Genomic DNA, 50,193 nt, shown 5'->3' with positions numbered 1-50,193 from the left:
GAACCAATCCGAGAGGGCGATGTGATCTCCCTCGGGCTCGTCTTAGAAAGGCGATTTTTATTTCCCTTAAAAATCGTTTTACTTTGACTTTACCTTGAGATCCTCTCGCCTATGTTTGCTGATGATGCAAGGAAGTGATAAAATAAGAAAATAATAAAATCCGAAAATAAGAATATTATAATCAGAAAGCAGGAAACTTATGGAAAAAGCAATGGAAAGAAGGGATTCCATGCCTCGAAGAAGTGTACGCTTGCGCGGGAAAAATCAAGTCACGATTCCTTCGGATTTGGTTGAACAGCTCGATTTAAGTGAAGGAGAACAATTAGAAGTTGCTGTAGAAAATGGACGGATTATCTTAATCCCAGTGATGACGATTGAAAAAGATCAAGCGTGGTTTTGGTCTGACGAATGGCAAGAAGAGGAGAAAATGGCTTAATAGTGATGATTCTGAAGAATGGGCGAATGAGGATAAATAAATGGAACTTATTTGCGAAACTGCGGTCATCATGATAAGACACTGAAACATCCCTAGCATTGTAAAGTGCCAGAATAAGCTGTAAAACCGCCAGATTCTGCCCACGATCCGCCAGATTATCACGCCAAACCGCCAGAATCCAGCGCCAAACCGCCAGAATCCAGCGCGAATCCGCCAGATTAAGCACAGAATCCGCCAGATTCCATCCCCCCCCCCCCACAAAAAAAGACCGCCCCGCCCGGGCGATCCCCTCCGCTCCACTCCTCTATTCCAGCTCCAAATGCTCGCGCAACTCCTGCGACGCTTCCGCGACCTCGCCATCATCGATCAGCTCGTAATAGATGCCGTCGATCCGCGTGCCTTCGCCGCTCAACGTCATTTGCTCGATATCGTGGCGGCTCGACTCGTATCCGATCATATCGGTGATGTCGTCCCATTCGGCGTTGGTTTCCACGTTCGAGCCGACTGAATCCAGAATCGAGCCGACGCGCGTCACAGAGGATAATTGCGCGCCTTCGGCCAGCACACCTTCGATCACTTCGCGCTGACGGTCATTGCGGCCGGCGTCCCCGCGCGGATCGTCATCGCGCATGCGCACGAAAGAAAGCGCATCCTCGCCGTCCAGTTCAAGATCTCCCTCGGAGAACTGTGTGCCGCCCTGCTCGAATGCCATTTCGTTCGACACGGTGACGCCGCCGACGGCGTCGACCATTTCTTCGAAGCCGTCCATGTTAATCGTCGCAACATAATCAATGGGCACATCCAGAAAGTTCTCGACCGTATTGATCGCCATCTCTGCCCCGCCAAACGCGTAGGCGTGGTTGATTTTGTCTTCTCCGTCGCGGCCGACGATGTCCACGAGCGTGTCCCGGGGGATGCTCAGCATTTTCATCGATTCGTCTTCCGGGTTGACGGTCATGACGATGATCGTGTCCGTCCGCCCGGACGTTTCATCTTCGGCATCAACCCCTAGCAATAAAAAAGACAGCGGTTCTTCCTCCTCGACATTGACGCCTTCAGGGCGCAACTCCGAGAACTCGCGCTCGATCGGTGAGTGCATTTCATCTGCGGTTGACGTGACGGAAAAATAAAGATAGAGGGCAAAGCCGCCGGCCGCGAGAATAAGCACGGAAGCGGCGATGCCCAGGATGATGAGGGCTTTTTTCATGATATGTAACTCCTTGCGTGAATGGTCAATTATTTTAATGATAGCATGATTATCAACTTTTTGGTAGCATTATATTTTATTCTACGTTATTATGATAAATGGACCAGAACTGTACTAGGAGGAACCCATGGAAGAGACGATAAGTTTGAAAGAAATCCTGGAAACGTTGAAAAAAAGATGGCGAATGATCGCGCTCATCACCGCGGGGGCGGTTATTTTAAGTGCCTTCATCAGTTTTTTTATCATGACGCCTCAATATGAAGCTTCTGCGAGCTTGCTCGTCAATCAGGGGCAGGAACAGCAAGAAGATACCATCGAAGTCGGGGATATCGACACGAATGTGGAACTCATCAATACATACAGCGTCATCATCTCGAGCCCGGCAATCCTGGACCTTGTCATTGAACAAACGGGCGTCGACCGCACGTATTCAGAGCTGGAAAGTCAAGTGGACGTAAATCCGGAAGGGGAGTCGCAAGTCGTTTCCGTTGCAGTGACGGATCCGGATCCAAGAACGGCCATGACCCTTGCCGACTCGATTGCCGGTGTTTTCCAAAGTGAAGTCGATGACATCATGAACATCGATAATGTCAGTATCCTCACGAGTGCCACGGATGGGGAAGCGATGTCCCCGGTATCGCCGCAACCGGCCTTGAATATGGCAATCGCTTTCGTCGTCGGCTTGATGGCGTCCGTCGGGCTGGCATTCCTGCTCGAATTCCTCGATAACACCATCAAGGACGAGGATGACGTGGAAAAAGAGCTGGGCCTCATCGCGCTCGGGTCCATCCCGGAAATGACACCGGCCGATGGCAGAAATACTCAATCCGCCATCCAGGGGAGGTCTTACAATGTTCAAAAAACAACCGAGACAAATTAGCAAACGACGCTCCCTGATCACGCGGGAAAATCCCATGTCCCCGATCTCGGAACAGTTTCGCACGATCCGCACGAACATCCAATATGCCGCCATCGACCAGGACATGCAAGTGATCATGACGACGTCGTCAGGACCGGCCGAAGGCAAAACGACCATTAACGCCAATCTCGCCGAAACGGTCGGCCAACAGGAAGAAAAAGTATTACTCGTCGATGCCGACATGCGCAAGCCATCCGTACACTACATGTTTTACCTTGCGAATCACACCGGCTTAAGCAATATCATCACGAAGCAACGAGACTTCGCGGACGTCGTTCAGTCCACGAGCAATGAAGCGCTCGACGTCCTCACGTGCGGCCCGATCCCGCCCAATCCATCCGAACTGCTGGGATCGCAAACGATGAAACATTTTATCAATGAAGCACGCGCCCTCTACGACTATATCATCATCGACACCCCGCCGGTCCTCGCCGTCACCGACGCGCAAATTGTCGCCGGCATAAGCGATGGCGTCATCCTCGTCGTGGACAGCGGCCATACGGAAAAAGAAGACGCGCGTAAAGCGACGGAACTCCTCAAGCAATCGAACGCGAAAATGCTCGGCGCCGTCCTCAATCGCCAAGAACGCAAAACGAGCAATTATATGTACTATTATGGTGGGTAAACTTGTATTTATCTGTTGAAATTTACTAGGACTATGTTAATATTGTATAGAAAAGGTTGGAGACACAATGATCGATATACATAGTCATATCTTACCCGGCGTTGATGACGGAGCCCCTCACATGCAGGAAAGCCTGGCGATGGCAAGACAAGCCGTCGACCAAGGCATCACCCACATCATCGCCACACCACACCATCGCAACGGTCATTTTGATAATGAAAAAAAAGACATTATCACACACACACAAGCCTTAAACGACGCCATCGTCGATGAACGCTTGCCCCTAATGGTCCACCCCGGACAGGAAACACGCGTGTACGGTGAGATGATCGACGGTTTCCGGACAGGGGAGCTGTGCACCCTCGCGGACGGTGGACGCTATTTATTCGTGGAATTGCCGAGCGATCACGTCCCCCGCTATACGGGACGTCTCCTCTATCATCTTTTACAGGAAGAAGTGATTCCTGTTATCGTACACCCGGAACGCAACATCCAAATCTTAAAGGATGCCTCGTGGCTGTACGAAATGGTCAAAAGCGGCGTCGCCACACAAGTCACCGCGGCCAGTATCACCGGCGATTTCGGCAAGACGATACGGAAATTCTCCCAGCAATTAATCGAACACAACCTGGCGCACTTTGTCGCCTCCGACACGCATACGACGAGTAAACGGCCCAATCGTCTGCGGGGAGCTTACGAAGTGATGGAAAAGAAATACGGAACGGAAACCGTGTTATTTTACCAGGAAAACGCGGAATTCCTGCTGAATCATCAATATCCGATGATGGACGAGCCGCAACGCATTAAGAAAAAGAAAGCCTTTGGCTTATTCAGTCGCTAGAAGCACCGGAAATACTGAGGAGATGAGCGTATGAGGTACAGCGTTCGAATGCTCGTCGTCATGAGCATTGACAGTTTGATTGTGTTAAGCGCGATTTTTATCGGAGCATATTTGTTGTATGACGTATCCGGGTTATGGGATAATCTCTTAGTGGTCACGGCCATCGTACTCGTCATCACCCACCACATCTTCGCTTACATATTCAAATTATATAAAGGCGCTTGGCAGTACGCGAGTACAAATGAACTTTTGCGTATTTTTTATGCCGTCACCTTAACGATTTTGGTAGCCGCAGCCGTGCAGCTGCTCTTTTTTGATGTGCTGTATGCGCGGGCGCTGACGGTCACGTGGATGTTACATATATTATTGATCGGCGGCACGCGCTTCGCGTGGCGATTGTTTCGGGATCACTACATGAGACCGAAGAAAGGGCTGAAACGCACGCTGATTATCGGCGCAGGTGCGGGCGGAACGTTGGTTGCGCGCCAATTGAAAGGCAGTCCGGAAGCGGAACTTCGCCCCGTGGCCTACGTCGATGATGATCCGACGAAACAGCATTTGGAAATCTTGAATGTGCCCGTAGCCGGGGAAATTGGAGATATCCAACACGTCGTGGAAAAGTATCGCATCGAACACATCGTCATCGCCATCCCGTCCATGAAACGGGAAGAATTGCAACACATTCACGAGCAATGCATGGAGACGAATATAAAGCCGCAAATCATGCCGATGCTGGAAGACCTCATCAACGGCAAACTGGAAGTCTCGCAAATCCGCGACGTACAAGTGGAAGACCTCCTCGGCCGCGATCCCGTCGAACTGGACACCGAAGGCATCGCCGACACGATCACCGGCAAAGTCGTCCTCGTCACCGGCGCCGGCGGCTCCATTGGCTCGGAACTTTGTCGCCAGTTGTGCAAGTTCGATCCATCGGAAATGATCCTCCTCGGACACGGCGAGAACAGCATATATAGTATCTTTATGGAATTGAAAAACACGTACACACACATCACCTTCGACACCGAAATCGCCGACATCCAGGGCAAGGAACGCATGCAGGACATCATGAAAAAATACCGCCCCGACGTCGTCTACCATGCCGCCGCCCACAAACACGTACCGCTCATGGAAAAGAACCCGCAGGAAGCGGTACAAAACAACGTCATCGGCACCCGCAACGTCGCCGAAGCCGCAGACACCACTGGCGTGAACACCTTCGTCATGATCTCGAGTGATAAAGCCGTTAATCCGACGAGTGTTATGGGGGCTACGAAACGGATTGCGGAGATGGTCGTTCAGCATTTGAATCGGACGAGCGCCACCCGTTTCGTTGCCGTGCGCTTTGGGAACGTTTTGGGAAGTCGCGGCAGTGTGATTCCGCTGTTCAAGAGGCAAATCGAAGGCGGTGGACCGGTAACGGTGACGCACCCGGAGATGACACGGTACTTTATGACGATACCGGAAGCATCAAGGCTCGTGATACAGGCAGGGGCATTGGCGGCCGACGGTGGTGAGATCTTCGTGCTTGATATGGGCGAGCCGGTGAAGATTGTGGATCTGGCGCGGAACTTGATACGCTTCTCTGGATTTGGTGAGGGAGATATTGGCATTGAGTACACAGGCATGCGGCCCGGGGAGAAGATGTATGAGGAATTGTTGAAGGACGAGGAGATTGAACGGGAACAGGTTTATCCGAAGATTCATATAGGGCGGACTGTAAATGTTAATCTAAACTATCTCAACTATTTGTTGAAGGATTTCCACTCTATTCCCGTAGAGGGGTTGAAGCATGAATTATTAAATTTAGCTAGCTTTAAACCCGAGCAAGAAATCTCATTGTCTGAAGCTAGATAATAGGATTTAAATGTAAAATATGAAACTATCAAAAGTAAAAAAGGTTGGTTGGCATTTAAATGAAAATCTTAGTCACCGGTGCAGCTGGATTCATTGGTATGCACTTTTCAAAAAGATTATTAGAGGATGGGTTTAATGTTGTCGGATTGGACAACCTCAATGATTATTATCAACCACAACTAAAATATGACCGTATCGATGTATTAAAGCATTATAAAGGTTTTAGGTTTGTGGAGGGTGATTTGGCTAATCGTGAATTTCTCGAGATGTTATTCCAAGAAGATTCATTTACACATGTTGTCAATCTTGCTGCCCAAGCTGGTGTTCGTTACAGCCTGGAAAATCCCCAAGCTTATGTAGATGCTAACCTTGTAGGCTTCACCAACATTCTAGAGGCTTGTCGGCATCATGAAATTGAACATTTAATCTATGCATCTTCAAGTTCTGTATATGGCGCAAACGAAAAGATGCCTTTTTCAACTTCTGATGAAGTCAACCATCCAGTAAGTTTATACGCAGCCACAAAAAAAGCCAATGAGTTACTCGCCCATTCTTATAGTCATCTGTATCATATACCAACGACAGGCTTACGCTTTTTCACTGTATATGGACCATGGGGAAGACCGGACATGGCCTATTATTCTTTTACTAAGAATATAATGGAAGGGAATCCGATAAAGGTTTTCAACAATGGCGAGATGATGCGTGACTTTACATACATTGATGACATTGTTGAAGGAATGATTCGCTTAGTTGATTACAAGCCGGAAGGAAATCCTGATTTTGATAAACTTAATCCCGATCCAAGTGAAAGCTATGCCCCTTATAGAGTCTATAACATCGGCAACAACCAACCGGTGAAACTCATGGATTTTATCCGTACGATTGAAAAGCATGTAGGAAGAGAAGCACAGCTAGAGTTTCTGCCGATGCAGCCCGGGGATGTGGAAGCAACATATGCAGATATTGAAAGCTTGCAGCTAGCTACCGGGTTTAGTCCGAGCACAACCATTGATGAAGGTATCGGGACGTTTGTAGAATGGTATAAGAGATATTACGCCAATTTAGAATCAAACAGAGAGTCAATGCAATACATTTAGGATCGGCACAGGTGTCTGCTTAAGGAGGCTGATACTTTGCCTTGTTTCTATTTATCATGGTTAGTGGTTTAACAGTTAATTGAACATATGACTAGTTTTGCGATCAAGAACCAATTAAGTCCTAACCCTCTAACCGTCAGGGAGCATTATAATATGTATTTAAAAGCAAAACGGATCATCGATATAATCCTTTCAATTATTGGGTTGATTGTGCTCTCGCCCTTGATATTGATATTAGTGATTGGGATTAAGTTGGATTCTAAGGGACCGGTTTTATTCAAGCAAAAACGTGTTGGCATTAACAAGACACACTTCAATCTATTAAAATTCCGTACCATGAGAATTGATACGCCAAAAGATACCCCCACGCATTTATTGAAAGATCCAGATCAATACATAACCCGAATGGGCAAGTTCCTGAGAAAAACATCTCTCGATGAACTACCGCAGATACTAAACATTCTTGGGGGCACAATGAGCATTGTTGGACCACGGCCGGCTTTATGGAATCAATATGACTTAATTGCTGAAAGGGACCGATACGGGGCTAATGATGTTTTGCCGGGCTTAACTGGGTGGGCGCAGATCAAAGGGCGTGATGAACTCCCGATTGATGTGAAAGCGGGGTTGGATGGTGAATACGTGGAAAACATCGGTTTCAAGTTCGATGTTAGATGTTTCTTTGGGACGTTCATTAGTGTCGTTAAAAGTGATGGTGTAGTAGAAGGCGGTACAGGGACACAAGACAAGGAAGAGGCAACGAGGGAGAAGGAGAATACATCAAAGTGAAACGAGTATTGATCACAGGTGTGAACAGTTATGTCGGTAACAGCCTTGAAACGTGGCTGAGCAAAGATCCAGATAACTATTCAGTTGATAAGATCAGTCTGAGAGATCATAGTTGGAAAGACCAAGACTTCTCTAACTACGATACGGTTATCCATGTTGCTGGCATCGCCCATGTTTCTAAAGATCCCAAAATGGAAGAAAAATATTACCAGATCAATCGCGACTTAACAATTGAGGCCGCCAAAAAAGCGAAAACAGAAAACGTTCAGCAGTTTGTTTTTATGAGCAGCATTATTGTTTACGGGAATGCTGTCGGCGAAGATGGCGTAATAGATGAAGGCACGGTTCCTCAGCCAAGTGACTTTTATGGTAACAGCAAGCTGCAAGCAGAAAAAGGTATTGAATCTTTAAGCGATGAAACGTTTAAAGTTGCCATTGTTAGGCCGCCATTGATATATGGCAATGGATCAAAGGGCAATTATCCGAAACTAGCAAAAGCAGCTCAAAAACTACCGATCTTTCCAGACTTTGATAACAAGCGCAGTATGATTCATATCGATAACCTTTGTGAGTTTCTGAGACTCATGATAGATAATGAGGAAAAAGGTTTGTTTTTCCCTCAGAATAAAGAATATGTTAAGACCAGTGACATCGTCAAAACCATTTCGGAAGTCCATGGAAAGAATATGAAACTCGTTAAACTGTTTAACCCAATTTTGAAGTTAATGCAACAGAGGGTTGGTATTGTAAATAAGGTGTTTGGGAATTTGGTTTATGATAAAAATCTAAGTCGATATAAAGAAAAATATCAAGTTAGGAACTTCAGAAAATCGATCGAACTTACTGAAAGCGGGAATAATGTTGTCGTCAAAAAAAGTACTTATACTGGTAAATCATGATGTTGTCATATATAATTTCAGACTCGAATTAGTTGAACGTTTACTATGGGAGGAATACGAAGTATATATATCTTCACCATATGGCGAAAGAATCGATGATTTGGTCGAAATAGGGTGTCACCATATCGAGGCAGATGTTAATAGACATGGGTTGAACTTATTCCAGGAATGGAAGCTTTTGAGATATTATAAAAAGATAATGAAAGAAACAGCTCCGGATATTGTGCTAACCTATACTATCAAACCAAATATATATGGCGGGATTGCGGCTAAAAGCTTAAACATCCCTTATATTGCCAACATTACTGGCCTTGGAACTGCTATGGAAAATGGTGGATTAGTCCAAAAAGTCTCTATAGCCCTATATAAAATATCTTTTAAAAACCTTTCAAAAGTCTTTTTCCAGAATAAAGAAAATCAACAATTTTTTATTGATCATAATATAGCTGTAGGAAAACATCAACAAGTCCCGGGTTCAGGAGTGAATCTAAATCATTTCTCTTTATTAGATTACCCTGAAAGTTCGACAGTAGAATTCATTTTTATTTCAAGAATCATGAAGGAAAAAGGCATTGATCAATACTTAGAAGCTGCTGAATATATTAGGGAAAAATACCCTTATACTCGTTTTCATATTCTGGGTTTTTGTGAAGAAGATTATTATAAAACATTAGAAAAGTTACATGACAATGACATTATTCAGTATCATGGGATGCAACGAGATATAAGAAAATTTCTGTTTAAAACACATTGTACGATTCATCCAACTTATTATCCAGAAGGTATGTCCAATGTTTTATTGGAAAGTGCTGCGAGCGGCCGTCCTATTATTACAACTAACCGAAGTGGATGCAGAGAAATCGTTGATAATGGTATGAATGGATTCATTGTTAAACAGCAAAATAGCCAGGATCTTATTGATAAAATTGAAATGTTTTTAAAGCATTCCCATGAAGTAAAAGAAAAAATGGGATTGGCCGGACGAAAAAAAGTAGAACGAGAGTTTGATAGGAAGATTGTAGTTGATGCATATATGAATCAAATAAAAAAGGAAACTGGTTGGTAAATATGGACTATAAGAAGTTACTACCTAATCAAGAATTCAGGATCAAGGTATTAGGCTTACTGGATTTTTTACCCGATAAACTGATGATAAAATTACAATATTTGATTAAGACAGGAAAAAGACTAAATTTAAAAAAACCGAAACGATTTACTGAAAAGTTACAGTGGTATAAATTATATTATAGAGACCCGTTGATGACGCAATGCGCAGATAAGTACAGTGTACGGGAGTACGTAGCGTCTAAAGGGTTTAGGGAGATATTAGTTCCACTTCATGGTGTATATAGCCAATTGAAAGATATTAACTTTAATTTACTTCCAAATAAATTTGTTTTTAAAACTAACAATGGCAGTCGTACAAATTTATTATGTAAAAATAAAGAAGATCTTGACATACATTCTACAAAAAAAACACTTCATTCATGGCTATCTAATCGTACTGTAAAAGCGGGAAGAGAATGGCCTTACTATAATATAGAACCGAAAATTATATGTGAGGAATATATTGAAACAGGTTCAAGTAGTGATTTAGTGGATTATAAGTTCGTCTGTTTCTCCGGACAGGTATCGTATATCTTTGTTAATTCGGAAAGGGATTCAACTGAGGGGTTAGTATTTAGTATATATGATAGGGACTTTCAAAAGGTCCCATATAAACGTAAAGGATTACGCAATACAGATATAAATTTTACCAAACCAGTCAATTATGAAAAAATGGTAGAAATTGCAGAGAAACTATCTGAGGATTTCCCGCATGTAAGAGTTGATTTATACAATGTCGATGGGAAAATTTATTTCGGAGAGATGACATTTTTTCATGGAAGTGGATATATAGAGTTTGAACCTGATCATTTTGATTTTCTTTTAGGAGCACAATTTCATCTGAAAAAAATGGTATTTTAAAGAGGTATATTATGCAAGTATTATTCTGTCACGATGGCCCACTAAAAGTAGATGTAAGTGGTAATTATTACGGAACAGCACATAATGATAAAACATTTAAAAGATATTACGGAATAGCTGACAAGGTTGCTGTATTGATGCGTTTAAATAGAATTAAAAAAGAGGAATCAATAAAAAATCTTTCACAGATCAGTCTGTCTCCTTTTAAAGTATATGAACTCCCCAATACAAGCAATGTCAAAGGAATAGTCGCTAAAAGAAGAAAAGCTAAAAGTATCGTTAAAAATGCAGTAATAGAATCTGACTACGTGGTAGCTAGATTACCAAGTATGGCTGGATTTATGGCAATTAATTATGCGAAAAAGTACAACAAACCATATTTGACTGAAGTAGTTGCCTGCCCATGGGATGCCTATTGGAATCACAGTCTTAAAGGGAAAATAGTTGCACCATTTATGTACTTGGCAACAAAAAAACTTGCTAGAGGTTCTAACTATGTAATTTACGTAACAAATCAATTTTTACAAAGAAGATACCCAACAAAAGGAAAAAGTGTTAACTGCTCTAACGTTGCTTTAACTAAATTTGATGATAATATCTTAAAAAAAAGATTAGATAAGATAAAAAATACCACCAAAGGTCACAAAATTATAATTGGTACTACCGCAGCTGTTAATGTAAGATATAAAGGTCAGCAATACGTAATAAATGCACTGGGTGATCTAAAGAAACAAGGTTATACAAATTTTGAATATCAACTCGTTGGTACAGGGGATCAGTCATTTTTAAAGTCAGAAGCTCAGAAATGTGACGTAATTAACCAGATAAAATTTTTAGGCCCGATGGTTCATAATGAGGTCTTTGATTGGTTAGAAACCATTGATATTTATGCTCAGCCAAGTCGTCAGGAAGGGTTACCCCGTGCTTTAATCGAAGCTATGAGTCGAGGTTTACCAGCATTTGGCGCAAATACAGCTGGTATTCCTGAGTTATTAGAGAGGGAATTTGTTTTTAGTAATAACAAAAATAACATAAAACAAATATGTTCGATTTTACTTAAATTTGATGAAGAAAAATTGCTATCTCAGGCTAAAAGAAACTTCGAAGAATCAATGAACTATGATAGTGATATTATCGATAAACGAAGGAATGAGTTCTTTAAAGATTTTGCAGGAAAATAGCAGAAAACAGTTATCCAATTGACTTGTATATCTATGTACAGGGGGTGTAAGTAATTATCAATGAAGAGTGGAGAAATCAGCAGTACTTAAAAACTTTTATTTTTATGCTTATTTCTATTTTGGTTTCTGTTATTTTTTTTAGTATATATGGCTTCGAGGTAGATATAGTAAATATACAACTTTATATAGCCTTTATAATATTGCTGTCACCTTTTTTATTATACAAGGATTTATTCCATCCCTTGGTTGTATACAGTCTATTTCAGTCCTTGTTCTTAATTGATATGTTAACTAAAAGTCTTGAGCCCCGTATGCACTTAGAGTATTTAACTGTTTCCTCAGATGATGCTGAGAGTTTCTTGAGTAGTTCCATTACCTTATGGATTATATGGTATTTACTTTTAATATTAGGAGTCTTTTTAGCAAATAAAATAAGAATTTCTAATGATGGTTTTCGTTTGGGTAAAAAAAATAGCCTTAATCCAAAGATTAATTATCCAACACTCATTGCCATGATATTTATTTTTATAGGTTTCATATCATTTTTGTATGCAACTTTTGTTGTAAACAACGGGTTAGCAAGTATGTTAGATAGCATGATGAGTCGCGTAGAGACATATGAGGGGCTAGCGTACGTTACTTATTTTACACAGTTAGGTGTAGTGGGTTCGATACTACTTTTATTAAAAGGACATAAAAAGACCTCAATTGTAACTGTAATAATTTTTCTATCTATAATTTCTCTATATGGGAGCAGAGGCACAGTCTTAACATTATTAATCTCGTTTATACTGGCCTATAATTATATAATCAAAAGGATGCGTGTAGGAAAATTATTGCCCGTAGGTATTATTGGATTAATTTTCGTACAGGTTTTTGGTAATCAGAGATTTTCTGGTGACTTTTCAATTAATAATGATATGAATATAATTGATCTAATTGTATATTCTGCCTCCCAAAAAAGCACTGGGGATATTCTTCCTAGCCTTGTTGGAGCTTTAGAAAATAATGTAATAGGTTATCAGTTGGGTAAAGATTTTTTTAATATAATTTTTGCTCCAATACCAAGATCAATATGGGAAGGAAAACCACAAATTGACAATACGGGGGTAATTGGGAGTTTGCTTATGGGGAGTGAATCCTACGGTCTTCCAGCAGGAGCTTATGGATGGATCTATCTTAACTTTTGGTGGATTGGTGTAATAATATTTGGTATAGCTACGGGGTTTATAGTTGGTAAAATTTACAAATTAGCTATGAAGCAAATCCGTAATAATGAGGATTATATTTTTCTTTTCTATATATTAGCAGTCACCAGTTTTATAGATATCTCAACTACTGCTGGCCAAATTGATATATTGTTTTATTTTGGTGTAATAATTTTAATAAAGATTCTAGATAAGTTACTATTAATTTTTTATCCTATAAGGATAAATTCAACAGCGAATTATAAGCGACAGATGGGGGCATAGTAATTGAGAAAAAAAATATTATTCTTTTTGTTTTCTTTGTCTGGCGGAGGCGCAGAAAGAACTGTTATCAATATAATCAATAATTTAGATAAAGAAAAGTTTGAGGTTTTATTGATTCTAGGTACTGATCAAAACAATGACTATATTGATTTGTTGGATAAAGATATAAAGATTAAGTTTTTAAATTGTTCTAAATTAAGATTTTGCGCAACTAAATTATCAAAATATATAAGAGTTGAAAAACCAGACCTTCTATTTAGTACGATTAATGGTAATAATATTGTACTTTTGATAGCGAAAATATTAAGCTTTAGAAAAGTACCAGCGATAATTAGAGAAGCAAATAACAGAACGCAATCTAGATCAGTGACACGCGTTAATAAAACCCTCACTAGAGTATTATATAATCGTTATTCTGAAAGAATAATATCCTTGTCGAATGGAGTGAAATTTGATTTAGTAAGAAATTTTCGTGTTAAAGAAAGCAAAATCGAAGTGATATATAATCCAGTTGAATTCGACAAAATACAAGAATTGAGTATGGATAAGGTTAAAGATTTTAGAAAAAATGGCGAAGAGAAGCTTTTAATAGCTGTTGGCAGGCTAGTTGAGCAAAAAGATTTTAAAACATTACTAAAAGCGTTTAGTACTATATCACAACAAATAAATTCACGGTTAATCATTCTCGGTAAAGGGCCTAAAGAAGAAGAATTGAAAAAACAAAGCAACGATTTGGGAATTGGAGAAAAGGTAGTGTTCCTAGGATTTAAAAATAATCCTTATAAATATATGAGATTGGCAGATGCTTTTGTATTAAGTTCAAAGTGGGAAGGTTTTGGACATGTAATAGTTGAGGCTATGGCAACAGGGACATCAGTTATATCAACGGATTGTGAATCAGGACCAAGAGAAATAATATTAGAAGATAAGTATGGAATATTAGTACCTGTTGGTGACGATAGGCAACTATCAATAGAAACAATTAGATTATTGAAAGACGACAAAACAAAGGAAAACATGATAGCTCAAAGTTATAAAAGAGCTCAAGATTTTAATGTGAAGAAGATCATCAAAGAATATGAAAAAGCTTTTATGGATGTAAAATAATAATGACAACACCCGTGTATAGTAAAAGGAAAAAACATATGTCAAAAGTCGATCAATTATCACTCAAAGAAAATTTTTCATGGAATTTTATAGGCAGCATAATATATTCATTAAGTCAATTTTTTATAATAATTATATTAGCGCAAATGGGTAACCCTGTAGTAGTAGGACTATATTCAATAGGACTTGCTATAACTACCCCCATAATAAATCTCACTAATTTACAATTGAGACAAATTCAAGCAACCGATACAACGGCAGCGAATTACAGGTTTAACGATTATTTTGGTTTGAGGATTCTATCTGGTGTAATAATGCTTTTTATTACATTGTTAATTGTTATTTTAAGTAATTACGATATTGAAAAATCAATTGTTGTCTTACTTGTCGGTTTAACCAAAGTAATCGATTCATATAGTGATGTAACATATGGACAGTTACAACAACGTGAAAGAATGGATTATATTGGGAAATCCAGAGTAATTAAAGGTATTTGTACAATGATTGTAATGGGCATTACCTTTTATATAACTGGCAACTTAATACTATCACTAATAGGAATAAATATAGTCTGGTTAATTATATTTTTAGTTTATGATAAGAAAAATATAAAACTATTTCTTAAAAATGTATCGCCCGATTTTAATTTACATAATTTAAAAAGGTTGGTCCTGTTGGCTCTTCCTCTTGGGATTGTATTAATGCTAGTTACTTTGAACACAAATTTCCCTAGAATTATAGTTGAAGCTTTTTTGGGTGAAGCTGCCTTAGGGTATTTTGCATCAATAGCATACTTATTAGTAGTGGGAAACACTTTCATCCAATCTGTAGGGCAGGCAGCATCACCTAGGATGGCGAAATTATACAGAAATAGGGAGTTAAACGACTATAAAAAAATAATAGCTTTTTTAATAGTATTAGGTTTTTCTATAGGTTTAGTAGGTTTTATAGTCGCTGTATCACTTGGAGAAATAATTCTCACGCTATTATATGGAAGCTCTTATGCTGATTATAACCAGTTGTTAATACTTGTTATGATTGCAGGTATTTTTACATTTACAAGTTCATTTTTAGGACATGGTATCACAGCAATGAGGTTATTTAAGATCCAACCATATGCTAATGCAATAAGTTTAATGGTGACTATAATCACATCTTTTATTTTAATACCGATCATTGGTCTTAACGGTGCTGCTTATACTTTAATAATAGGGTCTATGACTCGTTTTACACTTAACCTTACAGTCATTTTTATTAATTTACATTTAACATATAAGAGGGATATTAAGAATGCTTAGTAGCTCTAACCTAGAAGAAGTTAACAAAGCATTGAGGTGTTGGTGGACGTCAGGTTTTCTTTATGCCTGAATGGCAGTGGCTAAAATTTGACGATGGATACCGAAGAAGCCGGGGGTGAATTATTGAAGCGCTGAGTGTTCGGTCCGTGTGGAAGCCGATGCACTTACAGTGGTATGTGTTTAGGGAGGGTGAGTATTACTCGCATAAAGAAAGGTCTTTCCGAGTCGAAAATGACGAAAAAGGACCGGATGATTGTAATGGTTATTTTAACACTAGCGGACTCCTGTGGAGAGCGTTATCTAAAATTTGGGGTGATGTAAATTATACATAATATTTTATGGACCGGAGGATGGGACTCTACTTTTCGTGTTTTAGATTTGGTCTTAAATAAAAACGAAACGATTCAACCATTTTATGTTTTAGATAAAACTCGTACATCGACATCTATGGAAATGAAGACAATGGATAAAATTAAAGATTTAATAAATGAAAAGAATCAAGGAGCAGAAAACAATATTTTGGAGACAAAATATATCACTAAAGAAGACATACCTTTAAACGGAGAAATCACAAAGAAATATAATAAGCTAGCAGCTAAATCCCATCTAGGAGGTCAATATGATTGGCTCGCTCGTTTTTCTTATGCTGAAGGAATCTACGATCTCGAGCTGTCCATTCATGTGGACGATAAAGCACAAGGGTTTATAAAAGAAGATGTTGAGAAAATAGAGAAACACAATGACAGTTATTTTAAAATGAAACAAGAACCATCGGTACAAGAACTAGATATCTTCTTATATTACCATTTTCCTCTTCTCGATATGTCCAAGATAGACATGGAGAAGAAAGCCAAAGAAAGTGGTTTTGATGATATTATGGAACAAACATGGTTCTGTTTTTTCCCCAGAAAAGATGGAACCCCATGTGGATTATGCAACCCATGCAAGTACACAAGAGAAGAAGGAATGGGAAGAAGAGTCCCCGACCCCACGATTAAAGACAAAACAGAATTCTTCCTTAGAAAAGTTAATCAAAAAGTAAAAAGTGTGGTAGGTGGCAGGAAATGATTGAGTTACACGTGTTAGTTTAATTTGTTTAAGAAATGGATGGAAGGTATGATTACCATTTAGTATGGAATTTATGAAAATATTTGTGGTAATATTATGTAGCATCTATTAGGGGTTACATACTCTCCCTTTTCAGATGGGAAGGATGGTGAAAGGGGTGGATATTTTGAAGGGAGTGGTAGTTCATTAATAGCGAACGTTCTTTATCCGGGAAATTTGTTTTTCAATGCCAATTCACATCTAATTATAATAAATCTACTACGATCAGCAAATTAGAAAACAATGGGCTTGGCCGGACGAAAAAAGGTGGAAAAAGAATTTGATCGGCAGATTGTTGTGGTTGCTTACGAGGGAGGAAATACAAATGGAAACAGGATTATAAGTCCAATACTAATGTCAATATATATCCAATGCGGAGGATTCATGCACGGAGACTAACTGAAAGTCATCAAGTTTGGATTGTGAAAGGACTTATGGGATTTTAATTCTGAATAGGGAATAAATGTTTGCATTCACTGTTTAGATTTGTTAAAATAAAGATACGTCTTAAGAAAATATAGAAAGCTTAGGAAAATTGTTAGAAACCGCGCCGGAATTAGAAAAATATAGATAAAACGTCTAACGAAGGATTAATGAATGGGAGATTTACCAGAGTCTTCAGACGTAGCCTAGCCGGATCCTAATTTAACACTGAACAAAGGTCCACTATTATGAGAGGATGGATTTAATGAATGTTAATGAAATTATAGATTTAATTAAAGAGCGCGATCCTGAAAGTTCCCATGTCAGGTTATATTTTACGGAAAAGAAACAGTCTGGCAGGTGCGTTTCATACTCACCAAGCATCGACCCTAGACTTCAGGAAAAATTATTAGACATGACTTTAGACACTCTAAATGACTTTACTGAAACACCTCAAATGCCTTTTAGTCCAATTGGCAGCAGAGAGGGTTATATCGAGACTTTTTCCACATCGGAAACCGCTAGCTATAATGAAATTATCGATAGCTTAAATGAGGATAATGTTCAAAGAAGAAGCCCCCAAGGATCAGAAGTAAGAAGGTTGAATTTCTACTCTTTGCGAATTGATGTAGATGATGAAAATGGAGATATTTTTATATTTAGGAGAGTAAATAAGTTTAATACCTTAACTAGAAAGGGTATTATTGGTCGATTCTCGTCGGGTGATTTTACTGAATTGGATTCAGATCTCGTGGGTGTAGATAAGAATATTGATTTAGTTGTATATAATAATGAGATACTAATCTTAAATCATATAGGACTTGAAAGAGTTTTTTCGATTAGTTCTCAATATCAAGAGAAGGCAAATGAAACATTAGATTTGGTTGAGCAATCAGGGCGAATAAGAAATTTTGATGCTTTTAAAGAAGACTGTCTGAACGATAAAAGAATAACTAGAATTTTAACCAAGATATTAATGGAAGAAGGTCGTGTTGAAAGAGTCTTTCAAAACTTTGATAATGTAGTTGATGTTATTGAGATTTTTGAATTACCGATAGACATTATTGAAGAGAACTCTACTCTGGTGTATGAAGATAAATCGCAGTTACTAGATTTCACCAGAGTCATTAGAGATTCTTTCTACAAGAGTATAATTGGAGAAAGAGAAGGTGTAGATGACGGCTTGTAGATGTAGGGAGGGAATGAAAGGTGATTACAGTATGGTATAGAACAGGCCTGTATGTTTCATCTTTTTTTCCACTATATATATTATTGTATCTTGATAATATTGAGTTTCTTACAGACTTAAAAACGTTAAAATCCTTAATTACTTTTAACATTCCATTGCCTTCAGTGTTTTTCTTAACTCTTGCTATGTTGATTCTTATTTCTATTGCATCGGTAGTAGTATTAAAGACCATATCACATAATGAAAGATACTCATTCAAAGGTATAAAAAAGACAGAAGATAATTTACTTAGTTATGTGGTAACATATTTAGTGCCTATTTTATCGATAGAAATTACTGATCCAAGCAGCTTACTGGTAAACTTAGGGCTATTTTCGCTTTTAGGGTTTATTTATGTAAAAAATAGCCTAGTTTATCTTAACCCTTTATTTTTATTTTTTAAATACAACATCTTCATATCTGAAGATGATGAAATTCTAATTTCAAATTACAACATAAATGAGTTGAAATTATTAGAAAAAACAAAAGTGAACGTAAGAAAATTAAGTTTTAATATTTATTTAATAAGAAGAGAAGCTAATAAAGAAATATAAGTGCAGGCACTATCTCCTCAAAGTTTACAAGGTCAATTTACTTCACATTATTTTACTGGTAGTCAATCAGAGTTAATAGCTAAAATTAATGAGGGTCTTAGTAGATTAGGGGAAGCTTCACCATATTCAATGGGGACTACTATTCCTATCAATACTCATGGGAAAACGTTTTATTTTACGGTAATGGCTGATCTAAATAAGGAAGGAAATGCATTTACTACGGTTGAAAATGTAAAGCAGGCAATGAATGGTCTATGGAGCCGTGTAAGAACGGCGGGAGAACTTCAAGAATTAGCTGTACCGCTCATAGGCACCGGAAGGGGACGTCTACAGATGTCCAGAAAACGAATGATTTCTTTAATTGCTAGATCTTTTGAGGAGGCTTCAGAAAAAAATTGACAGATAAATTGATAATTGTAGTTCGTCCTGAGGATGCAAATAATTTTGGGTTAAATCTATATGATGTAAAAGATCATCTTAATCAGGTCTTAGCGCCCTAGTTACAAAGACCGGAATAATAGCTCAAGGTTGTCATGAATTATCCTAAGGGTACATTCTAATGGATCTTGTAGAACGATTATTAACTGCAGGAACTATAGCAAAAATATATGTTAAATCGATCACCAAAAACCCCTGAGCAAATGTTACCCAAAGGAACATTATTTTTTCGTATATGAGCCTGCAGGTGTCACTGCAGGCTTCACTTCTTAATTATTTTACATATTTTCTTAGTTTCGCGAGAGCTCCTTTCCGCCATCCTTTAACCGTTTCGACGGAAACGTTGTACTTGGCAGCAATCATCCGTGGGGCTTGGTCGTGCACGGCGTGCTCGATGACCCAGCGTTGTTCACGGTCGGATAATTTGTTCAAGTAAGGGGCTAAGGTGTCTACATCTGACATCCAGGATTCTGACATGGCCATGTCCACAGGTTCCTGATCATTGGAACTGAAGGAATGCCGGTCGTAATAATTGGCATCCTTTCTCAGCATCGCCAACATTTCTCCTCTGACACGAAGGAAGGCATAAGCGGGAAATGGTCCTCTTTCACCATCGTGGTGTTGGTATGCAAGCCAAAGTCCTACATATCCTGCTTGCAAAAAGTCCTCATGGTTGCTGTGAATGTGGAGGCGTTTAAGCATCCCTTGTACTAACGGTGTGTACTGCTGATAGATTTCGTCGAATGAATATTGCTGACGGGCCGATTGATTATTGTTCACGGAAGTTCCTTCCCGGAACGGCGCCGTCCCCTAGATTATTCCCCAGGGTACTATAACTATAGCACTAAATGGTTCAAAAATCAGTATAATTTCTGATAATTAGTAATAAAATATCATTCTTATGGCCTATATGAAAAAATAAAATCCATCGGTCATGCTTTTCATTTTTTGATACAATAGTGTTATGTTCCGGACACGTGTCGGTACCTGGAATGGTTATGGAGGAATGAAGCGGTGGGTGCCGATGGTATGTACCATATTTCTGATGAAACGTTAGACTTTGCGTACCCGTGAAATCGATGAAGAATGATAAATAGAGATAGGATGTTATTATGTCAGAACAACAAGACCGCATTTTTTTATCTGCTCCTCATATGAGCGGAAATGAACAAAAATACATACAAGAAGCGTTTGACCAGAACTGGATCGCGCCGCTCGGCAACAATGTGAACGCATTTGAAAAAGAGTTGGCTGCGTATAGCGGTATGTAAGGGGCAGCGGTGCTGAGCTCCGGGACGGCTGCGATTCATTTGGCATTGCGGCAACTTGGCGTTGGGGAAGGGGATGTTGTTTTTTGTTCCTCACTGACGTTTGTCGCCAGCGCCAACCCGATTCTGTATCAAGGCGCGCGGCCGGTGTTTATCGACGCGGAACCGGCGACGTGGAATATGTCTCCCGCGGCATTGGCGCGCGCGATGCGTGATGCGGGGGAGCGGGGGGAGCTGCCCAAAGCTGTGATTGTTGTGAATTTGTATGGGCAGAATGCGCGAATGGATGCTTTGATGGAGATCTGCCGGGGGTATGGTGTGCCCGTCATTGAGGACGCAGCGGAATCGTTGGGGAGTGAGTATCAGGGTCGGAAGAGCGGTACGTTCGGCGATTTTGGCGTGTTTTCTTTTAATGGGAATAAAATTATCACGACGTCCGGCGGGGGTGCGTTGGTGTCGAATGATACGGAAGCGTTGGATCGGGCGCGGTTTCTGGCGACCCAGGCGCGGGAGCCGGCGCTTCATTATGAGCACAGCGAGGTTGGTTATAATTATCGAATGAGTAATATCGTCGCCGGTGCGGGGCGCGGGCAATTGGAAGTGTTGGATGAGCGCGTGGAGCAGCGGCGAGCTGTTTTTGAACGGTATTATGAGGCATTGAGCGGTTTGGCTGGGGTGGCTTTTATGCCCGAGCTTGAAGGGAGTAAGTCGAATAGGTGGTTGACGGCGTTGACGGTGGATCCCGAGCAGGCGGGCGTGAGTCATTTGGATATTATTGGAGCGCTAGGTGCGGAGAATATCGAGGCGCGGCCGGTGTGGAAGCCGATGCATATGCAGCCGTTGTTTGAGGGTGTTGAGTATTACTCGCATGAAGAGGGGTGGAGTGTGTCGGATGAGTTGTTTCGGTGTGGGTTGTGTTTGCCGTCGGGGTCGAGTATGACGGAGGGGGAGTTGGATAGGGTTATTGGGGTTGTTGAGGAGATGTTGAGATGATCGTTCCAATATTATTCGAAGCTTTTAATAGTAGCTAAATTTTTCGCCCAGTTAGTTGAGTATCTTTTTAACTCCGTGAATTTGATATAGCTCGATAATGTCTAGATAATGAATGATTTGTGCTATTGTTATTCACTCAACAATTTGGGGAGTTAGTTGAATAAGTTTAGAGCGTGGAGTATTGTTGAGACATCAATACCTTAAGTGTAGCAATCTGCCAGGTATGGTATATCGGTGATCGAAGATGCCGTGGAATCATTAGGAAACGAATACAAAGGATAAAAAAGTGGCGCGTCCGGAGATTTTAGTGTTTTTCTTTTAACGAAAATAAAATCATCATCACCTCAGACGGAGAGGCCTCGTTTCGAACAAACCGGAAACACTGGGGAGTTCACGATTTATAGGAATCCAAGTCCGTGAACCTGCATTCCATTAACAGCACACGGATGAGCAATATCGTCATCGGTGTTGGGAGGCTGCCTAGCGTTGCGTTTATGCCGGAACTCGAAGAAATGAAATCCAACCGCTGGATACTTAGATGATTTGATACGTGGAAAGTATATAAAAAGTCCTTGTTATTTTGAGGACTTCGATTCATATTCTTTCAAATTGTATTTAGAGGTGTCTGTGTCTGTAGAAGGCGGAATATTAGGGTCCTTTTCTTTCATTTCTTTTCTTTGATGATACGGCGTGTTTCTTCGAGCCATTCTTCAGATTCGTTGGGATATGCATAAACACCTTTATGCTTGGCATTGATATAACGTTCCAATTCTTGGTCGGTTATTTTTCGAAAAATCGCGATTGGTAGTCATTCTATCGCTCTCCTTTCTTCAAGTATAACTGAATGAGACGGTGTGATGCCAAGGGTTCAAAATCATGCAATCACCGCGTATCTCCTCTGCTCCAAACTGCTCATAATGTGCAATCAGATCAGGGTGCTGTTTAATATGAATCACTGCAAAGCCTTCAAATCCATAGTCAAAACTTATACTCGCAATCGCGACAAGCATGGGTGGTGTGATTTTTAATTCGCCATCATGTCTGTTCTCAGGAGAAGTTTCAACAAGAAGCTTAATAAGAATAAACCAATCAATCTGAGTAAGGTCTTATATGAATGCGTAAGTTCAAGTAAAAAATGACTATTTAAATAAAGAGGGAGTTTATATGAAGCAAGCTGATCTTTTGGATTTCTTACGTGTTTATCAAAAAGAATTGAATGACCTGGTTAATAAATTTAAAGAAGGAAAAGAAAGCATTGATAAAAATCATAAGAGAAAATTAAATTGGAAAAAATTTTATCATTACCTATTTTCACTTAGAGTTATCTTTGGAATTACCGCATTTATAATCACACCTTTTATTGCAGTTGGTTTTGGCACCATATTTGGTGATGAAACTGTTTATGGTAATCTATGGGCTGCCTTATTAGAATTGCCCTTACCAGTGTTGGCTGTTTGCATGATTCTGCCTTTAGTAATTATCGTATGGGGACTGTATAGCTTCTCTAGTCACGTTGTTGGTTTAGAAATAAGCAACATTGAAAATAATGCCTTTACTAAGGAGCTGTATGAAAAATATAATCCCTTGGAATATAAAATACTTACCGCTTTGAGTAATGAGAAAGATTATGTGCATGATGCTACTTTGAAAGTTAAGGAATGTGTTTTAAGGAATAGCGATGAATCGATTGAAAGGGAACGACAGGTTCACAGGGATACTGCAAAGCGGTTAGAAAAAACTAAAGAAATTGATTCAGATTTAGAAGAAGCTCTTGAAGATAAGACGGCTCTATTAGCTGAAATTGATTTTCTCCATCTCTTATTGGATTTAATCCATCGGAATGTTATACATTTCATAGAAAACGGGTATGCAGTAAGTAATGCAGAATTAAATGCTAAATTCAGCTTTTATAAACGAGAACAGAATGACACAGATACATTTGAATATAGACTACGTCATGGGGTGTCTAAGTCAAAAATTTCTGCTGACATCATCCAATTTGAAGGAGAAAATTTGGATCATCTAAGACAAGGAGAGATTTTAATACAATCTGAGGAAAAAACCGCGATCTGGTTAATGACACTGGATGATAGATCTGATTGGTTAGTTAAACTACATGAAAAAAGACATGTCGATAACTTGTTGAATGGTAATGATCAAGGTATAATTACAGTAGAAGGTTATAGGAAGTTACTTCTCGTGCTCTTTGAATTAATAGGTTCTGATAAAATTTGATGGAGGGTTTCCCATGACCAAGAAGAAAGCCGTCTATACAGACAAATCTGTAAGTTCAAGACAAGTAAAAACATATGCCCAACTAAAACGAGATCGCAAAATCGAAAACAAAAAAAAGATCAAGAATCATAATAAGAATAGAGCGAAAATTTACAGTTAAAAAGCAAAGATACACTTTAATGTGGTTTACCTTTGCTATTGTTTTTGAGTTTTCCTGCCTCTTTCAAGTTGCATGAATGTTGTTTTTGCTTCTCCTTTTGTTTTTTAAGCTTCTCTTCCCGTCTTTTATTAAAATCATCATATTTCAATCAAGTCACTCACCTTTTTTCCACCATCATCGGTTAAAAAATACGTTTATATACGCGAAAATCGGAAATCTTAATGATTTGGAGGAAAAAGCCAAATCCAAAACGATGGAATATTCAAAAATCTGGATTTCAAACAGCGTAAGGAACGCACCCATGAGCGTGACAAATCCTTTGCACACTGGGGATTGTAAACTCTCAAATGATCTGGGGATGTTTGTTTTTGGTCTTCGCTGACGTTTGTCGCCAGCGCCAACCCGATTCTGTATCAAGGCGCCCGGCCGGTATTTATCGACGCGGAATCGGCGACGTGGAACATGTCACCGGCGGCTTTGGCGCATGCGATGCGCGCGGCCCGTGTGGAAGCCGATGCACTTGCAGCCGTTGTTTGAGGGCGTTGAGTATTACCCGCATGATGAGGGGCGGAGTGTGTCGGATGAGTTGTTTGGGTGTGGGTTGTGTTTGCCTTCGGGGTCGAGTATGACGGAGGGGGAGCAGAGTAGAGTTATTGAGATTGTTGAGGGGATGTTGAGATGATCATTCACGAATCTTCGGTTCGCCTCATACAGAAAGGACCCCAGGTAAAATCCTGGCGTCCTTTCACAGCTGTTATTGCATCTCCTGCTGTATTTCAATGACTCTTTTCACATCAAGATCAGAACCTTTGGCTACCGTCTCAACGTTCATCCCCATTGCTAATAACCTGCGGGCAGTCGCTTCTTTTGCCTTTTTCTCTCCCCTTTTCTCAGCTTCCTTCTTACGAAGTTCCAATGCTTGTTCACGAAGTTCGTATTCTCGTTCCGCGGCTTCTTGATCCATAAGTTCTTTTGATCGCTCTTCATAGGCTACCCGCTGTTCCTTTGTCGAGCTGAGGTCTTCCCAGTGGCCGAATGCATTGTATAAAGATTCGTCATTCATGGCTATTGCCTCCAATTCCTGTATTTGAAGTTTTACACTTAATCCATCAACAGATTCAGCTAGGGTTTTGAACCACGTACTTGTAGTTATACCATGAAAATTAAAGAAATTCCTATTGACAAATCAAAAGCCATCCTTTATCTTTATATGTAACCGGTTACAGATTTTTGGAGGATTTAATGACAACTATTAAAGATGTAGCAAATAAAGCAAATGTTTCGGTGGCAACGGTATCTAGAGTGTTGAACCAAAGAGGATATGTCAGTGAAGATGCTTTAAGTAAGGTTTTACAAGCAATCAAAGAGTTGGATTATCAACCAAATTCTGTAGCCAGAACATTGTATAATAAGACGTCCAATATGATTGGATTGATTGTCCCCGATATTCAGAACCCATTCTTTCCTGAATTGGCGAGGGCTGTGGAGGATGTCGCCAATATCTACGGTTATACTGTTGTTTTGTGTAATTCAGATCAGGATGAAAAGAAAGAACGTGAATATGTGGATGCATTAAAACAAAAATATATAGACGGTTTAATTATGAGCACTCATCATCAACAGGAAAATGTATATTCTGCTGCCAACATACCTGTTGTAGCGCTGGACCGAGTGGGTGATGAGCGCCTGCCTGCCGTAGTCTCAAACAACTATAATGGCGGATGGAAAGCGGCAGAATACCTCGTTGAAAGAGGAGCGACTCGGTTGGCACATATACGAGGACCTCGAGGGATTACTTCATCTGAAGAACGTTATAACGGATTTATGGCTTATATAAAGAACCAGGGACTTGACTGCGTCATTGAAGAATGTCCATTTCAGTTAAATCCTGCTGAGGAACTGGCTGAGCGTTTTTACGCAGCCCACCCACATATTGATGGTGTTTTTGCTAGTAATGACGTTGTTGCCGCTGGATTTTTAAAAGTAGCCTTGAAACAGAAGATTCCCGTACCTGACCGTTTACAATTAATAGGATTCGACGGCATTGCTTTCGGACATATGATGTATCCAGAACTCACAACAGTTGCCCAACCTATTTATGAAATGGGAGCTTTAGCTTCTAGGCTTTGCATTAAGTTGATTGAAGGTCGGCAAACAGAACAATTGACCAACCAACTACCGGTCCAAATTCAGCTAGGCGGTACGACAAGGGGAGCATAAATTTCCAATTCAGTTACGGGAATACTATCGGCTAGTGGACTGAATAACATTTGATAAAATTCATTACTTTTGAAAATATGGAACCGGTTACATACCATGTTTTTATACATTAAAACACTTCATAAACCTATAGTCCAAATAATTAGAAGGGTCTGGTCCATGATGAGTGCAAACGCCAATATTGTTATTGTAGGAAGTTTGAATATGGATTTAGTTGCTGATTCAAAACGATTTCCATCAGAAGGTGAAACGATTATCGGTGATAAATTTGAGAAATATCCAGGAGGTAAAGGTGCGAATCAAGCGGTGGCAGCTGCTCGTTTAGGAGGATCAGTGAGTTTGATAGGGTGTGTAGGAGATGACGCTCACGGGCATCAATTGAAAAATTACTTGGAAAAAGAAAACATAAATACACATTCAATTTTTACAGTTAAAGATGTAAACACCGGAGTAGCTCAAATATCTATTGCAAAAAAAGAGAACAAAATTATTGTCGTCCCAGGAGCAAATTATGGCTTAAATTTAAGTATGATTAAACAAAGTGAACCCTTAATCAAACAAGCAAGTGTCATTCTGCTCCAATTGGAGATACCTATGGAAATTGTCGCTGAAACCATACGGATTGCAAAGGATAATAATGTTCCAGTCATTTTAAATCCCGCACCAGCTTTGGATATTCCTACATCTATATTGTCGGATGTCTCTTTTATTACACCTAATGAAAATGAGTTAGCTATATTAACTAATACAACTCTAACATCAGCTAGTAATTATGAGGGAACTATTAAACTTCTTCATAATAAGGGGGTTGATCATGTAATTGTTACTAGAGGCGAAAAGGGGGTGTTATTTAGTGATAATAAAATCATACAACACGCAAAAAGTAATAAGGTAGATGTTGTTGATACTACAGGAGCAGGAGACACTTTTAACGGGGCTTTAGCTGTAGCATTAGCTAACTCTCAATCTTTATATGAATCAGTAGTTTTTGCAAACAAAGCAGCTGGCATCTCTACAACGAAAGGAGGTGCACAAACAGGCATGCCAGTATTAGAGGAGGTGCAAAAAACAAATTAACGGTGAATAAATCAGTATTGACATGGATCTAAAATTATTGAGAGGAGTATTGTTATGATAAAGAATAGATGGTTGCTTGTATTAACTGTGTGTATTGTGGGAGTTTTATCAGCCTGTGGTAATGAGGAAAGTGAAGGCGAAGCTGATGCTACTGAGATCTCATTTGCACTTGATCAACCTGCTGAACATATTTGGGTTGATGCTGTGAACGAATTTGCTGAACTAGCAGAAGAGAAATCAGATGGGAGTCTAGATATTAGCGTTCATGATTCCGCTTCATTAGGAGATCAGGATGAAGCATTAGAAGGAATGCAGGTTGGAACAACTGGTGGAACGGTGAGCGTTGAACCCGTTTCTTCCTATGTAGAAGAAGTTGGAATTTATGGAGTCCCCTATCTTTTTGAGGATGAAGAACATCTAGAAACATTCCTTGAGAGTGAACACGGTGAGGAACTTGATGAGCTAATGATTGATGAAGGGTTCAGACCTTTAACATATTTTATGAGGGATCCTCGTCAAATGAGCAGTAATCAGGAAATAAATAGCTTAGAGGATATGAGTGGCTTAAATATTAGGGTGCCTGAATCACCTACAGCACCAGATGCTTTTGAAGCTATGGGAGCCAGTGTGGTAACTATGCCTATTGATGAAGTATATTCTGCTCTAGAACAAAACGTTATAGATGGCCAGGAAAATCCAATTACACAGATCCATTCTGACGGATTTTATGAGGTGCAGGATCATGTAACAATTTCAAATCATCAATACCAAGCAGGTTATTTGCTTATAAGTGAAAGCATTTATCAAGATCTAAATGAAGAAGAACAGGTCGCCTTAGAAGAGGCAGCTGAAGAAGCACAACTCTATGAAAGTGAACTGCTTCAGGAAGAGATAGAAGAAGCCTACAATGATTTAGAAGAAGCTGGTGTAGAAATTTCAGAACCTGATACTGATGAATTTGCTGATGCTGCCGCAGAAGCTTACGATGGTTATAGCGAAGTGATACAAGAATGGATAGAGAGAGTTGAGGATGTACAGTGATAAACTTAGGAACGTTTGTCTTTAATTGAAAGACAAACGTTCCATTAGAATTTATAAACCAGAGTAGGTGTTTGCATGATAGGGAGGATTAATGCAACAAATATATTAGGTCTCGTATCTTTCATTTTGATAGGCCTGTTAATATTTATAATGGCTGTACAAATATTTGCTCGACAATTTCTAGCAACTGTTCCTGCATGGAGTGGAGAAGAAGCTGCGAACTTCTTATTAATGTGGTCTATTTGTATTGGTGCGGGCTTAGCTGCTGGACGTAATTCCCACCTGGCTGTTGATTATTTCATTGATAGATTTTCAGTAAAAAAACAACGAATAATAGAAGTGTTTATATATTTAATCATTAGTGTTTTTTTGCTAATAATTATGATGGTTAATTTTCAATTAGCATGGGACGGAAGGTTCGCAACTACTCCTAGGCTAAACTTATCAACTTTTTGGTTCCAGGTTAGCATCTCTGCAAGCGCGTTTATTATGTTATATTTCTACATCAAACACCTTGTTAACACAATCAAATTGATAAAGAATAATTTCAGTATTAAAAAAGAAGGGAGAGACTGAACAATGGAACTTATCGTATTAGTTATCAGTTTCTTCCTCCTTCTTGCCTTTAAGGTTCCTATCTTTGTAGTCATTGGCATTTCTTCCCTATTATATATATGGTTGTCAGATATACCGAGTGCTTTATTAGGCCAGAGGATGATGACACAACTTGGATCATTCTCACTTCTGGCCGTTCCCTTTTATATACTTCTCGCTGAACTATTGAACTCTGGTAGCGCAAGTAGACGATTAATAAATTTAGTTAATTCCATTGTTGGTTTTATTAAGGGAGGCCTCGGGATTGCTAACGTTGGTATTAGCATGTTGTTCGCTGGCATATCTGGCACTGCCGTTGCAGATACTTCAGGATTAGGGAAAACATTGATTCCAGCGATGAAAAGAGAAGGTTATCCTGGTCCTTACTCAGCGGCTCTTACTGCAAGCTCTTCAGTTGTAGGCCCAATTATCCCTCCAAGCGTCAATCTAATTATTGCTGGAGTCACTGCGGGGATTTCTATACAACAGCTTTTTCTCGCAGGTATTATACCAGGTATTATGATGGGACTTGCAATGATGATTGCAGCATACTTGATTGCAATTAAGCGTAACTTTCCAAGATCAAATTCATTTAGGATCAAAAATGTGGGAAATGCACTTAAAGAAAGTTATTGGGAACTGCTGTTAATTGCATTTGTGCTTTACGGTATTATGGGAGGCCTTTTCACACCCACAGAAGCAGGGGCTATGGGAGTACTAGGAGCTTTATTTTTAGGGTTGGTCATTAGAAGGGACGTAAGTCTGAAGCAATTGTATGATTCTGGTATTGAGGCTGTGATATTCACAGGAACCGTTCTCATTTTAGTTGGCTTCGCTGCCACCTATGCTTGGATACTTGCGAATGAAGGAATTCCACAGTTACTAAGCGAATCCATCTTAGGTATTACTGTTGTTCCTATATTGGCTTTGCTGTTAGTTATGCTGGTTCTCTTTATTGTGGGTGCTGTAATGGAAACCATTGCATCAATTGTAATTGTTTTACCTCCCTTACTTGTATTGGGTGATGCAATAGGAGTAGATCCAATAACAATGACTATTCTTGTAGTAATGAATCTTACACTTGGTTTATTGACACCTCCAATTGGTGTGGGATTATTTATTGTTACATCCATAAGTAAAGAGAAAATGGGTAGTATCATTAAAGAAACCCTGCCTTTCTTTATTGCCAATGTGGTTATTCTTTTACTCATTGTATTGTTCCCACAGCTGACATTATGGATACCAGAAATGTTAGGTTAATATATACTAATAAATAAGAGGAGATGATCAAATGAAGGTAGTAGTTGGAGCGGATCATGCGGGATTCCCATTAAAGGGGACGATTGTTGAACACTTGGAATCTATGGGGCATGAAGTATTAGATTATGGAACTTTTAGCGAAGAACCAGTCGACTTCCCAGTGATTACAAAGAAGGTATGTGATGAAGTTAAAAAAGATGAGGATGCCCGTGGCCTTATGATATGTGGAACAGGAGTGGGAGCTAGTATTGCAGCAAATAAAATAAAAGGTATAAGGGCAGCTTTATGTCATGATATATATTCAGCTCACCAGTGTGTTGAGCATGATAATGTTAATGTAATGGCAATAGGTGCACAAATTGTCGGCGATAAACTAGCTCAAGAACTTATTGATAGCTATTTACAGGCGAGATTCAGTACAGCATCTGAATTTCGTAGAAGAGTTCAGATGTTATCAGAGTTGGAGAACGAACAAAAGTAAACTGAGTAATTTAACGATGTGAGCTCCTCGGAGGAGTGAACACAATATTGAAAATATAATTGAACGTGGGATAGTAATAAATCTAATTCAAGGTTGTGTGTTGAGATGATCGCGAGATCGGATTCTTTTTACAGTTCTGATGGGTTCAAAACCTTTGTTAACTCCAGTGAAGCTATTTCAATAAGCTGTGCCGAACAATAAGTATATGGATAAGGGGGAGTCATAATTACATACCCCGTATAAGGAATTCTGCATAATGCTTGCATCATGGAGCGCAAATTGATATCCACATCAAGAGCTGAAACAAATTCTCCGGTGGATTGACGGTAGTTTTTTATGTGTATCGCAGCAATACGTTGAGTATTGCATTCACTTTGTACCACCCTTGCAATCTTTTGTACCACCAATTGCGGAGAGATTTACCACTTGTTGCGGAGTGGTACGTTCGGCGATTTTGGGGTGTTTTCGTTTAACGGGAATAAAATTATTACCAACTCTGGCGGGGTGCGTTCGTATCGAATGATTTGGAAGCGTTGGAGCGGGCGCGTTTTTTGGCGACCCAGGCACGGGAGCCGGCGCTTCATTATGAGCACAGCGAGGTTGGATACAATTATCGAATGAGTAATATCGTCGCCGGTGTGGGGCGCGACAGTTGGAAGTGTTCGATCAGCGTGTGGAGCAGCGCTGTTGTTGAGCTAGTTGGCTGGGGTTACTTTTATGCCCGAGCTTGAAGGGAGTAAGTCGAATAGGTGGTTGACGGCTTTGACGGTGGATCCCGAGAAGGCGGGCGTGAGTCAGTTGGATATCATTGAAGCGCTGAGTGCGGAGAATATTGAGGCGCGGCCCGTGTGGAAGCCGATGCATTTGCAGCCGTTGTTTGAGGGCGTTGAGTATTACCCGCATGAAGAGGGGCGTAGTGTGTAGGATGAGTTGTTTGGGTGTGGGCTGTGTTTGCCGTCGGGGTCGGGTATGAGTGAGGAGGAGATGGATAGGGTGATTGGGGTTGTTGATAGGGTGTTGAGATAATCGTTCCAATATTATTCGAAGCTTTTAATAGTAGCTAAATTTTTCGCCCAGTTAGTTGAGTATCTTTTTAACTCCGTGAATTTGATATAGCTCGATAATGTCTAGATAATGAATGATTTGTGCTATTGTTATTCACTCAACAATTTGGGGAGTTAGTTGAATAGTTGTCGTCGGGATTTTTTCAAATCATGATACTTGGAGGGGTTCGCTTTCATTATAATGAGGCATAATATATAATAAAAAAAGGATGGTGATCGGATATGGAGTTTATTACGAAAGAACATCTTTTTCATAAATGGGAAGAAAAACAAGTATTAAAACTGTCTGATCTTGTTCAAGCGATTGAGGAAGAGTTTAATGTGGCAGTTCAACTTGAAGGTGATGATGTCGGTGAATTAGATGTCCATGCTCTCGCCAATGATCCTGATGTGACTCGCCAAATACGAATGAGCCGAGAAGATCGGGAGAAAGGCCGTATCTATTCTGGTGAGGATGGGTTACATTTTTTGCGACAAGAAATAGAGGAATTTGAGTGTGAATCAGACGTATAATGTAAGGTGGTCAGCCAGAGGACTACGGGAGTTGGCGAGAATGGTTCCTTATACACCTGAAGTGAAGGAACGAATTTAAGTAGATGCTTTGGAGCGATTATCTTTCATGCCTACTTTAACAGCTAAAATTATTCCTTTTGGAGAATGGGAAGGGTATTGGACGAGGTTGGGATTGTATCAAGTGGTGTTCATCTATGAAGTAAATCAATAAAATCAGAAAATTTGGGTAGATGGCGTCAAGCATTAACGACAAAACTTATACTGGAAATAAAGTTTCAACAATTATCGAAAGAACCGATATTGGGAATTTTGAGAATTCCGGATGGCTGATAAAATGACATTTTCGGCTGATAAACCACACTGTGTTAAAATACTTACAACTATATCGTTAGAAGGAGTTCCCCCAATGCTAATCCAATGTACGCAAAAGCTCTTAAACGAAGTAAAGAGAAAACCGGCTACAGACGTGGAGCAGGAAGCACCTCTGTTTTCCTGGCATGCCAATGTGATCACGATCAAGCGGAAGATAGCTGTTGTTCTTGTCAACGACAACAATCGATATGCCGTCGTTTTATATGGGCTTAGGGCAAAGGATTTTCAAAAGCTGGACGAGCTGATTGTTCGCGCCATTCAGCAAACGTTCCGAGAAGAGGGGATGAAAGACGACGTCATTGAGCAATACTTGCATACGGCTGGAAGCATTATTTTTACTAAAACGAAGAACCGAAAAACGGTAGCGAGGTTGAACAAGGCCAGTGAGAACGTTCAAATTTTTGCTGATTTGCTGCATAATCATTCCTTGTATCAAACGGATGCAGGTATGCGCGTCAGCCGTCTTATGGTCACTGACGGTAACAGTGGCTATATTCATCCCAATAAGGAAATGTATCGGGACTTGCAAGCATTCGTTCAGGAGCCGGTCATTAGTTGTAAAGCGGCGCTGTTAAAGGTAACCCTTGAACTCGGAAATTTTGAAGTTTGGCGTAAAATCATCGTTCCCGTTCACATGACATTCGATCAATTGCACAGGGTGATACAAGAGGCTTTTTACTGGCAAAATAGCCATTTGCATGAATATTATATTTTTGCTTCCGACAAAGAAGGTCTCCAACCTATCGTAAATCTTGTTCCTGATGAAGAGTCTCTCGAGTTCGAAAGAGATATCCCAACGAAACTTGAATTTGGCATAAAGCTTTCCGAGTACCTCCCCGCGATGATGAAGTATCTCCATGACTTCGGGGATGATTGGGTGCATAAGATTGAAGTCGAAGAAATGATGGATGATTTCGATAAAAATTATCCGGTCTGTCTTGAAGCGTATGGCAACGCGCCGCCCGAGGATGTTGGCGGAGAAGGCGGTTATGAAGAGTTTTTGAACATTATGGCGGACGAACACCACCCTGATCACACGGAAATGTTAAGATGGGGGCGGTTTCAAGGGTATAAGGATGTGGATATAGAGAAAATTAATTGGTCGTTTAAAAACATGGTGTGAGGATGTTTGTTCTAACATTCCTCAAAATCCTCCCTAGGTAGCGAGTCACTTAACATTGTGATGACTCTTTGTAGTTCGTTCCTCTCTTATGTCTGTGGCCAGTTCCAGTATGTCTCAAGGTATCCAATCGGTGTTTATTTGATTACGAGACCGACACGCGGAATATGTCCCTCAGTGCTTGGCTGTGGCGATGTATAGGATGACCACGGACCCGATGAATGAATATAATATAAATAGTAATTGAACGAATTTTTTAATTTGACCAAGAGGCTTTTTAAACTGAATCGCACCGCACGGCAATAATGAATACATTTAAAAAAGAGTAGGTAGCGTATACCGGGGTGACTGATTCCTCGGTGATTAGCTCCGTAGCGGCAGCGATTTTGGCATTAAAGGATGTATTCAAAGTCAAAGGAGTTGTTTGAATGGATCACGGAAAAATTGAACAAATAGTCAAGCAGTATGCAGAGTTGGTGGCCGAGGAATTTTCGGTTGACATGGTTGTTTTGTTTGGCTCTTATGCGAATGGTACAGCTCGCACGGATAGTGATATCGACGTAGCGGTTATTGTGGATGAAATAGAAGGAGATTTTCTGGAGTCATCAGCAAGACTTTTTCATTTAACGTGGAACATTGATGTACGAATGGAGCCCATTATATTGGAAAAAAAAGATAAACGAAGTGGATTTTTAGAAGAAATTAAGAAAACAGGTCAAATTATTTACAAACGAGATCAAGCCCTCGCTTAAATGGTAGATCCCATACCAAACATAACGCGAGGGCTTTTTCATGATAGAAATGGTATGAAAACGTCGTTCGACACTCCAAAAGTGAGACTTGGTGCGGTTCTTGCTAGGAACATTATTTAGAAAAGGTGATCCCATGTACATTGAAGCTATCGTCCAAACACCGGAAGAAGCAATGAGAGCGGAACAGATAGGTATTGACAGGTTGGAGTTAGTATCGGGAATGAAAGAAGGTGGTCTCACGCCAAGTTATGGGACGATCAAGCATGTACTGCAAAGTGTATCGATCCCCGTGCAAATAATGATTCGACCGCATAGCTATCATTATGCATATAGTAATAGTGAGCTGGAAACGATGTACGAGGATATTCGAAATGTTGTTGAACTTGGAGGAAACGGGATTGTATTTGGCGCGTTAAACCAAGATAAAACGATTAATTTGGCAGCCTTAGATAACATTATCAACATATCTGATCACTTAGATATAACCGTCCATCGAGCATTTGATGAAGCCCCTTCTTTGGACGAAGCATATAAAATGTTATCCGCATTTAAAAACGTTCAACGTATTCTAACGTCCGGCGGTGAAGCAAATTGTGTGGTTGGAAAAGAAAAGTTGCAACAATTAGTAAAAGTAGCCGAGCAAACAGAAGGTCCGAAAATACTTCCAGGTGGGGGATTGACGGTAGATAATATGAAACTCGTAAAAAACACAGTTGGTGCCGATCAATACCATTTCGGCTCCGGTTTGCAAATAGACGGAGACTTCTCCAAAGGCTTTGATAACGAGAAGGTACAGTGGGTAAAGCGAATAGATGGTTAAATAAAACAATTAATGTGGTATATTTTTAGTAGATAGAGAATGACCATCCGAGCGCCTTTGACAAAATGCAAAATACTTTGGGGAGGCAAAATAAATGGCAAAAACGGTTGGTTCAAAACAAATATGGGAGCGCTTTCTTACCGATGAAACAGCGCCATTGCAAGAGGTAGGACTGTCTAATGACATTGTGATTTACAGCTCCTTTTAAATTTGGCGATGGAATGGCTTGTTTAAAGAAATGAAAATCCTGCAAATAAATAGCAAAAAATTCTTAACGTGATAATATAATCAGTGAATTAAGCCGGTGGTTTCACCATTTTTTTATATATTGATTTTTAACGCTTTAATTATTGGGGCGATATTTGTCGTTGCCAAGATCGGAAAATCACCGGTCTCGATTCAACAGGCGATCGCATCATATGGTTCAATGATGGTTATACCGCTTGCTATGCTAATTCTTTCATTAGTATTAGCCATGTTGAATGTTTTTTCTATGACCTTAAGTTTTCTGTTGCTGGCCTTTGCCGCCTTTAACGTTGCCATTCTATATACGGTGCATTTGTTCTTAAAAGATTCTAAAGGTGGTCTGGGTACATTTTATGGGGCGCTGATCGTTCTTGTTCTGATAGCGGTCATTTTCTATGTATTTGGGGAAAGCATCGCGACTTCATCTTTAAATCATTTGGATCCTATGGATATGATGTGAAATGGGCAAGAGGGGGAACCTGAAATAACAATATTAGACATAAAAGAAGGAGCCGCTGAGCAGCTCCTTTTTCATTTACCCAAGGCGTTGTCGAAAAAATGAAAACGGTTTCTTAAAAATGCAATGAATCATCATATGGTTTATAATGGAAATGATAATAAGAACGGAGGGACAGCAATGAACAACAAAAATAATCTAATCGATCTGGATAAGAAGCATTTTATTCATCCGACATCACCGATCAAGCAGCAGCAAGAGCAAGGCGCTAAAAGTGTAATCGCTGAAGGCGAGGGCATTTATTTAAAAGATGTTGATGGAAAGACATTTATTGATGCGATTTCTTCCCTTTGGAATGTGAATGTTGGACATGGGCGAAAAGAGCTCGCCTATGCTGCGCAAGAACAAATGTCAAAATTGGCATTTAGTTCTGCTTTTTCAACCTTTAGCCATGAACCAGCGATTCTTTTAGCCGAAAAAATTGCAGAAATCGCTCCCGATGATTTAAACGCAGTGTTTTTTACATCCGGAGGGTCGGAATCGAATGATTCCGCGTTCAAATTGGCGCATCACTATTGGAAATTAAAGGGGGAGCCGAAGCGGCATAAGTTTATTGCCCGTAAAAAAGCGTATCATGGGGTGGCTGCCGCTTCAACGAACGCTACAGGGATTTCGGAATTTAGGGAGATGGGCGGCCTGCATGTTTCCAACTTTGTGCACGTAGAAACACCCTATGAAATAAGTACAAGTGAGGCCGTTGCTTCGATTCGCGACATGATCGAGCGTGAAGGTCCAGAGACGATCGCCGCGTTTTTAGCCGAACCGGTTCAGGGGGCTGGCGGTGTGATTATCCCTCCCCGGGATTATTTTCAGGAAGTGCGCAAGCTTTGCGATGAATACGGGATTTTGTTCATCGCCGATGAAGTGATCACCGGATTCGGACGTACAGGCAAAATGTTTGGCCTGGAACATTGGCAAGTCACACCTGATATGATGACCTTTGCCAAAGGTGTCACAAGCGGTTATATACCGCTCGGAGGCGTCGTTGTGTCGGATAGCATTCATCAGGTACTAAAGGAACGCTCCACCGGTACGTTGTTTCATGGCTTCACATATAGCGGTCATCCAACTGCCGCGGCCGTCGCATTGAAAAATATCGAGATTATTGAAAATGAACAGCTCGTCCAAAATTCACAGGCTATGTGTAAAGTATTGCTCAAAGGATTCCAAAAAATCAAAGAAGACATTGATATTGTGGGTGATGTACGCACACTCGGACTTCTCGGCGCGGTTGAAATTGTCAAAAATCCAGAAACAAACGAACGTTTTTCATCTGAAGTCAATGCAGCGCCAAAAGTGATCGATGCCCTTCATGAACGTGGGGTCATCTGTCGTTCTGTCACATTTGGCGGTACAGACATCATTTGCTTCGCTCCACCGCTTACCATTAATGAAGCGCAGGTGAACGATATTGTTGAAAGATTACATGATGCGATTACCGAAGTAAGGGAGGCGATATTAGTTTAGTCTCCAATACTCATGAAAGGGGAAGAAGCATATGCAATCAGAAAATACACAACTGAAAAAAGTGTTAAATCGCACGGACGCGCTTGTTTTAGCATTTGGCGCCATGATCGGTTGGGGGTGGGTCGTCCTTGCCGGTGGATGGGTGCTGGACGCCGGCGCCATTGGCGCCATGATCGCATTCTGTATCGGTGGTATTCTAGTTGTTTTCGTGGGACTGACTTATTCGGAATTGGCCGCGGCGATACCGAAAGTGGGTGGTGAACTTTCCTACACATTACGGGGAATTGGGCCGAAAAGTTCATTTATTGCTTCGTGGGCGATTGTGCTCGGTTATGTATCGGTCGTTGCTTTTGAAGCCGTAGCCCTGCCCAATGTGTTGGAATTCATGTTCCCAAATTATACAGTAGGTTATATGTATACGGTTACCGGTTATGACGTCTATTTCACATGGGTCCTCGTCGGTATGGCAGGTTCTATTTTCGTGGCTTTCATTAATTACATTGGCGTAAAATTTGCTTCTTTTGTTCAGTTGTTATTGACACTCATGATTATGATCGTCGGACTGATGTTGATATTCGGCTCTGCCGCGAGCGGAAGTCTAGCTAACGCGGAACCATTGTTGACAGGCGGTACTGCCGGTATTTTGGCCGTTGTCATTGCCACACCATTTATGTTCGTCGGTTTTGACGTTATACCACAGGCAGCAGGGGAAATGAATATAAAACCACGATCAATTGGGAGAGTTTTGATCGTTTCTGTACTTTGTGCCGTTATCTTTTATCTAGGCGTCATTTACGCCGTTGGATTTGGACTTGATCCGGCGGGCACAGAGGCATCGGTCCTGCCTACGGCGGATGCGATGGCGGCTTTGTATGGTTCTGATCTGTTTGGAAATATTCTCGTTCTCGGCGGGATTGCGGGGATCATGACGAGTTGGAACGCTTTCATTATTGGTGGTAGTCGCATTATGTTTGCCATGGCCAATACGAAGATGCTTCCGGCTTGGTTTGGCAAGGTGCACCCGAAGTATAAGACACCGTCCAATGCGATTTTGTTTATTGGGATTCTTTCAACGATCAGTCCACTTTTTGGTTTGCCCATGTTGGATTGGCTTGTTGAGGCCGGCGGGCTTACGATCGTCCTTGCCTTTTTCATGGTGGCTGTTAGTTTTCTCATGTTGCGAAAATCGGAGCCGGAGATGTCTCGTCCTTTTAAAGCAGCCAGATCGCCGATCATTGGCTGGATCGCCCTGGTGCTCAGCATTTTCTTTATCATTCAGTATCTTCCCGGTATGCCGGCCGGATTGGGTGGGCCTGAATGGATAATGTTTGGCGGCTGGTGGATTCTAGGCATTTACTTCTTGATCACACGATACAATCAATTTAAACATTTGACCTATAAAGATACAGAAGACGCCAAAGATGAGGAAGAAAAGTTGGGGTAGCTGTAGTTTAAAATTAGCCTTTTTCTCCTAAAATTCTTTTACACTTCAAAGATGACATCATTCCTAGTATAATAGTTTTTAAATAGAACGAGATTCTCAGGGGTAGCGTTCACCTGTCAACCTTCGTGTCTGTGGCCGTTCGTTGCTGACGGACAGAAGGGAGGTGCTCCTCCATTTCTGTTGCTTTGCGTGGCTGTGTCTACGCTTGTGTATATAATCGCATCAAATTCCGACAGAAAGAAAAAGTAGCTACCCTCTGAGAGCCTAGCCTCTGGGTAACTACTTCCGCTTTAATCGTGAACGGTTATCTCTGATGGATAGCGTTCTATTGGGAGACCGTCGGTCAAACAGCACCACGGTCTCTTTTAAGTGCATGCTTCCTTAAATTAAATATACAACAAATACTTATCTCATTGCAAACAAACCAACCAACGATAACGAATGAGTAAATTAGCCGATATAGAGCGTTCCGTAAAAACCGGTCAGGGGGTTTTCAATTCGCTACTCAACCTCCACGATCACATTCACAACGGACGCGTCATAACCTTCAAGTCTTAATGGTGCTGAAAAAGCCGACTTCAATGTCTTGCCAATGAGCGGTTCAGGGTTGATATCTTCATAGATTAACATCGTGGGTTCGCTGTATTTTTCATGATTAAGAAAAGCATGATGTACAAAAAAGCTGTTATTCGGTGCATCGTTCAGGTTTTCGATGCTTAATGTATCAATGGCGACGGCTTTGCAATTTGGAAGTTTTGTTCGGATATATTCGGCAGCATCAGGGGATACAGCCGGAAAATCACCGGCGTATTTGTCAAAGTTATCGCGCCTGTATTTCCAGTAACCTGTATTGAAAAATAAAATGTCTGCTTCTTTTAATTCATCGCCATAAGCCTCCAAATCCTTAATTTCAATAAATTCGTTAGGTCCTCGTTCAACATTAATGAGTAATGGTCTTTGATAGATAAAGTCCTCTATTGGGATGTCGTCAATGCCTTTCCCGTTTGGCATATGATGCCACGGTGCATCAACGTGAGTACCGGCATGAAGGTAAATGCTAAGTACACTTCCATTCCAGGAATCTCCTTTTTCCAACCGTTCATTCGGTTCCAGTTTCACTTGCGGCAGTGCCGGGTGCACAGGCATGCCTTCATAAATGGGGTAACCGATTTCAACATATTTTGCCATCATTAGTCTCCTTTCTCTTCTTTGTAAGCTACATGGCTGATAAACAACTAAATTGAATCTTCCCGGTTCACTCCATAGAGAATCCAGGGAGAGGGAAGCGTAAAAGGATGGTCTTCCGGCAGGAGATTAACTTCTTCCCGTGTTAGATCGGTCCATATGTAGGTTTCTTCCCCAGTTTGTTCTTTCAATGCGCGGTATGCCGCGGACACGGTTTCCCATAAGCCGTTCTGTGACCATAGATCGCTCCATGGGTAGACGACGTGCAAGTAATGATATTTTTTCTGATCGGTCTTTGCAATGAAGAATCGAGTCTGGTCGTGATTTTCATAAAAAGACCAGTTTTGTAAATGTTCGTCTGTAAATAACGCTTCAGACGCGGGAAAGGGATAATAACATTCCAAAGGGAAAACCGCCGAAGATTGGATATAGGTCTTCTCTACCCATTCTCGCTTCCTTTTTAAATCATGGATCGGTTGCCAGGGCTCACTGTCCGATTCTAACGACGTCACATTGCTGGTTGTGGCATTAAACAATGTGGCCTGGGAAGGTAAATTGAGCTTATCAAGAACGCGCCGCGCAGGGGTATTATGTTCTTGTGTGTTCGCCCCTACCCACTGGATGTGCGGATGCTCTAATGCTTTGTCGATCACGAAAGTCATTAGCTTTGTGGAAAGGTTTTGTCCCTGAATGGATCGGTCACTCCGGAGCCTTCCCAGCATGGCATAACGGTTGGCAAAAACCGTATAGCCGCCTGTACTTACGAGCTGATCGTCGACAAATAACCCATAAAGTCGATGGTTCCCGGTGACTAAGCGATCAAATATGGCGAGGATGTAATCATCTTCGATACCTGTATCCATTTTTTCAAATCGTGGTAAATCTTCAAGGTGTAATTGCCGAATCAAAAGGTTCACTCCCTATTTTCCCTCTCTATGTTGATTGTAAAGGTTCAGAATGCCAATCACAACAAAAGGAGCTGATCGGCCAAGGTAAAGTCAAAGTAAAACGATTTTTAAGGGAAATAAAAATCGCCTTTCTAAGACGAGCCCGAGGAAGGATCACATCGCCCTCTCGGATTGGTTCGATCCCCGTCGTTCGAGGGATGATAACGTGGTTCTTGGTCCCTCTCGGAGCGGGATACCCTGCTTTTGGGGTATAACAACACGCTTCTTGTCCCTCTCGGAGTGAGATACCCTGCTTTTGAGGTATGGCAACGCGCTTCTTGTCCCTCTCGGAGCGAGATACCCTGCTTTTGGGGTATAACAACGCGCTTCTTGTCCCTCTCGGAGTGAGATACCCTGCCTTTGGGGTATAACAACACGCTTCTGGTCCCTCTCGGAGTGAGATACCCTGCCTTTGGGGTATAACAACACGCTTCTTGTCCCTCTCGGAGTGAGATACCCTGCCTTTGGGGTATAACAACGCGCTTCTTGTCCTTCTCGAGTGAGATACCCTGCTTTTGGGGTATAACAACGCGCTTCTTGTCCCTCTCGGAGCGAGATACCCTGCTTTTGGGGTATAACAACACGATTCAAGTGTCATAAAGATCGGAGCGATCTCCGTTCCCTCGGATATCCGCGAATATATTTGGACTTTGACGGAACCGTGGCTGATCGGCAGCTCCTTTTAGCCATTTACCATCCGAATGACCTGATAAATTGGTGTTTTCCACTGATAAATCGTACTATCCGACTGATAAACGCAGGGGTGACCTCACGCGGTGTGCTCGGCTATCCTCCATCCCTCGAGAACATCGCCAATTCGACAACGATGTCATCTTCGATGTCTTCAGGAGCGTCACCGATGAAGTTGTTCAAAATAATGGAAAAGATGAGCTCTTCACCATCCTGAGTTGTTACATAACCGGAAAGGGATGTTATTGATGTGAGTGTTCCTGTTTTTGCATGTACATTTTCCTCGGCTTCCGTATCTTCCATCCGATCACTTAGTGTGCCGCCTACCAAATCATCTTCAACACCGGCGATCGGAAGCGATTCGTACAGAATATCATACCAATCTTCACCCTGAATGTGTTCAAGAAGCGCGGTCATTTCATGTGGAGGGATATAATTTAAATGCGACATTCCCGATCCGTCCCGAAGCTGTATGGCATCTATATTCAGTCCGGCATCGCTTAAGTAATCCTCCACAATATCGAGTCCTTCATCCCAGCTTCCTTTATCTTCGACTACGCGTGCCATTGTCTTCGTCATGGTTTCGGCATGACCATTATTGCTGAGTTTCATGTAGGGGGTGAATAATTCTTCCAGGGGCATGGATTCGCGAACAACCAATGGATCGGCCTCTTCAGGCGTCTCTCCTAGTTTCAGATCCCCTTGGATTTGAATGCCTTCTTCTTTCAAAGCTGAATGGAAAAGGTGTTGTGCGAATTCCGTAGGTTCCCATACACTGATCCATGTACGTTCAGTATCGTCATCCACAGGAATATCTCCTTCAACGACAATGTCATTGGTTCCATGCTCCCTCTCGATAGAGATGTTCTCGCTCGAGTCTTCTGCTGTCGTTTCTACATCATCATCAATGGTGACGTAGTCTGTTTCGGGAGTCACAGAGACTTCAGCTTCATCACCAGGAGAATCTCCCGGCTCAACTTCAACAATAACTGTTCCGGCATCGAAGTCCTCATCAGGGGAAGCCGTCAATGCCGAAGTTTGTGCACCAAAACCACAACTTTCATCCCCGAAAGCAAGATCCGGTGGAAGCCTTTCATCGTCAAAAAATGTATCGTCGGCCACCACATCTCCATGAACCACGTTGATGCCTTGCGCGGAAACTTCCCGCGCAAAATCTTCATAGTCTTCGGCAAGCATGGTCGGGTCGCCTTCACCTTTCAAATAAAGATCCCCATGCAACGCGGCCCCCGTTTGTTCGCCATTGGCATATACACCGGTTTCAAACGTATAATCGGAGCCTAATGTATCGAGCGCTGCAGCCCCCACGAGAACCTTTTGGCCGGAAGCAGGCGTCAGGCTCGTGTGCGCTTCATGAGAAAAAAGTTCCTCCCCGGTTTCCGCCGAGCGTACATGCACACCGGAAATAGCATGCTCTAAACGTTCATCATCGAGTATGTCACGCAAATTATTTTCCAATTCCTGTTCCGCATTTAATTCCGATTTCGGATTCCCCGCAATGGCAAAAACGAGACCCATTAATAATACTTTTTTGATCATATCAATCCTTTCTCCCAAATTGCCGGTACTGTCGGTCGGCCAGCTACGTGTATCCTTCCTTTCCCTAAAACAATTATACTTTTCAATCTTACCAAACAAATCAATTGATCAAACGCACCGAATGTGGTATTTTAAAAATGATAATTCTCATCAATATAGTTTGAATTAAGGGAGGCGTCAAGCATGAGTAACGTACCGTTGATTGTCAGTACGGAATGGTTGGCAGAGCGGTTGGATGATCCCAAATTACGGTTAATAGATGCGACAACATTTTTAAAGCCGCCTGAGGGTGGTAGGTATTATAATGTCTGGTCCGGCCAGGAAGCGTATGATGAGGGGCATATTCCCGGGGCTGTTTATGCCGATTTATTAAACAATCTCTCTGATCCGGATTCCGAATTTACTTTCACTGTCCCTTCAAGAGAAAGGTTTACCAAAAAAATGAGTGAATTGGGTGTCGGTGACGACGACACCTATGTCGTTGTATATGACCAGGGAAATGCGATCGTAGGCGCATCGGTTATTGCATCCGATTGGGCATCACGGCTAGCCTGGCAATTGCAGTATGAAGGGTATGACAATGTTGCCGTGCTGGATGGCGGCTTCGTGAAATGGCGGGAAGATGGGCGCCCTGTTTCAACGGAACCGGGCTCGTATCCTAAAGCGACATTCAAAGGCGAACGTCGCCCCGAATTATTGGCAACAAAAGAGGATGTCAAGGATGCTTTAGACGATGAAAATGTCATACTTCTTAACAGCCTGTCAGAAGCTGACTTTAACGGCGAAACAGACACTTATGCCCGCAGCGGACACATTCCGGGCAGCGTCAATGTTTTCTTTGGCAACCTCTCTGACCCTGAAACGAAAGAGCTTCACAATGAAGAACAATTACGTGATACATTTGAGCAAGTAGGCGCCCTCGATGAAAATAAAAAAGTCATCACGTATTGCGGAAGCGGCATCGCCGCAACCTGGAACGCCCTGATTTTAAACAAGTTAGGACAACAAAACGTTTCAATGTACGACGGCTCGCTGACCGAGTGGACCGCCGATCCCTCACTCCCGTTGGATACGGTGAAAAAAGACAAATAAAACGTACAAAGGACGTCAGAGGGACTAACTCCGGCGTCCTTTTTTGTTTTATCCACTTTTTAATTGGACGCCGTAATACCACCATCAATGATAAATTCCGAGCCGGTTGAGTAGCTGGATTCATCGGATGCCAGGAATAAAATCATATTGGACACTTCTTCTGATACTCCGTTTCTTTTTAATGGGACGCTCTCTGCCATTTGGGCAACGAGATCTTTTGCGCCTTCAACTTCAATCATCGGTGTTTGAATAATGCCTGGATGGACGGAGTTAACCCGGATGCCATGCTCGGCAAATTCCAACGCGGCGTCCTTCGTGATGCCTCGAACGGCAAACTTGGAAGAGGTATAGGCTGAATTACCCGCCGCACCCCGAAGGCCATTAATGGAAGAGACATTGATGATCGAGGCTTTGTCTGTCTTTTTCATAGATGGAAGGGCTGTTTTCATGCCCAGAAATACGGAGACCTGGTTGATGTCCACCACTTTACGATATTCTTCTTCAGAAAGGTCTGCAATGCTCTTGGTCAAAACAACGCCGGCGTTGTTGACGAGGATATTTACCGGGCCGAAAGTTGCTTCTGTTTCCTCAACGACTCGCTGCCAGTCATCTGCATTCGTCACGTCATGTTTGATGAATTTAGCATTTTCCCCTAGTGTTTTTGCCAGGGCTTCTCCTTCTTCTACTAAAATATCTGAGAAAACGACTTTAGCCCCTTCCTCTACGAATTTAGTAACATGAGAGGCACCCTGCCCACGAGAACCACCTGTGATAATAGCAATTTTGTTATCTAATCTACCCATTGCCAACACTCCTTTATGATTATAGTATACTATTATTATAGACCTAAATTTTTAAAAAGTAAACGATTTCAATTATATGTGAAGCCACAAAGATATGTTTCAAAATTTAGTAAAATGGTAATTCATTGGAAAAAGGAGCTGATTTTTTATGAACTCATCGATCAAAGAGGTGCTGGAAAGTAGGGGGATTGCCGTAAAGGACGAGCATTTGCCCATGTTGCAATCTCGTTGGCAAGCGATCGCTCATTGTTCCCGTGAATCGATATACAGAAAAATTAACAGGTGATATGACAGATATAACCATCGGTGTAAATGAAGATTATTTCTTTAAAAATGTGGATTCGGACGTAGAGGCATCGGTTCGAAAGGCGATTCAATCGCTTGTTGACCAAGGCGCAAACGTAGAAACGGTGGACATCCCCGCGCTTCAATATGCTGAATATGCAGAATTGATCACTATTTTGACAGAGGCAGCCACCATTCACCACGAAAATTTAGTGAGACGGCCGGATGACTTCGGCGATGACATACGTCTCTTGTTTGAGTTGGGAGAATTACCGTCAGGCGTAGACTATCTGCAAGCGCAACAATTACGGAGGCAACTTAAACAAGACTTCCAAAAAGCCTATGAAAAAGTCGACGTCCTCATCACCCCGACCCTCCCGATCGTTGCCCCTGACATCGGTGAAAGCTACGCCGATTTAAACGGAGAGCAAGTTGATTTAGTCAACAATATCATTCGCTTTACGGGACCGGGAAATTTGACAGGTTTTCCATCGCTTTCCATGCCATGTGGATTTAAAGGAGAAATGCCCATCGGCATGCAGATGATGGGTGAAGCGTTTGATGAAGAGACGGTCTTGAAAGTCGGCTACGCCATAGAACAAACGAATCCTCTAAAGGGTAAAAAACCGGTGCTTGCGCGATAAATAAAACGAGCGGCACAGAGCGATGTGCCGCTGTTTATATATATGATAGAATGGGATCATAGTGAGGAGTGATCCCATTGGCGAAAATCGGACGCAATAGCCCTTGTCCTTGTGGCAGTGGTGAAAAATACAAGCATTGCTGTCTGGAAAAAGAAGACAATGTCGTTAGTATGACACCAAGAACGAGACAAGAACTGGAAAAATTGGATGATCAATTGGGAGATTTTAGTTTCGAATACAGGGAACGATATCTCGAACTTTATTTTGATTATGCTGACGCACATGATTTTGACCCTGAAATTGAAGGAGATTATTTCACGTTATTTATCGTTTGGGCAACCTTTAATGCGCCACTTGTGGATGGGAAAACGATTTTTGAGATATTTATGGATAAACATGGCAGATCGTTACGGCCGCAGACGAAATCGGTTATCGAAGAGTGGATCACGGTGCCCGGCATGTATGAAATTGTTGAACATGTCGACGAAGATCAATTTACCGTTGAATCAATGGATACCGGTGAACGTGATGTCATTGCTTTCAAAGATGAAGAGTGGTTGCTGGATGTTGGCGATGGCATAATCGGAATCCTTGTTCCTTTTGGTAACAACGAAAAACAATTTCTTTTATCTTTTGACGTATTTGATTTGGAACAAATGAAGATGGTGTTTAGGCAATACGAGGGTGCTTTCAGTCAGGCAATGAAAAACGAATTCCCGATGGTTTTGTATAAGGTGTTCATGGACGAGGAAGATCCATATGAATTGATCGACGCTTATGAGTGGCCGTCGAAAGGACAACGAGCGGTTCCTGAATACTTATGTGAAATGAATGATGATATATGGGAGGATGAAAGCCTCAATTTCGCTACACGACAATGGCATAAATTCTGTGAGGATGAGGATCCCGTTGTAAGAAAGGTAGCGGTATTTGCTGCAGCTTTGGAATATCTTGTGATGATGATGGAAGGTGATGGCCCTACCCAAAAGGAGACGGCAGAAAAATATGGCGTCTCGTCTGCCAGTGTCTCTAAGCGGTATCAAGAGATGGACTATATCATGTTCGATTTATTCGATGAGATGATTGATGAATTTGGACCGGGTTCACCTGATGTCGAAGACCCGTCCATGTTGGCTGAACAGCAATTGAAAGAGTTACAAAAGCTCATCCAAAATGAAAACTTTTCATCGCAGGAAGAAGTAGAACAATTTTTAAACGAGCTTAGTCAGTCCGGGAAACCACTCGCTCCCCAATCAAACACAAAAAAAGAACAGGCAGAAAATCTTATTTTTGAAGCACATCAAACGGCAGACAGTCGTCAAAGGATCAAACTCGCCGAGGAAGCATTGCAGCTTCATCCGAACAGCCCCGATGCCTTTGCCATTTTGGCCGAAGAAGCAAACACGTTGGAAGAAAAGAATGATCTCTATTTTGAAGGCATGATCCAGGGCGAAGCAGCGTTTGGACCGAGTTTCTTTGAAAATAATCGCGGATATTTTTGGGGTTTGATTGAGACACGTCCATACATGCGTGCCAAACAAGGATATGCCGAGACTTGCGCGCAAATGGGAGACCCCGATCTCGCCATGGAGCAATATCGCGAACTGCTCGATTTAAACCCGATGGATAACCAGGGCATCCGTTATTTATTAATTGACGCATTGATGAAGACCGGAGAATATCGAGAAGCAGCGGCACTGATAGACGATTATGACGAACCGTCGGCAAACATGGCTTACAATCGTGTTTATGCCGAATATAAATCGAATGGCTGGACGAGAAAAACAGAGCAGTTGCTGAACACAGCCATTAACGAAAATCCCCATGTTCCGGAGTATTTGCTCGGGGAAAGAAAAATCCCGGCTGAAGCCCCGGCATTTATCGGAATGGGAGATGAAAATGAAGCGATTGATTATGTACAGGCGCATATGATGCTATGGCAAAGAGAACGCCCATTGATGCGAAAACTTGCGGAATACAAATAGACCCAGACAAAGGCCTCGCCGAGAGTTCGGCGGGGCCTAATGGTTGATAATTTTTACCGTTGTTGCACCAAAGCACCTTTTAAATTAATCCTTCATATTTCTGTTTGCCATATAAAAAGCGCAATAAAATCACTTCTTGTTTCACTTCATTCACTAAGTAAAGTCCTATATAATTGTTCACAATTAGCTTGCGGTAACCTTTATTTCGTAACGTTTTATCTTCGACGTAGCTACATGAAAATGGGAAATGTTGTAATCTCATAATTTCAGTTTCAATTTTATGCATTAGATCGCTGGCAGCCGGTTGGTTGTGCAGGCAAGACGAGATATAGTTATAAATCTCATCCTCATCCAAGTCTGTTCTAGCTATAGGTGTTACTTTTACAGTAAAAATATCAGAATTCATATTTTTCTCTCAACTCTTCAAATAACTTTTCGGCGAGTTGTAAATTTTCATCGTCATCTAGCTGTTCTTCCGCTTTTGCTATTTTCTCATACAGTTCTAACTTTCTCATCTTTTTTTCATAGGCTTCGATGCTCATGACAACTAAGTCACCGTAACCGTTCTTGGTAATATAAACAGGCTCTCCACTGCTATGGCAAAGGTCTGAAATTTCTTGCGTATTCCTTAGATCTTTTATCGGTCTAATATGGTCCATACGACCACCTCTACATTTTGATGCCTTAATTAAAACATAATTATGTCATAAATACAAATGTGACTCGAATTTTATCCAGCGGAAAATCTATTTTTTCATATTCTTCCCGGGGAGTCTTAAAATAATTCCCGGGGACGATCATGCCCCCGGGAATACTAACAATCATGTCACCGAAGCTCGATAAATAGACTCGGCTGCTTTTTGAAGAGTGTCATTAAATTCGTCTTCGGTTTGCTTGACGTTTAAATCCTGGGTAAGTGCCCGGGAGAAGCTGGCGATGAGTTGCTGATTGTCTTTTAGCTTTTCATTCGCCTCGTCCGTGGAATAGCCGCCGGAAAGGGCGACGACGCGAACCACATTGGGATGATCGATCAATTCTTTATAAGTGTCGGCAACGGTTGGAATCGTCAGTTTTAACATGACGAGTTCGTCGTCACCCAGGTTGTCGAGGTGGCTGCGGATTTCCGCCTTCAACAACTCCTCGCATTTTTCTTTTTCGGGGCTGTTAATATCCACTTCCGGTTCGATAATCGGAACGAGACCTGCTTCAATAATCTTTTTGCCAATGTCGAATTGCTGATCCACGACGGCTTTGATACCTTCCGGATTGGCTTCCTTGATGACGGAGCGCATCTTCGTCCCGAAAATATTCCGTTCATTCGCGCGTTGGAGTGTTTTATCCAAATCAGGGATCGGCTTCATAAGCTGTACACCGTTGGCTTCTTCGTCCAGTCCTTTATCCACTTTTAGGAAAGGGACGACTCCTTTCTTTTCCGCCAAATAATCGGCCGAGTACATGCCTTCGATTTCACGGTCCATCGTTTGTTCAAAGAGAATGGCACCGATGATTTGATCGGAAGTAAAAGCCGGAGAAGTGATCATCCGTGTCCGCATCTCGTGGACCAAATCAAACATTTCATCATTGTTGGTATACTCATCTTCGGAAATGCCGTATAGAGCAAGGGCCTTTGGCGTGCTGCCACCACTTTGATCCATAGCGGCGATAAATCCATTGTTGTTTTTCATTTGTTCCAATTGACTCTGTTGCATGACTGCCACCCCTTTATAGTATAGAGTCTTGTTTAGGTTGAGCGAAGATAATTTCCTTTTCTATTGTATCATTTCTGGAAGGAAGGTTGTAGTCTGGGATAGAGGTTGAACCAGATAAATACATATTTTATTGTTTCATCTCTCGGAGGATCAGCCCCGAGAGGTATCAGAGGAGCGAAGTGATCCCTCAGAAGCCAATGGATCAG

Annotated in this window: 48 protein-coding genes and 3 pseudogenes; 40 read left to right on the top strand and 11 right to left on the bottom strand. The window is 41.3% G+C overall.

Going from position 1 to position 50,193, the window contains the following annotated elements; all coding sequences use genetic code 11:
• Nucleotides 1–199 precede the first annotated feature (199 nt).
• Nucleotides 200–436 carry an AbrB/MazE/SpoVT family DNA-binding domain-containing protein gene (locus tag BLS58_RS02580; RefSeq protein ID WP_090396010.1) on the top strand — a complete coding sequence of 79 codons (237 nt, stop codon included), beginning with the start codon at nt 200–202 and terminating at the stop codon, nt 434–436.
• Between the two features lie 304 nt (nt 437–740).
• Here BLS58_RS02580 and BLS58_RS02575 read toward each other — a convergent pair whose 3' ends face one another.
• Nucleotides 741–1,643 (bottom strand): LCP family glycopolymer transferase, encoded by a 903-nt coding sequence (locus BLS58_RS02575; RefSeq protein ID WP_090396009.1) that lies wholly within the window; start codon nt 1,641–1,643, stop codon nt 741–743.
• A gap of 127 nt (nt 1,644–1,770) precedes the next feature.
• Between BLS58_RS02575 and BLS58_RS02570 the strand changes: the two genes are divergently transcribed.
• The 17 genes from BLS58_RS02570 to BLS58_RS02490 all read left to right on the top strand — a co-directional run bounded on the left by BLS58_RS02570 (nt 1,771) and on the right by BLS58_RS02490 (nt 19,407).
• Nucleotides 1,771–2,523, top strand: coding sequence for a YveK family protein (locus tag BLS58_RS02570; RefSeq protein WP_090396008.1), 753 nt, complete (start codon nt 1,771–1,773; stop codon nt 2,521–2,523).
• Entirely contained in the window at nt 2,495–3,187 is a 693-nt protein-coding gene (locus BLS58_RS02565) for a CpsD/CapB family tyrosine-protein kinase (RefSeq protein WP_090396007.1), read from the top strand. Before BLS58_RS02570 ends, BLS58_RS02565 begins: the two co-directional genes overlap by 29 nt.
• 67 nt (nt 3,188–3,254) lie before the next feature.
• Nucleotides 3,255–4,028 (top strand): tyrosine-protein phosphatase, encoded by a 774-nt coding sequence (locus BLS58_RS02560; protein WP_090396006.1) that lies wholly within the window; start codon nt 3,255–3,257, stop codon nt 4,026–4,028.
• Nucleotides 4,029–4,058: 30 nt separating this feature from the next.
• Entirely contained in the window at nt 4,059–5,882 is a 1,824-nt protein-coding gene (locus tag BLS58_RS02555; protein ID WP_090396005.1) for a polysaccharide biosynthesis protein, read from the top strand.
• A 59-nt stretch (nt 5,883–5,941) separates the two neighbouring features.
• Nucleotides 5,942–6,982, top strand: a complete 1,041-nt coding sequence (locus tag BLS58_RS02550) for an NAD-dependent epimerase (protein ID WP_090396004.1) — start codon at nt 5,942–5,944, stop codon at nt 6,980–6,982.
• Between the two features lie 153 nt (nt 6,983–7,135).
• Nucleotides 7,136–7,771, top strand: coding sequence for a sugar transferase (locus tag BLS58_RS02545; protein WP_090396003.1), 636 nt, complete (start codon nt 7,136–7,138; stop codon nt 7,769–7,771).
• Complete coding sequence (locus BLS58_RS02540; protein WP_090396002.1) at nt 7,768–8,670, top strand: NAD-dependent epimerase/dehydratase family protein; 903 nt, start codon at nt 7,768–7,770, stop codon at nt 8,668–8,670. The genes BLS58_RS02545 and BLS58_RS02540 overlap by 4 nt, the downstream gene beginning before the upstream one ends.
• Nucleotides 8,630–9,736 (top strand): glycosyltransferase family 4 protein, encoded by a 1,107-nt coding sequence (locus BLS58_RS02535; RefSeq protein WP_090396001.1) that lies wholly within the window; start codon nt 8,630–8,632, stop codon nt 9,734–9,736. The genes BLS58_RS02540 and BLS58_RS02535 overlap by 41 nt, the downstream gene beginning before the upstream one ends.
• Before the next feature lie 2 nt (nt 9,737–9,738).
• Nucleotides 9,739–10,638, top strand: coding sequence for an ATP-grasp fold amidoligase family protein (locus BLS58_RS02530; protein WP_090396000.1), 900 nt, complete (start codon nt 9,739–9,741; stop codon nt 10,636–10,638).
• 11 nt (nt 10,639–10,649) lie between these two features.
• A complete protein-coding gene (locus tag BLS58_RS02525) occupies nt 10,650–11,819 on the top strand; it encodes a glycosyltransferase family 4 protein (protein WP_090395999.1) in 1,170 nt (389 codons plus the stop codon).
• Nucleotides 11,820–11,923: 104 nt separating this feature from the next.
• Nucleotides 11,924–13,291: an O-antigen polymerase gene (locus tag BLS58_RS02520; RefSeq protein ID WP_090395998.1), complete on the top strand. Its 1,368-nt coding sequence runs from the start codon at nt 11,924–11,926 to the stop codon at nt 13,289–13,291.
• Between the two features lie 3 nt (nt 13,292–13,294).
• A complete protein-coding gene (locus BLS58_RS02515; RefSeq protein ID WP_090395997.1) occupies nt 13,295–14,398 on the top strand; it encodes a glycosyltransferase in 1,104 nt (367 codons plus the stop codon).
• A gap of 38 nt (nt 14,399–14,436) precedes the next feature.
• Nucleotides 14,437–15,696 carry an oligosaccharide flippase family protein gene (locus BLS58_RS02510; protein WP_176764568.1) on the top strand — a complete coding sequence of 420 codons (1,260 nt, stop codon included), beginning with the start codon at nt 14,437–14,439 and terminating at the stop codon, nt 15,694–15,696.
• 462 nt (nt 15,697–16,158) lie between these two features.
• The gene (locus BLS58_RS02505) at nt 16,159–16,764 is read left to right on the top strand and encodes a 7-cyano-7-deazaguanine synthase (protein WP_176764567.1); all 606 of its coding nucleotides are present in this window, start codon (nt 16,159–16,161) and stop codon (nt 16,762–16,764) included.
• A 727-nt stretch (nt 16,765–17,491) separates the two neighbouring features.
• Nucleotides 17,492–18,415 (top strand): Kiwa anti-phage protein KwaB-like domain-containing protein, encoded by a 924-nt coding sequence (locus BLS58_RS02500; protein WP_176764566.1) that lies wholly within the window; start codon nt 17,492–17,494, stop codon nt 18,413–18,415.
• A gap of 20 nt (nt 18,416–18,435) precedes the next feature.
• Complete coding sequence (locus BLS58_RS02495) at nt 18,436–19,008, top strand: hypothetical protein (RefSeq protein ID WP_090395993.1); 573 nt, start codon at nt 18,436–18,438, stop codon at nt 19,006–19,008.
• Nucleotides 19,009–19,407: a macro domain-containing protein gene (locus BLS58_RS02490; protein WP_143018854.1), complete on the top strand. Its 399-nt coding sequence runs from the start codon at nt 19,009–19,011 to the stop codon at nt 19,405–19,407.
• 312 nt (nt 19,408–19,719) lie between these two features.
• Here the strand turns inward: BLS58_RS02490 and BLS58_RS02485 are convergent, their stop codons facing one another.
• A complete protein-coding gene (locus BLS58_RS02485) occupies nt 19,720–20,226 on the bottom strand; it encodes a sigma-70 family RNA polymerase sigma factor (RefSeq protein ID WP_090395991.1) in 507 nt (168 codons plus the stop codon).
• A 332-nt stretch (nt 20,227–20,558) separates the two neighbouring features.
• Here BLS58_RS02485 and BLS58_RS02480 point away from each other — a divergent pair.
• Both BLS58_RS02480 and BLS58_RS02475 read left to right on the top strand, forming a co-directional pair.
• A pseudogene (locus BLS58_RS02480) lies at nt 20,559–21,707 on the top strand (DegT/DnrJ/EryC1/StrS family aminotransferase).
• 1,164 nt (nt 21,708–22,871) lie between these two features.
• Entirely contained in the window at nt 22,872–23,942 is a 1,071-nt protein-coding gene (locus BLS58_RS02475) for a hypothetical protein (protein WP_090395990.1), read from the top strand.
• Between the two features lie 176 nt (nt 23,943–24,118).
• On the opposite strand, the gene BLS58_RS18130 is transcribed toward BLS58_RS02475, so the two are convergent.
• The gene (locus BLS58_RS18130) at nt 24,119–24,250 is read right to left on the bottom strand and encodes a hypothetical protein (RefSeq protein ID WP_281240985.1); all 132 of its coding nucleotides are present in this window, start codon (nt 24,248–24,250) and stop codon (nt 24,119–24,121) included.
• Between the two features lie 230 nt (nt 24,251–24,480).
• Here BLS58_RS18130 and BLS58_RS18300 point away from each other — a divergent pair, with 230 nt between their 5' ends.
• Together BLS58_RS18300 and BLS58_RS17900 are read left to right on the top strand one after the other, a co-directional pair.
• Complete coding sequence (locus BLS58_RS18300; protein ID WP_090396374.1) at nt 24,481–24,639, top strand: DegT/DnrJ/EryC1/StrS family aminotransferase; 159 nt, start codon at nt 24,481–24,483, stop codon at nt 24,637–24,639.
• A pseudogene (locus tag BLS58_RS17900) lies at nt 24,596–24,784 on the top strand (DegT/DnrJ/EryC1/StrS family aminotransferase); the annotation flags it as partial. The gene BLS58_RS18300 and the pseudogene BLS58_RS17900, both read left to right, overlap by 44 nt.
• Nucleotides 24,785–24,856: 72 nt before the next feature.
• Here BLS58_RS17900 and BLS58_RS02460 read toward each other — a convergent pair.
• Nucleotides 24,857–25,165, bottom strand: a complete 309-nt coding sequence (locus BLS58_RS02460) for a hypothetical protein (RefSeq protein ID WP_090395989.1) — start codon at nt 25,163–25,165, stop codon at nt 24,857–24,859.
• Between the two features lie 179 nt (nt 25,166–25,344).
• On the opposite strand from BLS58_RS02460, the gene BLS58_RS02455 reads away from it, so the two are divergent.
• The 14 genes and pseudogenes from BLS58_RS02455 to BLS58_RS02395 all read left to right on the top strand — a co-directional run bounded on the left by BLS58_RS02455 (nt 25,345) and on the right by BLS58_RS02395 (nt 39,090).
• Nucleotides 25,345–26,322: a LacI family DNA-binding transcriptional regulator gene (locus tag BLS58_RS02455; protein ID WP_090395988.1), complete on the top strand. Its 978-nt coding sequence runs from the start codon at nt 25,345–25,347 to the stop codon at nt 26,320–26,322.
• 159 nt (nt 26,323–26,481) lie between these two features.
• Nucleotides 26,482–27,399 carry a ribokinase gene (gene rbsK / locus BLS58_RS02450; RefSeq protein ID WP_245723032.1) on the top strand — a complete coding sequence of 306 codons (918 nt, stop codon included), beginning with the start codon at nt 26,482–26,484 and terminating at the stop codon, nt 27,397–27,399.
• Between the two features lie 54 nt (nt 27,400–27,453).
• A complete protein-coding gene (locus BLS58_RS02445) occupies nt 27,454–28,440 on the top strand; it encodes a TRAP transporter substrate-binding protein (RefSeq protein WP_090395987.1) in 987 nt (328 codons plus the stop codon).
• Nucleotides 28,441–28,515: 75 nt separating this feature from the next.
• Nucleotides 28,516–29,016 carry a TRAP transporter small permease gene (locus BLS58_RS18295; protein ID WP_090395986.1) on the top strand — a complete coding sequence of 167 codons (501 nt, stop codon included), beginning with the start codon at nt 28,516–28,518 and terminating at the stop codon, nt 29,014–29,016.
• A gap of 3 nt (nt 29,017–29,019) precedes the next feature.
• Nucleotides 29,020–30,294, top strand: a complete 1,275-nt coding sequence (locus BLS58_RS02435; protein ID WP_090395985.1) for a TRAP transporter large permease — start codon at nt 29,020–29,022, stop codon at nt 30,292–30,294.
• A 31-nt stretch (nt 30,295–30,325) separates the two neighbouring features.
• Nucleotides 30,326–30,775 carry a ribose 5-phosphate isomerase B gene (gene rpiB / locus BLS58_RS02430; protein WP_090395984.1) on the top strand — a complete coding sequence of 150 codons (450 nt, stop codon included), beginning with the start codon at nt 30,326–30,328 and terminating at the stop codon, nt 30,773–30,775.
• A gap of 411 nt (nt 30,776–31,186) precedes the next feature.
• A pseudogene (locus BLS58_RS17165) lies at nt 31,187–31,801 on the top strand (DegT/DnrJ/EryC1/StrS family aminotransferase); the annotation flags it as partial.
• A 260-nt stretch (nt 31,802–32,061) separates the two neighbouring features.
• The gene (locus BLS58_RS02425; protein ID WP_090395983.1) at nt 32,062–32,352 is read left to right on the top strand and encodes a hypothetical protein; all 291 of its coding nucleotides are present in this window, start codon (nt 32,062–32,064) and stop codon (nt 32,350–32,352) included.
• Nucleotides 32,353–32,758: 406 nt separating this feature from the next.
• The gene (locus BLS58_RS02420; protein WP_090395982.1) at nt 32,759–33,847 is read left to right on the top strand and encodes a plasmid pRiA4b ORF-3 family protein; all 1,089 of its coding nucleotides are present in this window, start codon (nt 32,759–32,761) and stop codon (nt 33,845–33,847) included.
• 425 nt (nt 33,848–34,272) lie between these two features.
• Nucleotides 34,273–34,596 (top strand): nucleotidyltransferase domain-containing protein, encoded by a 324-nt coding sequence (locus BLS58_RS02415; RefSeq protein ID WP_090395981.1) that lies wholly within the window; start codon nt 34,273–34,275, stop codon nt 34,594–34,596.
• Between the two features lie 133 nt (nt 34,597–34,729).
• Nucleotides 34,730–35,416, top strand: a complete 687-nt coding sequence (locus BLS58_RS02410; protein WP_090395980.1) for a copper homeostasis protein CutC — start codon at nt 34,730–34,732, stop codon at nt 35,414–35,416.
• Nucleotides 35,417–35,720: 304 nt separating this feature from the next.
• Nucleotides 35,721–36,122 (top strand): hypothetical protein, encoded by a 402-nt coding sequence (locus BLS58_RS02405; RefSeq protein ID WP_143018853.1) that lies wholly within the window; start codon nt 35,721–35,723, stop codon nt 36,120–36,122.
• A 177-nt stretch (nt 36,123–36,299) separates the two neighbouring features.
• Nucleotides 36,300–37,646, top strand: a complete 1,347-nt coding sequence (locus BLS58_RS02400; RefSeq protein WP_090395978.1) for an aminotransferase family protein — start codon at nt 36,300–36,302, stop codon at nt 37,644–37,646.
• Between the two features lie 31 nt (nt 37,647–37,677).
• Nucleotides 37,678–39,090, top strand: coding sequence for an APC family permease (locus tag BLS58_RS02395; RefSeq protein WP_090395977.1), 1,413 nt, complete (start codon nt 37,678–37,680; stop codon nt 39,088–39,090).
• A 501-nt stretch (nt 39,091–39,591) separates the two neighbouring features.
• Here BLS58_RS02395 and BLS58_RS02390 read toward each other — a convergent pair.
• The 3 genes from BLS58_RS02390 to dacB form a co-directional block, all read right to left on the bottom strand.
• Nucleotides 39,592–40,278, bottom strand: a complete 687-nt coding sequence (locus tag BLS58_RS02390) for a cyclase family protein (protein WP_090395976.1) — start codon at nt 40,276–40,278, stop codon at nt 39,592–39,594.
• A gap of 47 nt (nt 40,279–40,325) precedes the next feature.
• Nucleotides 40,326–41,192 carry a GNAT family N-acetyltransferase gene (locus tag BLS58_RS02385; RefSeq protein ID WP_090395975.1) on the bottom strand — a complete coding sequence of 289 codons (867 nt, stop codon included), beginning with the start codon at nt 41,190–41,192 and terminating at the stop codon, nt 40,326–40,328.
• A gap of 816 nt (nt 41,193–42,008) precedes the next feature.
• Nucleotides 42,009–43,469, bottom strand: coding sequence for a D-alanyl-D-alanine carboxypeptidase/D-alanyl-D-alanine endopeptidase (dacB, locus tag BLS58_RS02380; protein ID WP_245723031.1), 1,461 nt, complete (start codon nt 43,467–43,469; stop codon nt 42,009–42,011).
• A 183-nt stretch (nt 43,470–43,652) separates the two neighbouring features.
• Here dacB and BLS58_RS02375 point away from each other — a divergent pair, with 183 nt between their 5' ends.
• Nucleotides 43,653–44,561, top strand: a complete 909-nt coding sequence (locus BLS58_RS02375) for a sulfurtransferase (protein WP_090395973.1) — start codon at nt 43,653–43,655, stop codon at nt 44,559–44,561.
• A gap of 59 nt (nt 44,562–44,620) precedes the next feature.
• Here the strand turns inward: BLS58_RS02375 and BLS58_RS02370 are convergent, their stop codons facing one another.
• Nucleotides 44,621–45,364 (bottom strand): glucose 1-dehydrogenase, encoded by a 744-nt coding sequence (locus tag BLS58_RS02370; RefSeq protein ID WP_090395972.1) that lies wholly within the window; start codon nt 45,362–45,364, stop codon nt 44,621–44,623.
• 148 nt (nt 45,365–45,512) lie between these two features.
• Here BLS58_RS02370 and BLS58_RS17790 point away from each other — a divergent pair, with 148 nt between their 5' ends.
• The 3 genes from BLS58_RS17790 to BLS58_RS02360 all read left to right on the top strand — a co-directional run bounded on the left by BLS58_RS17790 (nt 45,513) and on the right by BLS58_RS02360 (nt 48,278).
• Complete coding sequence (locus BLS58_RS17790; RefSeq protein WP_218126128.1) at nt 45,513–45,650, top strand: hypothetical protein; 138 nt, start codon at nt 45,513–45,515, stop codon at nt 45,648–45,650.
• A gap of 1 nt (nt 45,651) precedes the next feature.
• Complete coding sequence (locus BLS58_RS02365) at nt 45,652–46,293, top strand: amidase (protein ID WP_090395971.1); 642 nt, start codon at nt 45,652–45,654, stop codon at nt 46,291–46,293.
• Nucleotides 46,294–46,370: 77 nt separating this feature from the next.
• Nucleotides 46,371–48,278, top strand: coding sequence for an SEC-C metal-binding domain-containing protein (locus tag BLS58_RS02360; RefSeq protein WP_143018852.1), 1,908 nt, complete (start codon nt 46,371–46,373; stop codon nt 48,276–48,278).
• Nucleotides 48,279–48,357: 79 nt separating this feature from the next.
• Here the strand turns inward: BLS58_RS02360 and BLS58_RS02355 are convergent, their stop codons facing one another.
• The 3 genes from BLS58_RS02355 to BLS58_RS02345 all read right to left on the bottom strand — a co-directional run bounded on the left by BLS58_RS02355 (nt 48,358) and on the right by BLS58_RS02345 (nt 49,987).
• On the bottom strand, nt 48,358–48,684 hold the full coding sequence (locus BLS58_RS02355) for a type II toxin-antitoxin system RelE/ParE family toxin (protein ID WP_090395969.1): 327 nt from the start codon (nt 48,682–48,684) through the stop codon (nt 48,358–48,360).
• Nucleotides 48,674–48,937: a type II toxin-antitoxin system prevent-host-death family antitoxin gene (locus BLS58_RS02350; protein WP_090395968.1), complete on the bottom strand. Its 264-nt coding sequence runs from the start codon at nt 48,935–48,937 to the stop codon at nt 48,674–48,676. The genes BLS58_RS02355 and BLS58_RS02350 overlap by 11 nt, the downstream gene beginning before the upstream one ends.
• Before the next feature lie 162 nt (nt 48,938–49,099).
• Nucleotides 49,100–49,987: a fructose bisphosphate aldolase gene (locus BLS58_RS02345; RefSeq protein ID WP_090395967.1), complete on the bottom strand. Its 888-nt coding sequence runs from the start codon at nt 49,985–49,987 to the stop codon at nt 49,100–49,102.
• Nucleotides 49,988–50,193 lie beyond the last annotated feature (206 nt).

This window comes from Natribacillus halophilus (assembly GCF_900100185.1).
Taxonomy (GTDB): domain Bacteria; phylum Bacillota; class Bacilli; order Bacillales; family Marinococcaceae; genus Natribacillus; species Natribacillus halophilus.
Note: the sequence above shows the minus strand (reverse complement) of the source record. Positions and strands in the feature narration are given on the sequence as shown.

Coding starts and splice junctions, on each gene's coding strand:
- BLS58_RS02550 (WP_090396004.1), top strand. CDS start 5,942: ATGAAAATCTTAGTCACCGGTGCAGCTGGATTCATTGGTATGCACTTT.
- BLS58_RS02565 (WP_090396007.1), top strand. CDS start 2,495: ATGTTCAAAAAACAACCGAGACAAATTAGCAAACGACGCTCCCTGATC.
- BLS58_RS02500 (WP_176764566.1), top strand. CDS start 17,492: ATGAATGTTAATGAAATTATAGATTTAATTAAAGAGCGCGATCCTGAA.
- BLS58_RS02520 (WP_090395998.1), top strand. CDS start 11,924: ATGCTTATTTCTATTTTGGTTTCTGTTATTTTTTTTAGTATATATGGC.
- BLS58_RS18295 (WP_090395986.1), top strand. CDS start 28,516: ATGATAGGGAGGATTAATGCAACAAATATATTAGGTCTCGTATCTTTC.
- BLS58_RS02455 (WP_090395988.1), top strand. CDS start 25,345: ATGACAACTATTAAAGATGTAGCAAATAAAGCAAATGTTTCGGTGGCA.
- BLS58_RS02535 (WP_090396001.1), top strand. CDS start 8,630: ATGTTGTCGTCAAAAAAAGTACTTATACTGGTAAATCATGATGTTGTC.
- BLS58_RS02390 (WP_090395976.1), bottom strand. CDS start 40,278: ATGGCAAAATATGTTGAAATCGGTTACCCCATTTATGAAGGCATGCCT.
- BLS58_RS02355 (WP_090395969.1), bottom strand. CDS start 48,684: ATGAATTCTGATATTTTTACTGTAAAAGTAACACCTATAGCTAGAACA.
- BLS58_RS02525 (WP_090395999.1), top strand. CDS start 10,650: ATGCAAGTATTATTCTGTCACGATGGCCCACTAAAAGTAGATGTAAGT.
- rpiB (WP_090395984.1), top strand. CDS start 30,326: ATGAAGGTAGTAGTTGGAGCGGATCATGCGGGATTCCCATTAAAGGGG.
- rbsK (WP_245723032.1), top strand. CDS start 26,482: ATGATGAGTGCAAACGCCAATATTGTTATTGTAGGAAGTTTGAATATG.
- BLS58_RS02475 (WP_090395990.1), top strand. CDS start 22,872: ATGAAGCAAGCTGATCTTTTGGATTTCTTACGTGTTTATCAAAAAGAA.
- BLS58_RS02370 (WP_090395972.1), bottom strand. CDS start 45,364: ATGGGTAGATTAGATAACAAAATTGCTATTATCACAGGTGGTTCTCGT.
- BLS58_RS02460 (WP_090395989.1), bottom strand. CDS start 25,165: ATGAATGACGAATCTTTATACAATGCATTCGGCCACTGGGAAGACCTC.
- BLS58_RS02445 (WP_090395987.1), top strand. CDS start 27,454: ATGATAAAGAATAGATGGTTGCTTGTATTAACTGTGTGTATTGTGGGA.
- BLS58_RS02570 (WP_090396008.1), top strand. CDS start 1,771: ATGGAAGAGACGATAAGTTTGAAAGAAATCCTGGAAACGTTGAAAAAA.
- BLS58_RS02395 (WP_090395977.1), top strand. CDS start 37,678: ATGCAATCAGAAAATACACAACTGAAAAAAGTGTTAAATCGCACGGAC.
- BLS58_RS02555 (WP_090396005.1), top strand. CDS start 4,059: ATGAGGTACAGCGTTCGAATGCTCGTCGTCATGAGCATTGACAGTTTG.
- BLS58_RS02415 (WP_090395981.1), top strand. CDS start 34,273: ATGGATCACGGAAAAATTGAACAAATAGTCAAGCAGTATGCAGAGTTG.
- BLS58_RS02510 (WP_176764568.1), top strand. CDS start 14,437: ATGTCAAAAGTCGATCAATTATCACTCAAAGAAAATTTTTCATGGAAT.
- BLS58_RS02350 (WP_090395968.1), bottom strand. CDS start 48,937: ATGGACCATATTAGACCGATAAAAGATCTAAGGAATACGCAAGAAATT.
- BLS58_RS02375 (WP_090395973.1), top strand. CDS start 43,653: ATGAGTAACGTACCGTTGATTGTCAGTACGGAATGGTTGGCAGAGCGG.
- BLS58_RS02545 (WP_090396003.1), top strand. CDS start 7,136: ATGTATTTAAAAGCAAAACGGATCATCGATATAATCCTTTCAATTATT.
- BLS58_RS02425 (WP_090395983.1), top strand. CDS start 32,062: ATGGAGTTTATTACGAAAGAACATCTTTTTCATAAATGGGAAGAAAAA.
- BLS58_RS02560 (WP_090396006.1), top strand. CDS start 3,255: ATGATCGATATACATAGTCATATCTTACCCGGCGTTGATGACGGAGCC.
- BLS58_RS02580 (WP_090396010.1), top strand. CDS start 200: ATGGAAAAAGCAATGGAAAGAAGGGATTCCATGCCTCGAAGAAGTGTA.
- BLS58_RS02400 (WP_090395978.1), top strand. CDS start 36,300: ATGAACAACAAAAATAATCTAATCGATCTGGATAAGAAGCATTTTATT.
- BLS58_RS02365 (WP_090395971.1), top strand. CDS start 45,652: ATGACAGATATAACCATCGGTGTAAATGAAGATTATTTCTTTAAAAAT.
- BLS58_RS02410 (WP_090395980.1), top strand. CDS start 34,730: ATGTACATTGAAGCTATCGTCCAAACACCGGAAGAAGCAATGAGAGCG.
- BLS58_RS02505 (WP_176764567.1), top strand. CDS start 16,159: ATGGATAAAATTAAAGATTTAATAAATGAAAAGAATCAAGGAGCAGAA.
- BLS58_RS17790 (WP_218126128.1), top strand. CDS start 45,513: ATGAACTCATCGATCAAAGAGGTGCTGGAAAGTAGGGGGATTGCCGTA.
- BLS58_RS02575 (WP_090396009.1), bottom strand. CDS start 1,643: ATGAAAAAAGCCCTCATCATCCTGGGCATCGCCGCTTCCGTGCTTATT.
- BLS58_RS02345 (WP_090395967.1), bottom strand. CDS start 49,987: ATGCAACAGAGTCAATTGGAACAAATGAAAAACAACAATGGATTTATC.
- BLS58_RS02420 (WP_090395982.1), top strand. CDS start 32,759: ATGCTAATCCAATGTACGCAAAAGCTCTTAAACGAAGTAAAGAGAAAA.
- BLS58_RS02435 (WP_090395985.1), top strand. CDS start 29,020: ATGGAACTTATCGTATTAGTTATCAGTTTCTTCCTCCTTCTTGCCTTT.
- BLS58_RS02530 (WP_090396000.1), top strand. CDS start 9,739: ATGGACTATAAGAAGTTACTACCTAATCAAGAATTCAGGATCAAGGTA.
- dacB (WP_245723031.1), bottom strand. CDS start 43,469: ATGATCAAAAAAGTATTATTAATGGGTCTCGTTTTTGCCATTGCGGGG.